Raw genomic sequence first — 57,402 nt, 5'->3', positions numbered from 1 at the left:
CACTGAGCACGCTCAGCTCGTAGTGCAGTACCGCTCCGACGCGAGTGCAGAAGGCGGCGGATTCGTCCGCGGCATCGGGAAATTCGGGGATGACCCGATCGACGATGCCGCCCGCGAGCAGATCGAAGGACCTGATCCCTTGACTGGCTGCCATGTCCGGCGCGTGCGTGACGTCGTGGAACATGATCGCGCTCGCACCTTCGGGAGGTAAGGGCGAGAGCCAACCGTGGCGGGCCGCCAGCACTCGATCGGCCGGAATCAGTGCCAGGGCGCCGCCGCCCGTGCCCTGCCCGAGCAGGAGGGAAATGGTGGGGACCTCGAGTGAAATCATGTCGGCTATGCACCGAGCGATCTCGCCCGCCAGTCCACCTTCTTCGGCCTCCTTCGACAGTGCCGCGCCCGCTGTGTCGATGATCGTCACCAGCGGCAGGTCGAGTTCTGCGGCCAGCCGCATACCTCGCCGAGCCTCCCGCAGAGCGCCGGGGCCGAGTGGGGAGTGAGCAGTCTGTCCGCGCCGGTCCTGTCCGAGAAGGACGCAGGGCATGTCGCCGAAGCGAACGAGCGCGAGCATGATGCCGGGATCGTTCTCGCCTTGGCCGGTTCCGTTGAGCGGGAGCATGTCCGAGGCGGAATTGAGCAACACTTCCCGTATCCCCGGTCGGTCTTCGCGCCGGGATGCGACGACGGATTCCCACGCCGACGTATCGGGTGGGCAATCGTACGAGCACGGGTCACTGGGCAATAAGTACCCACGATGCGCCCCGGTGATGATGCGCAATGCGCGTTCGACGATTTCGGCGAGCTGGTCTGGCGGCCTCACTGCATCGATGAGTCCGTGCTCGTGAAGGTTCTCCGCTGTCTGGACACCGGCGGGGAAAGGTGAGTTGTACAAGGCCTCGAACACTCGAGGGCCGAGGAATCCGACGAGGGCCCCCGGTTCCGCGATCGTCACGTGACCGAGTGATCCCCAGGACGCGAATACGCCTCCGGTGGTGGGGTTTCGGAGATAGACGATGTAGGGCAGGTGCGCTTCTTTGTGCTTGATGAGCGCCGCGGTGATCTTGACCATCTGCAAAAACGCCGTCGTCCCCTCCTGCATACGCGTTCCCCCGGACGTGGGAAGCGCAAGAAGGGGCAGCTGCTCTTGGGTGGCTCGACGGATGGCGACGACGAGGCGTTCTCCCGCCGCCACGCCGATCGAACCACCGAGAAAACCGAACTCGCAGACGATGATTGCCACACGGCGGCCTCGGACGGAGGCGCTTCCGGTCAGGACGGACTCGTCGAGCCCGGTCTTCTCCTGGGCCCGCAGAAGTGCTTCGGCGTAATCGGAGTCGGTCGCGACGGGAATCGGAGGGGTATCCCACGACTCCCAGGTGCCGGCATCGATTACCAGGTCGAGCAAGTCGCGAGCCGTCAGGCGGTTCATCGGGTGAATCCTTGTAGCCATGACATGATTTCGTCAGTGTCTTCACCGAGAACCGGAGGTGCAGTGTGGCGGGTCTCCGTCACTTCGGTTCCGTCCGGATCGAAAAATCGTAGCGGTGGACCGGGCAGTGTGATGTTTCCGAGCGTGCTGTGGTCGACGTCGACGAGCAATCCCTGTGATCGGGTCTGCTCCCATTCGTACACTTCGGAGATCGTCCGAACCCGTCCTGCCGGTACTCCGATGCGGTCGAGTTCGGTCAGAAGCTCGTCACGCGAGTACGGCTTGAAGGTACGTTCGATCAATTCGACGACCTGGAAATGATTTTCGACGCGTTCGGCGTTTGTTGCCATACCCGGGGCGTCAGGGTCGAGGTCGAATCCTTCGCAGAATCTTCTCCACAGGCTTTCGCTGCCGACCGAGATCTGCACTGCGCCATCGCCGGTACGAAAGAGCCCGTACGGTGCGATGGAGGGATGGTGGTTGCCCTGCGCTGTGCCTACCTCACCGGCGACGGTCCACTTCGTTCCTTGAAACGCGTGAACACCGACCACGCTGGCCAAGAGCGACGTTCGGACAACGCGGCCTTTCCCCGTCTGTTCGCGTTCCTTCAAAGCCGCGACGACACCGAACGCCCCGTACATTCCGGCGAGAAGATCGGCGATCGGAACTCCGACTCGTTGAACGTCGTCCGGACTCGAGCCGGTCAGCGACATGAGTCCGGCTTCCCCCTGGGCGATCTGGTCGTAGCCGGCGCGACCGCCTTCCGGGCCGTCGTGGCCGAAACCGCTGATGGACAGAACGATCAGTCGAGGATTGAGTTCGGCCAGCCGCTCGGTCGAGAATCCGAGTCGATCGAGAACTCCGGTGCGGAAGTTCTCCATGAGAACATCGGCGCGGCAGACGAGATCTTCGAGGGTCGCGCGCCCACTGTCGGATTTCAGATCGAGCGTGATCGACTTCTTGTTCCGGTTCGTGGACAGAAAATACGTCGATTCCCGTTGTGTGTTCGGTGGTTCCAACGTGGGCTCCACAAAAGGCGGCCCCCACCCACGGGTGTCGTCGCCGCCGTGAGGTGATTCGACCTTGATCACGTCGGCACCCAGATCGCCGAGCATCATTGCCGCGTGAGGACCCGCGAGTGCGCGCGTGAGGTCGACGACTATCACGTCGTGTAACGGACCACTACGAGCACTTGTGGTGTGAGGCTTCGAAGTCGAGTTCATGTCGCACCGCCGTGTTCTGGTGTAATTGGCTGAGCCAGTTGGTGGTTGAGGCCTCCGTAGTTCGGTCGACTCCGGTCCGCTGGACCGAGAAACCGGCCAGGGCCACTGAAGGAGGTATGTGCGGCCCGTCTTTCGAACCGTAAGCGGGCACCGGTGAACGGCACATGGGTAACCTTGCCGACGACGGGTGTCAGTGGTGGGTAAGAAGTGACGAACGCTCACCGGGCGGCGCGATTGCGGTTGTATCGAACCGTTATCGGGACGTTCTGTCAGCTCATATCGTGCGAAGTCATGACATTTCGTGCATCTTCATGACCTGCAGGGCGAGTGAGACGTTCAATCGAAGGACGGGGTCGTCGGTGAACGATCCGACGACGCTCTCCAGCTTTCCGATTCTGTAACGCAAAGTGTTGTAGTGCATGTGCAGCGCCCGGGAGGCCTCGGCGACATTGCAATTGCAGTCGAGCAGGGTCTGGAGTGTCAGACGCAGGTCAGCGGCTTCGGCGTTGTCCGCCGACAAGGACTTCAGAACGTCATCGGTGAACGAACGCAGTTCGCTCTTGTCCGTCTGGAGCGAGAGGAGTCGGTGTACACCGAGTTCGTCGAAGTGTGCGATCTGCCCCGGCCCGTTGATACGTCGGCCGACGACCACGGCTGTACAGGCTTGGTCGTAGGCCGCGGGTAGATCGGCCAGGGAGTAGATCACCCGGCTCACTCCCGTGCTGAAGGATCGGCGGCCGCTGGTGCGATCGCCGGCAACCTTGCGCACCAACCCTTCGATGTCCCGAACCGCACGGTCGGTGCTGGTCGGGAAAAGCGTGACCACCTCGTGTCGAAACCCGACGGACGGCGCCGTCCGCTCGTGTGTTCGGACCACTTGTTGCCAGCCGTCGCTGAGTCGATCTTGGTCCGTGCGAGTGGAATTCGCGTGCTGGGATTCCGGGTGATCGACGTCGAGTTCTGCAACCACAACGGCAAGTGGACGAGTGACATCCCACCCCAACTGGGTGAAGTGCGCGCTCACTTCCGCAGGCGAGCCGGCTTCGCCTATCAGTGCGTCACGGAGGAAGTCGCCGCGGAACTTGGATTCCACTGCCGCAACTGCCAGCTGTTTGGTGACGGCCAGCGCGGCAACGGTGGCCGCTCGCTCCAGCGCTTGAACGACAACTGCGCCGAGTTCGTGGGTGCCGGCGTACGCCACCATCCGGCCGTGGTCGGTGCCGCCGGCCACCACTCGGGTGAGCGCCAACTGGCCGGGAAATCCCTTGGGCGCGTTCTGTAAACCGACGGCGACCCGCTCGGTCAGGAACCGACCGGTGCTTTCGAACAACGGAAGCGCGTTCAGCGCGGCTGAATCCCCGGCCTCGGTCAATACCCTTCCGTCCGGCGAGCAGATCAGAACGCTGACGTCGAAGAGCGCGGCGAATTCTGCGGCAATCTGAGGTAGATCGCCACCTTCCAAGACGATCGACGTCAACGAGCGGTGAAGTCGATCGGCAATGTCGAGTGCCGCGGACTGCTTCGCCACCAACTTGGTGAAGACCTCCGAGATCACCTCGTCGAATCCCGCGGTGACGGGAAGAACCAACAGCGGAAGCCCTCGCTGCTCTGCCATGTGCAGCATCGCCTCGGGCAACTCGTCGAGATAACGGCCCGTTTTCACGGCAAGTGCCGCGACTCCTCGACGTGCAAGACCGTCGACGAGGTCACTGAGATCTGTGTCGTCGAGAAGCTCGCCGGTTCGCCCGTAGCGCAGCGGGAACCCGGTTGTCACCAACAACTCGTTCGGCTTCACCCAAGCGAGGATGTCCGGTACTTCCATCACGTTCACCGATTGAACGAGGTGGCGTAAGCCCCCGTGCCCGGCAAGGACTTCGGCTCCACGCAGACTGGGCAGCTCGAGGACATCCCGAACTGTGAGCCTGTAGTCGCCACCCTCTGGCAAATGTTGAAGCTCTTCGCTCGAATATTTGGCAGATCTATCCATGTCGCGAGACTACGCTCGATCACGCGACGAACATTGTCAACAGTTGACGAAAATAGCCTCTCGAAATGAGCGGTTCTCCGTATGTCTGCCAACTACCGCGGCCCGAATTGGCGATCGCCCGCGTCTCCGAGTCCAGGTATCAGGAAAGCATTTTCGTTCAGGCCGTCGTCGATGCTCGCTGTGAGGAGCCGGACCGGATGTCCGGAGTTCTTCAGTGCTTCGATCCCCTCCGGAGCCACGACGACACATATTGCAGTCACATCGGTGGCTCCGCGTGCAATGAGCAGATCGATTGTGCGGACGATGGATCCACCGGTCGCCAACATCGGATCGAGGACGTAGACGGGGGTGCTCGACAGATCAGCTGGCAGGGACTCGAGATACGGAACCGGCTGGTGTGTCTTCTCGTCTCGTGCCATTCCCACGAAACCGACGCCTGCCTGCGGAATAAGGGCACTCGCCTGTTCGACCATGCCGAGGCCCGCTCGCAAGACCGGGACCAGGAGCGGTGGATTCGCCAGCCGCACACCCAGCGTCGGAGCAACTGGCGTCTCGATGTCGAACTGTTCCAGTTCTGCGCCGCGCATGGCCTCGTAGACCAACATATGGGTCAGTCTGCGCAAGGCGGACCGGAACGTTGCGTTGTCGCTGCGAGCGTCGCGCATGGTCGTGAGCAGCGATGCCGCCAGCGGATGGTCGACAACAGTGGTGTCCATGGTCGAATCGTAAGTGAGAACCGATGGGGCGGCGCACAACCGGTGATTCGGAGTCGAAATAACCAATCGCGGTTTTCGTTTGGGCAAGTATTGACGATGCCGATGGGTTCGAGTCGTCATAGCGTGGTCGACACGGCAGTTCCGAACCGCTCGGCTGGACTGGGCGCCCGGAGCTGTCAAGGCCCAATTTTGCCTCCACGATTCCCTATACAAGGAGATGCCAATGCCCGAAGCAATCGAGGTCCGTAAGGTTCCGCTACACAGCGTCTCCGACGCCAGTGAGCTCGCCAAGCTGATCGACGACGGTGTCCTCGAGGCCGACCGCGTCATTGCAGTCATCGGCAAAACCGAGGGTAACGGCGGCGTCAACGACTACACGCGCATCATCGCGGACCGAGCGTTCCGAGAGGTTCTCTCCGCCAAGGGTAATCGCAGCCCCGAAGAAGTGGCGGAGGTGCCGATCGTCTGGTCCGGCGGCACGGACGGCGTGATCAGCCCGCACGCGACGATCTTCGCGACCGTGCCGGCAGACAAGGTCACCAAGACCGACGAGCCGCGACTGACCGTGGGTGTCGCCATGAGTGAGCAACTGCTGCCCGAGGACATCGGCCGTACGGCCATGATCACCAAAGTTGCCGCGGCAGTGAAAGACGCGATGGCCAATGCCGGCATCACCGATCCCGCCGACGTGCACTACGTACAGACCAAGACTCCGTTGCTGACAATTCACACCATCCGTGACGCCAAGAGCCGCGGCAAGACTGTGTGGACCGAACAGACTCATGAGTCGATGGACCTGTCCAACGGCGGAACGGCTCTGGGGATCGCGGTTGCGCTCGGCGAAATCGACATGCCGACCGACGAGGATGTCATGCACAGCCGCGAACTCTTCTCCTCTGTCGCATCCTGCTCGTCCGGCGTCGAGTTGGACCGCGCGCAGATCGTCGTCGTCGGTAACGCACGTGGCGTCGGCGGACGCTACCGGATCGGCCACAGCGTGATGAAGGATCCGCTCGACCAGGACGGCATCTGGGCGGCGATCCGTGACGCCGGACTCGAACTTCCGGAGCGGCCGCACTCGAGCGACCTGGACGGTCAACTCGTCAACGTGTTCTTGAAGTGCGAGGCCAGTCAGGACGGAACGGTCCGTGGCCGTCGTAATGCGATGCTCGACGACTCCGACGTGCACTGGCACCGCCAGATCAAGTCGTGTGTCGGCGGAGTCACGGCAGCTGTCACCGGCGATCCGGCAGTGTTCGTCTCGGTATCGGCAGCGCACCAGGGTCCCGAGGGCGGCGGCCCAGTCGCTGCCATCGTCGATCTCGGTCAGTAGTAGGCAAGAACCTCGCTGGAAACCTCGACAGTCGCGCCGCCACCGGCAATTCGTCCTCGAATCAGTTGCCGGTGTCGGCGAGTCCGCCGCGGCGTACCCCACTTCACTGCTTGAAAGGATTCACGATGGTTCATGCTGCTGACCCTGTCGACGAGAGCGTTTCCGGTGCGCCCGAGAATCGCGAACTCGTCATGGCCGATGCGGTCACGCTCAGTGGTCTGATACGCAGGCGTGAAGTGTCGTGTGTCGAGGTGATGGACAGCTTCCTCGATCAGATCGAATTACATAACCCGGCGGTGAACGCGATCGTCGCATTGCGGGATCGGGAAGCGTTGACGGCGGAGGCGCGCGAGCGTGATTCGCAGTTGGCGAGTGGGCAGTATCTCGGTTGGATGCACGGGTTTCCGCATGCGGTGAAGGATCTTTCGGCAGCCAAGGGTCTGCCGTTCACGTCCGGGTCGCCGATGTTCGCGGATCGAATCGCCGAAGATGACGAACTGTTCGTCAAGCGGATCAGGTCTGCCGGTGCCATTGTGATCGGCAAGACGAACACACCGGAGTTCGGGCTCGGATCCCAGACGTACAACCCGGTGTGGGGTACGACGGTGTCGCCGTACGACCATTCGCGCACTGCCGGCGGTAGCAGCGGTGGCGCCGCAGCGTCGTTGGCGCTCCGCATGTTGCCGGTGGCTGATGGAAGCGATTACATGGGTTCGCTCCGAAACCCGTCGGCATTCAACAACGTTGTTGGGTTTCGACCATCCTGGGGTCGGATACCGGAGACGGGATTCATCGCTCAGGGCGCCGTTGTGGGCCCGATGGGCCGAACCGTCACCGACGTGGCTCACCTGCTTTCCACGATGGCGGGGCCGGATGCTTATGCACCGTTGGGGATTCGTGAGGATCCCGCGGTATTCACCGAAAGCCTCGCACGTGATCTGAAGGGCTCTCGGATCGCATGGGTCGGTGACTGGAACGGTTACCTGGCAACCGAACCTGGAGTTCTCGAGTTGTGCGAATCCTCGTTCGAGGTCTTCGAACAGTTGGGGTGCCGCGTCGAGGCGGCGCTTCCCGACTTCAAACCCGAGGACATCTGGCAACTGTTCTTGCGGTGGCGTTGGTGGGCACAGCTCGGCTTGATCGATCAGTACAACGATCCGAGCTTGCGCGAGTTGATGAAGCCCGAACTGTTGTGGGAACTCGAGCACGCGGTCACACTGTCGGCTCTCGACGTGACCAAGGCCGCGGAGGCCCGCAACGGCTGGCTGTCGGCCATTACCAAGATGTTCGAAACCTACGACTACATTCTTGCGCCCAGTGCCCAGGTGTTTCCTTTCGACAAGAACACTCACTGGCCCGAGACCGTCGACGGCCGATCGATGGACACGTATCACCGGTGGATGGAGACGGTTGTTCCCTGGACGATGGCCGGGGTTCCGGTTGCGGGGATGCCGGTCGGCTTCGACGATCGTTCGCTTCCCATGGGTATCCAGATCATCGGTCGGCACGGAGCCGACTTGGACGTACTCCAACTCGCCTACGCATTCGAGCAGGCAACCCAGTGGGTCGAGCGGGTTCTTCCGCCCGCACTCCGCGTGAACTGACCGATCTATTTCGAACGTATCCAGTTGGGAGAGAAAGACGATGGCTTCGGCATTGTGGCACGGGTTCGCGGACATGGGCGCTGTGGAGAAGAACGGCGCGTTTGTCGTCTCACGCGGTGAGGGCGCGTACATCTGGGACCGCGAGGGCACTCGGTATCTGGATGCGACGGCGGGCCTGTGGTTCACCAATGTCGGGCACGGGCGCACGGAGATCGCGGATGCGGTAGCGGCTCAGTTGTCGAAGATCGCTCATTTCTCCAACTTCGGTGATTTCGTTCCCGAAACCACGCAGGTGTTGGCCGAGCGGTTGGCGGCCATCGCGCCGGTTGCCGGGAGCAAGATCTTCTTCACCTCGGGTGGTTCGGATTCGGTGGACACTGCGGCGAAGCTTGCTCGTCGGTACTGGCACGAGGTGGGGCAGCCGGAGAAGGCGATTATCGTCGGTCGTCAGAAGGCGTATCACGGAATGCACGTTGCGGGAACGGCTCTCGCTGGTATTCCGGTGAACCGTGAGGGGTACGGCGAGCTGATGGCGGATGCGGCGACGGTCGGCTGGGATGATGCGAAGAGCCTGCTCGAGTTGATCGAGAAGATCGGTGCGAACAAGATCGCTGCGTTCTTCGCGGAGCCGATCATCGGTGCGGGTGGGGTGTATCTTCCGCCGGAGGGGTATCTGGCCGAGGTGCGTGACATCTGCCGCGAGCACGACATCCTCTTTGTCGTCGACGAGGTCGTGACCGGTTTCGGCCGGATCGGCGGCGAGTGGTTCGCGTCCACCCGTTTCGATTTGCAGCCCGACATGATGACCACGGCAAAGGGTTTGACGTCGGGTTACGTTCCGATGGGTGCGGTGTTCATCGCGCCGCGGGTGGCGGAGCCGTTCTATGCCGGTTCGTGGTGGCGCCATGGGTACACCTACGGCGGGCATGCCGGTGCTGCTGCGGCGGCGATGGCGAACCTGGACATTCTCGAGCGTGAGAATCTGCTCGCGGAGTCGAAGCGTTTGGAGGCGTCGTTGCATACGCATCTGCAGCCGTTGGCGGAGCATCCGCGGGTGGCGGAGGTTCGTAGTGGGCTCGGTGCGGTTGCTGCAGTGCAGTTGGCTGATCCGGCGGAGGCGTTGCCGTTCGTGAAGACGCTTCGTGAGCACGGTATTTCGGGTCGCGCCGCGGGTCAGGGTGCGATGCAGATTTCGCCGACGTTCGTCATGACCGATGATCAGGTCGCGGAGATGGCAGCGGGAATCCTCGCAGCCCTCGGCTAGGACTGTCGTTTTCCGTTGACAGACATCGTGTTACGGAATCATTAAGCCGAAGAAAATGTTTGGGCCCTTCATGGCGTGGTCCTCATTTCGGTCGAAACTGCCTCCAACACTGACGATGACCCCTGCCCGCATCATCTGCCACCATTGTTGCCAATCTCGGTGAGTGGGTTCTGGCAGATTGTCATCACGTCCAAATCTCGGTCCTGCATTAGCGTTTCACTCCAGACACGGTGTTTGTGAGCTGGGGCACAAAGCATTTCGAACACCTTCCTCCTTTGCGAAAGGTCTCGTCATGCCGATCTGGACGTTGCACGGAGACGGAAAGAACATCGGAGCCGGTGAAGTGGTCGCTCCCGGCGAGCGACTCAGTTGGGCGAGAACCATCGGGTTGGGCGGCCAGCATGTCGTGTCGATGTTCGGCGCGACGTTCGTCTTCCCGATCATCATGGGCCTCAATCCTCAACTTGCCGTGATGATGTCAGGCTTTTGTACGCTCTTCTTCCTGCTGGTGGTCAAGGGGCACGTCCCCAGCTACCTCGGAACATCCGCAGCTTTTGTCGGTGGCGTTGCCGCCATTCGTGCCCAAGGTGGAACGACGGCCGAAGTGACCGGTGCGATTCTGGTGTCGGGGTTGGTTCTGGGATTCGTCGGCATCGCCATCCACTTTCTCGGCGGTGGCGTCATCAGTAAAGCGCTACCGCCGGTGGTCACCGGCGCTGTGGTGATGTTGATCGGCTTCAACCTGGCGCCTGTGGTCGCGGGGTGGTACTGGCCGCAGGATCAGTGGGTGGCACTGATCGTGATGGTTGCACTGATCGTGATGAGCGTTGCGCTACGCGGCTTCCTGGGACGTATCGCCATTCTCGTCGCGCTGGTTTTCGGCTACATCTTCTCGTGGGTCCTCGACCGGCTCTCCGGTCCGATCACGTCCGCCAGTGGTAGCGGCGCACCCACCGAGCACTTTCGTGTCAACTGGGATTCGGTGCACTCGGCGTCCTGGTTCGGGTTGCCGCCGTTCTCGGACGAAGCCAACGGGATCGTCGGTATCCACGCTCCCTCGTTCAGCCTCACGTTCATCGTTCTGGTGCTTCCCGGTGTCATCGCACTGGTCGCGGAAAACGCCGGACACGTCAAGGCCGTCGCCGAGATCACGGGCGACGATCTCGACCCGTACATCGGACGCGCCATTGCCGGTGACGGTTTTGCCACCGCCATCGCCAGCGCAGTAGGCGGCTCCCCTACGACGACTCATGCCGAGAACATCGGTGTCATGGCTGCCACGCGGGTGTACTCGACCGCCGCGTACGTGATTGCGGGTTTCATCGCGATCCTGCTCGGCTTCTCGCCCAAGTTCGGAGCAGTCATGGCGGCGACGCCCGGCGGCGTCCTGGGCGGAATTCTTGTGGTTCTGTTCGGCATGATCGGTCTGCTCGGCGCCAAGATCTGGAAAGAGAACGGCGTCGACTTCGGGAACCCGCTGAATCTGATGCCGATTGCCGCCGGTCTGATCATCGGTATCGGCGACACGGCGCTGAAGTTCAGTGACACGTTCTCGCTCGGAGGTATCGCGCTCGGCACCATCGTCTTGATCGTGATGTACCACCTCTGCCGGCTCGTGGGGTCCTGGAACCCTGAACTGAACAGGCCGAAGTCCGGCAGGCGGCCGGGCGCAACGCCGGGGGCGAATGCGTCAGATGACGAACGCGAAGAGCCCGTGGCGCAGCTCACGTGATGCCAAGTTGAATGTATGCCAGGTATGACCCGTGACCGTTGTCACATCTGCACAAAACGTGAAGTGACTCATAGAGGCAGGATTGAGTAATGAAACCGTCGCCGCTGACTTATCACCGACCGTCCTCGGTCGAGGACGCGTGCCGAATCCTCTCCGAGGTCTCTCACGAGGGGAAGGTGCTCGCCGGTGGGCAATCGCTTGTGCCGCTGCTGTCCATGCGCCTCGCCGCGCCCGCCCACATCGTCGACATCGGATCGATCCCGAACCTCGCCTCGGTGACCTCGTCCGAAGACGAAGGAGTGCGGTTCCAGGCCCTGGCCACGCACTCGGTGCTGGCGGCCGACGAAGGTGCTCGTCGAGTCCAGCCTCTGCTGAACCGTGCTCTGCAGTTGGTAGCGCACCCCACGATCCGTAACCGCGGGACGAGCGTCGGCTCCATCGTCCATGCCGATCCGTCGGCGGAGATGCCGGCAGTCCTGACGCTGCTCGGGGGCAGCGTGACCGTCCAGTCGGTGCGTGGCACCCGCGAGATCGCGTCGACGGATCTCTTCGCCGGCCCTCTCGAGTCGAGCCTGGAATCAGACGAGATCGCGGTGTCGGTGTCGGTGCCCGCCGCCGAACCCGGCGTGGGAACCGCCATCGACGAGATCGCGCGTCGTCACGGTGACTATGCACTGGTCGGCGTCGTCGCCCGGATTCGCGTGGTCGACGGTCTGGTGACCGAAGCGCACATGACGTACGTGTCCGCCGGAGAGCTGGGGCAGGTCGTGGACTACACGGACGTACTGGCGGGGGCGTCGGCGACGGATCAGCGGGACCCGCGGTGGCGCACCCTCGGGGAATGCGCCCGCGCGCAGATAGATACCGAGGCAGACATTCACGGGACGGCGGCGTACCGCTCGCAGTTGGTGTCCGCGCTCACGGCGCGGGTCGGCTTCGCGGCGGCAACGGATGCTCTCAGTGAGAACGCAGTACTGGCAGGAAAGTGGTGACAATGTCCAAAAACGATCGCTCCATCGATGATCAACTTGCCGAGTTGGCAGCAGATACCGGTGAGCACCATGTAGCTGTCACGTTCACGCTCAACGAGGTGACGAACACCGTCGTTCTTCCCTCCCGCACTCTGGCTTCGGATGCCATTCGTCACCACCTCCGTAAGACGGGCACGCACGTGGGTTGTGAACACGGCGTGTGTGGTGCGTGCACCGTGCTGCTCGACGGAAAGCCTGTTCGATCCTGTCTCGTCCTCGCGGCCAGCCTCGAAGGTCGATCGATCACCACCGTCGAAGGCCTCGTCGAGCCGGACGGCACTTTGCATCCGGTTCAGCAGGCGTTCAAGGATTGTCACGGTCTGCAGTGCGGATTCTGCACTCCGGGATTCGTGACGACCATCGCGGCATTTCTCGAGGAGAACCCCAACCCCACGCGGGAGGAAGCTACCGACGCGATAGCGGGAAACCTCTGCCGTTGTACGGGGTACCAGAACATCAGGGCGTCGGTTCTGCGCGCAGCCGAGATCAAGCGTGAACGGGCCGGGCAGTTCCCGCTCGGAATCGACGACGCGTCCACTCGGGAGGCGTTGGATCGCAAGGTGCGGGGAACAACGAATCCCGTCGGAGGACGGGCGGGTAAGGCATGAGTACTCCGGTCAAACCAGCAAAGCGCAACGGGGCGAAGCATCCCGCTTCCGATCATTCGACGGCCGATCATTCGGTTGCCGACGACGGCAAGTTCTTCGGCAAACCGATTCCGCGCGAGGAAGATACGCGTCTGCTCAGCGGGCAGGGGCGATACCTCGACGATCTGGGCCACAACGCGCTGATCGCGGCATTCGTCAGGTCGCCGCACGCCCATGCGCGAATCATCGACATCGACATCGATCAGGCGCTGGAAGTGCCTGGCGTACATGCCATCTACACCTACGAAGATCTCCTCGCGGACACGCCGGAAATGGCGGAGAACCTGCCACTGCTCATTCCTCATCCGGGAATCATCGCTCCGCGCAACGGGTATCCCCTCGCGAAGGACGAGGTGAAGCATGTCGGAGAAGCCATCGCCATGGTGGTCGCCGACAACCGGTACATCGCCGAGGACGCTTGCGCGAAGATCGACGTCACCTACGAGGCGCTGAAGCCTGTAGTGGGGATCGACGTCGCTCGCGCGGCCGACAATGCCGTCCACGCCGACGTTCCGGACAACGTCGCCGCTCACCTGCAGCACGGGTTCGGAGATCTGGATGCCGAACTGGTCGCCGCGCCGCACCGACTGACGCTGGATCTCGAAATCGAGCGTTCGGCTTCCATGCCGATGGAGGGCAAGGGCGTCTACGCACGTTGGGACGGTGACGAGAACACCCTCACGTTCTGGACCTCCACCCAGACGTCCACGTCCGCCCGCGCCGCAATCGCCGCGCGATTGGGGATGGCGCTGAACAAGGTTCACTGCATCGCTCCTGACGTCGGCGGCGGATTCGGCGTCAAGATCGTTCACCCGTGGCCCGAAGAAGTCATGATCACGTGGGCCGCTCGACGCCTCGGCCAGGCCGGTATCTCCTGCGAGGTGAAGTGGGTCGAGGATCGCCGTGAGCACTTCATCTCGAGCGCACACGAGCGCGGGCAGATCCAGAAGGTCGACATCGGATTCGACGACGAGGGTCGTCTGTTGGCGTTCGACTTCACGTTCTGGCACGACAACGGTGCCTACCTGCCGTACGGGATCATCGTCATGATCAACACCGCGACGCAGGTTCTCGGGCCGTACAAGCCGAAGTCGTTCCGGGTCAACGCCTATTCGCTGTACACCAACACCGTGATCGTGACCCCGTACCGCGGCGCCGGACGTCCGCAGGCCGTGTTCGCGATGGAGCGATCCATGGACGCCATCGCCAAGTACCTGAAAAAGGACAAGATCGCGGTGCGGGAGGCGAACTTCATTCGCCCCGAGGACATGCCGTACGACTTCGGCCTGATGTTCCAGGACGGACGCCCGTTGATCTACGACACGGGCGACTACCAGGCGGGCATCGACAAGCTCAAGAAGCTCATCGACTGGGACGGATTTCCCGAGTACCAGAGGAAGGCTCGTGCCGAAGGTCGGTCGGTCGGCATCGGTATCGGCGCGTACGTCGAGGGAACCGGACCCGGACCCTACGAGGGTGCACACGTCGTCGTCGAGACGTCCGGAAAGGTCAAGGCCGCAACAGGCTTGACGACGCAAGGCCAAGGCCACCAGACCGCGTTCGCCCAGATCGTCGCGGACGATCTCGGAGTCAAGGTCTCCGACGTCGAGATCGTCACGGGTGACACCCGCCGGTTCGGTTATGCCGTCGGCACTTTCGCCTCGCGTGGGGCGGTCATGTCGGGTTCGGCCTTCCATGTCGCGGCGCAGATGGTCGCGGAGAAGGCGAAGAAGATCGCCTCCGGAATCTTGGATCTGCCGGAAACCGAACTGGAACTCCGGGAAGGGCACGTGTGCAAGATCGGCACCGAAGCCGGAGTGGAGGGTACGTCCGTACCGCTGAGTGTTGTTGCCGTGCTGTCGAACCCGCTACGATATGCGTTCGACCGTGAGTCGAAGCTGGCCACCGGTTTCGCCAAGACCGACACGGACATGTCGAAGCCGCCGATTCCCGAGGGTGAGCAGCCCGGTCTGGAAGCAACCGGCTACTACTCGCCGCCCAGTTCCACCTTCGCTTCGGGAGTGCACGCGGCGATCGTCGAAACCGATCCCGTGACAGCCGAGATCACGGTCCGTCGTTACGTTGTCATCCACGACTGCGGAAACGTGATCAACCCCCGCATCGTCGAAGGTCAGGTCATGGGCGCCGTCGCGCAAGGTATCGGCGGCGCACTCTACGAGCGGATCGTCTACGACGAGCACGGGCAGATGCTCAACGCGTCGTACATGGACTTCTTGATGCCGTTCGTCACCGAGATGCCGGATTCGCTCGAGATGGATCACACCGTCACGCCGTCGGGACTCAACCCACTCGGAATGAAGGGTGCCGGTGAGGCCGGTGTGATCCCCACCAGCGCCGTCATCGCGGCTGCCATCGAGGACGCCGAAGGAATCTCGATCACGTCCATGCCCATTTCACCGTCCGAACTGTTCGAACTTCGACTCGCACACGCGGGTTCGTCATCAGAGGAGAATGCATGAGAATCGCCGGCACCGCGCAGCTGACGGCACCTCGCGAAGAGGTCTACGACAAGCTCCAGGACGGTCGTGTACTGGCCGCGACCATTCCCGGTGTGCAGTCGCTCGAGCAGCTCACGGACAATCACTACAAGCTCTCCATCATGGCGGGGGTCGCGTCGATCAAGGGCGTCTACGACGGCGAGGTTGTTCTGTCGCAACAGAATCGGCCAAATTCGTTTGTCATGACGGCTTCGGGGGCGGGTGCTCCCGGCACGGTGAAGGCGGACGTCACGGTCACCTTGACGGAGAACGAGGGTGGCACGCTGCTTTCGTATGACGCCGACGCCGTGGTCGGCGGGATGGTCGGCGGCGTCGGGCAGCGCATGATCACCGGTGTAGCCAAGAAGATGGCCGGGGTGTTCTTCAAGAGCATCGACGGCGTCATTGCCAACGGCATCCCCGAGAAGGTCACTGCCGCCGTGGCGGCGGCGGTACCGGCAGTGGCGGTCGAAGGCGCGCCGGTAGTTTCCGGAGCTGTCGCGGCACCGGCGGTTCTCCCGGCCGCTGCACCGACAGCGGGCGGCACAGATGCTCGCACGGTGATGGTCAGCGCCGTCGTCGGCGCAGCCATTGCTTTGTCAGGTGTTGCTATAGGCGGATTCCTGGCGCGTTCTGGTTGTCGCGAGTAGTTCACTCAGGTGTCAACAGCTGATTTGCGATGAGGGAAACGCCCCGAACCGACCAGGTTCGGGGCGTTTTTCACGTCCGCGTAACCCACGGGGGCGCCGGCGAAGATCCGCTCGTGATCGTGCGCCGAACCTTGGTCCCCCGATTCGGCGAATTGTGACAAAGAATCCGCTCTTCCGAACCTGTGGAATAGCTCTACACGTCAGGTACGAGCCACTTACCGGCTAGGCCGCAACCGTCGATCGGTACCAGACGAGACGAGCCAAAGATCTCAGGAGGAAGCGTGGAACCCAGGAAGATTCGGGTCGGTATCGATACCGGCGGAACGTTCACCGACATCGTGGCAGTGGACGACGAAACCGGCGCCATCGTCACCACCAAGACCCCGTCCACCCCGGCGGACCCCGCCGAGGGCTTTCTCGCCGGTATCGAGAAGGTACTCGCCAAGCTCGGTGAGAGTGGCGACTCCATCGGTGCGGTCAGCCACGGCACGACCGTAGCGACGAACAAGCTGCTCGAAGGCAAGGTCGAGAACCTCGGCTTCATCACCACTGAGGGCTACGAGCACGTTCTCGAGATCGCTCGTCAGTCGGTGCCGGACGGTTACGGCAACTCGTACTTCTGGGTCAAGCCCGAACGCATCGTCCCCGCCGATCGTGTACGCACCGTCGGTGGACGCCTTTCCTTCGACGGCAGCGAGATTCGTCCGCTCGACGAAGAGAGTGTCCGCAGCGCAGCGCAGTTCTTCAAGGACCGCGGGATCCGGACCATCGGCGTCTGCCTCATGCACTCGTACGCCGATCCGACGCACGAGGAGCGCGTACGCGACATCCTCTTCGAAGTTTTCCCCGATGCGACGGTGAGCATCTCGAGCCAGGTGCTGCGTGAGTACCGCGAATACGAGCGGTCCATCACCACACTCGTGGACGCCGCGGTCAAGCCGAACATCCGCAACTACGTGAACAACATCGCGAATCGTCTGCGTGAGTTCTCGACCACCGACGGTGAACCCCGCGACATCCCGTTCTACGTCATGAAGTCCAACGGCGGTGTCCTGTCGGCCAAAGAGGTTGTTCACCAGCCTATTACGACAGTCCTGTCGGGACCGGCCGCCGGAGCCCTCGGTGCTGCGCTGATCGCCGACGCCGCCGGCGTCGAGCAGGTGTTGACCTGTGACGGCGGCGGAACGTCGACGGATGTCACCGTCGTGGTTCGCGGCGAGCCCGCGCTGACCACCGAAGGGCGAGTGGGCAACTACCCGTCGAAGATCCCGATGATCGACGTCGTGACCGTCGGCGCCGGTGGTGGGTCGATCGCGTGGATGACGCCGGAACACACCCTCCGAGTCGGCCCTCAGTCGGCCGGCGCCGATCCCGGACCGTTGTGCTACGGCAAGGGCGGCAGCGAACCGACCATCACCGACGCGCACGTCCTGCTCGGTCGCATCCCACCCCACCTGCTCGGTGGCGAGATTCCTCTCGACACGGAATTGGCACGCAAGGGCCTCGAAGAGCTTGCAACACAGCTCAGTCTGGGCTTCGAGGAGTGCGCGGTCGGCGTCCTCGAGGTCTCGGCGTGGAACCAGGCCAACGCCCTGCGTCAGATCACCGTCAAGCGTGGCCTCGACGTTCGCGACTTCACCCTCGTGACGTTCGGCGGCTCCGGCTCGCTGCTCGCCTGCCGTCTCGTCGACATCCTGGGTCTGAAAGACGTTCTCGTCCCGCTCAATCCGGGTAACGTCTCCGCGTTCGGTCTGCTGACGGTCGATGTCCGCAACGACTACGTCCAGACGCATGTCAGTCGTCACGACCGGTTGAAGGCTGAAGACCTGCAGAGCCAGTTCGACGCGCTGGCCGGCGAAGCCGAGATTGCGCTTGCCGAAGAGGGTTTCGACGAGACGCAGCGCAAGTACTCTCGTACTGCGGATCTGCGCTACCTCGGTCAGGCATTCGAGGTGCGCGTCCCGGTGGCGGAAGGTACCGTCACGGCGCAGATCATGGACGACGCGGCCGAGGCGTTCCACCAGGCGCACCGCGAACTGTACGGCTACGACTTCCGGGGAGACCCGTCGCAGCACGTGGAATGGGTCAACCTGCGCGTGAGCGGCATCGGCCCGATCAAGCGTCCGACGCTCAAGGAGATCCCCGCCGGCGCCGGCGCCGACACCGCCCGAACCGGTTCGCGGCAATCGTATTTCGACAGCTGGGTCGAAACTGCTACCTACGATCGCACACTGCTCGGTGCGGGTGACGTCATCGAAGGACCGGCCGTGATCGAGGAGTTCAGCTCGACTGTCCCGATCCATCCCGGATTCTCGGCACGTATCGACACCTTCGGGAACATTCGTATCTCGAAGTCTTCCGACTCGAACGGAGTGAAGTGATGACCGCCATTCTCGATGCTGCTGCTGCCACCGCGGCCAAGCCGTACCGACTCACCGCTACCGACGGCGCGTCACCTGACCCGATTCTGGTCGAGATCGTCGCCGGTTACCTCGCCAGCGTGGAAATGGAGGTGGAGACCTCCATTTCGCGCACCTCGCGCTCACCGATGATCCGTGACGCTCACGACTTCCGCGCCGGTATTCACGACCGGAACCTCCGCAAGCTCACGGGCCGTTCGTATTCCGCCCTGGTTCATCCGATCGCCCGGGACTTCCCACTCGAGACGATGAAGCCGGGAGACGTGTACTTCCACAACGACGTCTACCTGTCCGAAGGTGGCATCGGCCATCTCCCCGACCTCTGCGTCACGGTGCCTGTCTTCGCCCGCGTCACCCCCGATGCCGAGCCGAAAGTTGTTGCGTTCGTTCAGGCATTCGGTCACCACGACGACATCGGCGGTTGCTGCCCCGGCTCCATGCCGTCCGGCGCCACCACGGTGTACGAAGAGGGACTGATGGTTCCGCCGATCAAACTGTGGGACCAGGGAGTTCCCAACGAGGCGGCACTGCGCATCATGACGCGTAACTCCCGCATGCCCGACGCTCTCGCAGCTGACCTCGACGCCGAGTGCTCGGCGTGCCTGATGGGTGCGCGTCGACTCACCGAATTGTTCGAGCGCTACGGCGTCGACACCGTCGAGTCGTGCTTCGACGCGATGATGGACGCGACCACCGAGACGTACCGCCGTGAGATCCTCAGCAAGATCCCGGTCGGTGAGTACACGTGGGAGGACTACGCCGAGCACGACGGCGTCGACGAACCGATGCTCCACATCCAGCGCATCACGCTCACGAAGACGCGGCCGGAGGACGAGGGCGGCGAGCGACTCATCCTGGACTTCAACGGAACCGGACCGCAGGCAAAGGGCCCGATCAACCACTGCGGTGACTACGCGGACGGAAACTTCCTCATCAAGTGGTTGGCCCCGATTCTGCGTAACCTCGCGGACACCCCGGAGCGCATGGCCGAACTGGATGTCAACGAGGGCGTCGTACCGCTGATCGAGATGAAATTCCCCGAAAAGGGAACACTGATCACCCCGATCTTCCCTGCCCCCACCAACGCGCGCACGTTCGTCATCCTCCGTCTTCTCGGAGTGCTGGCCGGCGTCGTCGCCAAGGCTGTGGACGGCAACATGCCCGCCGATCAGGAGACCATCAGGTACACCGGCGTTTACGGTGAGGACTTCGAGGGTCACTCGTACCTCATGCGTGAGGTGCTCGGCGGCGGTTCGGGCGGACGCTACTACGCCGACGGTGAGGACACGATTCACGTCGTTCCCGATTCACGGAACCTGCCGACCGAGTTCACCGAGAGCCGTTTCCCCTTCATCGTCGAAAAGCTCGGTCTGGCCATGGATTCGGGCGGAGCCGGACGTTACCGCGGCGGCTTGGGATACGAGAAGCACATCCGCATGCTCAAGGATGCTCACTTCATGTCCATCGCGGACCGTTCGATTCTCGCCTGCTGGGGAGTCAAGGGTGGCAAGGCCGGTCGGCCGTTCTCCGTCGTCCTGGATCCGGGTGGACCGAACGAGCGTGAGTTCGACGCGCTGACCGATGCCGAGCCGATCAAGGCCGGCGAGGTCGTACGGATTCGCACCACCGGTGGTGGTGGTTGGGGAGATCCCCTGGAGCGCCCGACCGAAGAGGTCTTGCGAGACATTCAGTGGCGCAAGGTTTCCGTAGAGGGTGCACGCGACGACTACGGCGTTGTCGTCGTGATCGAGGGTGACGAGCCGACCGTCGACGAGGCTGCTACCACGGAGCTACGGGATCAGTTGCGCTCGGAACGCGGTGAGAACGAGCCCTTCTTCGATCGGGGTCCGGGCTACGCGCAGCTTTCCGGTGGCGCCACCTCAGCGGTCTACGACTACGTCTAGGGCGGAAAACTCTCATGGAGAACGGAATTGCTCGCGGCGCCGACATCGCGGTGATCGGCGCCGCGGGTAAGACCGGTGAGGCCGTCGTCGCCGCACTGCCGCCGAGCGTGACAGTTCGGCGACTGGTGCGAAAGGCGCGTGTCGACGGGGACTTCGAGGTAGAACTGGAAACCGGAAGCGGACTGCGCAAGGCGCTCGCCGGGTGCCGAGGCGTGTACTTCATTGCCCCGAACGTCCATCCCGACGAGCCCGCACTGCTTCGCAATGCGCTGACGGCAGCGGCATCGGCGGGAGTGGAGCACTTTGTCTATCACTCCGTCGCGTGGCCGTTCAGCCCGTCCATGCCGCATCACCTGGACAAAGCCAGGTGTGAGGACGAACTGCATCGTTCACCCTTGAAATGGACTGTGCTGCAACCGTGTGCGTACGCGCAGAATTTCGAGGCGGTACTCACGGGCCGATCTGACACCATCGTCCTGCCGTACAGCGCGGAAACGAAGTTCTCGTTCGTGAGTTTGGCGGACGTGGCGGCTGTTGCCGCGGTCGTACTGAGCGAGGGCTCGGGTGAACATCACGGAGCGACGTACGAGGTAGGCGGCCCGCAAGCTCTGAGCGTCATGGAGGTGGCACAGATGGTGGAAAAGCAGACGTCACGGACCGTCGCGATAGATCAGATCAGCGTGGATCAATGGCGCGAACAGATCGGCAGCAGCCTTGACGTCAACGCCAGCTCGCGTCTGGCGGCGATGTTCGAGTTCTACAACCACCATGATTTTCTTGCCGGCAGCGCGGCCGTCGAACTGCTTCTGGGTCGCCGACCGATGGGCGTCGAGAGCCTGATTCGCTGAATCCGGCTACGAAATGCCTCCGACCGCCCAGACCACCAGTGGGGGCAGGGCGGCCAGGATCAGGCAGACAGTTCCGTTGAGCCACTTGTGCTCCACCGTGACGGCGGCGAACTCGCGCAGAATGGCGCTCGGCAGGTAGTACCGGGCGGTGTGGGAACCGATGACTTCCGCATCCAGATCGAGGCTTCGGGCAAACGTCGCGGTTCGGAGGATGTGGAAGTTGCTGGTGACCAGAATCATTCGAGGCTTCGTGGTGTTGGCACGGAGAAGGTCTCTGGTGTACTCGAGGTTCTCGAGCGTGGTGGTCGAGCGGTCCTCGAGAATCACGCTCTCGCGCGGTATCCCGTGATCGACGAGGTAGACGCACATTGCCTCCGCCTCGCTGACCACCTCGTCCGAACCCTTCCCGCCGCTCACGACCAACAGTGGTGAACGTCCTTCGCGGACCTCGGCGCGAAAGACGTCGGCCGCCTTGTCCAGACGGCTGGCAAGCAGGGGCGTCACGTCGGCGCCCGAAAGCCCGGCGCCGTGAACCACTATCGCGTCCATTCCGGGCTGATACTTCTGGCGTCCGTAGACGTAGGAGTAGAGCAGAAAGCTCGTGAACAGAAACCCCAGGTACGACGCGACCAGGCTGAACGAACCGAGAACGACTGCGAGCCAATATCTCTGCGTCAGCAGCGCTGATGCGAGCAACACGTAGGGAACGAGCAGGCCGAGTCCGGCGACGAGTGAGAGCAGATTCGCGACGCTGAATCCCTCGCGCCGCAGCATCGTGACTCCGTTGACGATCAGGAATCCTGCAAGCATGAGCACCAGCAACGGCGAGAGCAGAGCGATCGTCGCGATGACGAACGACGGGACCTCGGTTCCCGGCGCACCCGACTGCAACATCCACAGACCGGTGAAGATCAGTCCGAGAAGTAGGTAGACGCCGTTGCTCAGCCTCCGTCGATCCTGCCTGAACCGGTAGCCGCAGAATCCGAGCAGCGCGAGGCCGATGAGGAGAAGGATCACGGAGCCAGCCTAGGCGAGGCGCTTACGACACGGGCGCCACCACCTTCGACTGCTGGATCGCGGACAGGACCCTGGTACGGCACTCGATGAACAGTGGGTCTGCCTTGGTGGTCAGTTGATCTCGAGCTCCGGTCAACGGGACGTCGACGATGTCCTGCATCAATGCCGGAGTTCCGCCGAGGACGACCACTCGATCGGACAGGTACACCGATTCGTCGACGTCGTGGGTGACGAGGAGGACGGTGATGCCAAGATCACGCTGAAGCGTCAGCAGCAGGTCTTCGAGTTCCGCGCGGGTCTGCGCATCGACCGACGCGAAGGGTTCGTCCATGAGGAGTACCTGCGGCCGATAGGCGAGAGCGCGAGCTATCGCCACTCTCTGCTGCATTCCGCCGGACAACTGCCAGGGGTAGGAACGCGCAGCACCGCCTAGACCGACAACGGCAAGTGCATCGCTAACCCTCTCGTTCTGAACCTTCCGCGCCAGACCGTTGCCCCGTAGCGGCAGGCGAACGTTCTCGCCCACTCGAAGCCACGGCATCAGTGTGCGTCCGTAGTCCTGTGACACGAGAGCCAGCGTGGCCGGCGGTGCATCGATCGCGATCCCGGCGATGCGGACCTCACCGGTGGTCGGCTTCTGCAGACCGGCGATGCAACGAATCAGCGTGCTCTTGCCGATGCCGGAATGGCCGACGATGCAGACGATTTCTCCGGGTGCAATGGACAGATCGATGCCGCGGAGCACTTCGCGGCCGGTGGGACCGCCGTAGGTCACCCCGAGGCCGCTCAGTTCGACTGCGGGTATCGATGCCGCAGATTCTGTGGATGACATCAGTTTCCTTTCACTGCGAGAGCGTCGTGGGTCCGCGGCTGCCATCTGAGCAACCATCGTTCGATCACGCCGTATCCGAGGTTGAGCACGTATCCGATGATTCCCAGCAGGAGAATTCCGGACCACATGTCGGCGATCGCGAAGGTCTGTTGCGCGACGATCACGAAGTGACCGATTCCTGCAGTGGAGACGTACATTTCGCTTCCGACCATGATGACGACACCGATCGCGAGACTGGTGCGGATACCGACTGTTATCTGCGGCATCGCTCCGGGGAGGAGTACCTGCGTCACCAGGAGGGGTGTACGGATCCGGTAGCTGCGCGCCACCAATCGGATACTCGGGTCGATGGAGCGAATGCCGTCGAGGGTGTTGAGGAGTATCGGCCAGACCGCGCCGAAGGCGATGGCGGCAACGTTACCCGTCGAACCGGTTCCGAAAACGATGAAAAGAGCGGGTAATACGGCCAGCGCCGGAATAGCGCGGAAGAACTGGAGAAACGGATCGGCAATGTCGGCAGCCAGCGGGAACAGTGCCAGCAGGAGACCGGCGCCGACGCCGACCACCAGTGCCACGGCGAGACCGAAGGCAAGGTTGGTCAAGCTCGGTACGACATCGTGGGCGAATCCCGGACCGAACCAGTTGTCCACAAACGCTTTCCAGATACGCGACAGCGGCGGGAAGTAAGGCGACTTGCTCGACTCCGAACCGAAGTACCATACGACGACGATCAAGATCGGCAGCCACAACTCCCACGCGAGGAGTCGAAGTCCTGACATCATCTTCACGTCGTCATCCTCCTCGGGATGTAATGCCAGGCAAGTAAACGATTCTCGATCGCCATCACGGCGAAGGCGAGCAGCATTCCGAGTAGTCCGGCGACGATGATCAGTGCGAACATTCGATCGGGGACGGATTGGCTCAGCAGGATCTCCTTACCGAGTCCCGGCACGCCGGCGATCAATTCTGCACCGATGGTCAGCAGCAAGCTCAGTGTTGCCGAGATGCGAATCCCGGTGAAGATGTAGGGCATCGATGCCGGTGCGACGACGAGAGCGAGCCTGCGCCACAGTGGAAGTCGGAAGGATCGTGCGGTGGCCAGCAGTTCCGGGTCGACGTTGCGCACACCGTGAATCGTCTGGAGCAGAATCGGCCACACACTTACTGCCACGATCAGTGCCACCGCCATCCGTTGCGTCGGGCCCATGATCAGCAGAAAGAGCGGAATGATTGCGAGCGGCGGAACGGTTCGGCAGAAGTCGATGACGAAGCGGGAGGAGACCGTCAGGAACGGGTGCGCGGCGAGCAGCAGCCCTGCCGGGATTCCGATCACCAGGCACAGCGCCAATCCGATCGCCGTGGTGGTCACCGTTTGTCCCAGTGATGTCCACAACGAGGACGTGCCGAGCTCGTTCACAAAGGCCACTGCCACGTCGCTGAACTTCGGAATACCTTTGACGTCCTCGTCGCCGAGCATTCCGAAGATCTGCCAGGCGGCTGCCAACGCGAAGAGCGTCATCAGCCGACCGAGCAGAACCTGCCTGCGGCGAGTCTGCAGGGTTGTCAAGGCGGACAACTCAGTTGGCCGGGGTCAGCAGGGATTCGGCCTCGACCGAATCCGTCAGTACCCCGTACTTGACCAGCAGTTCGATCTCCGTGCCGAGAGCACCCGGTTCCACTACTGCGACGAACTGAGGATTCTTGCTGTTGGCCAGCATTTCGAGCGGAATCTTGGCTTGTGTCGAGAGTGCAGCCTTGACCGCGCCCGGATTCTGATTGGCGTAGTCAACTGATTTGGCAAGCGCGGTACGGAATTTCGCGAGTGAGTCAGGGTTCGCATTGACAAACGATTCCGAAGCGACCAGCGAGGTCCCCGGTACACCGGGTGCGGCCAAGGGGAAGGGGTGGCCGAGGATCTTCAGCCCCGAGTCGGTTGCTTTACTCAGGAACGGATCGATGAGGAATGCCGCGTCGGCCCCGCCGGTGGAAACCAGGTCGCCGAGGTTGGGCATGGGCGCCTGAATGAACGAGACCTTGTTCGCTGCTCCGCCGGATTTCTCCACCGCGGCAGAGATGACTGCTTCGCTGACGGACTTCAAACCGCTGATCGCGACGGTCTTGCCTTCGAGGTCACGGAAGCCGCTGATGGAACTGTCCTTGGCGACCACGAGACCGGACTGGTCGACGCTGTCATTTGCGGCAAAATTCGTGAGCCCGCCGACAATGGTGACGGGCATGTTCTGGCTCCGTGCCTGAATTGCGGCAGCGGCAGTCGTGGCTGCCATATCTGCATTTCCGCTGAGCAACAACGGAATTTGAGCCGAGGAACTAGCGCCGCCCTCCACGAGTTGGATGTCGAGTCCCTCATCGGTGAAGTACCCCTGCTCCATGCCGAGCCAAATCGGTGCGAAGTCCGCGATCGGCTGAGGTGCGATTCGAATCGTGGTGGTCTGGGTGCCCCCGTCGTCGGAGGCCGTGGCGTCGCTCGAACAGCCTGTCAGTGCCAATGCCGCGGTCGCGACTGCGGCCAGGGCAACAACTCTGAACCGTGGTGTCGACCGAAGGGTAAGTCCAACCGTCATGTCCGAAAACCTCTCGCTGGGAAAGATATGACTTCCTTGCCGGTAATCCGGTGGGAAGGTGAAGACGCTCAAAGAATTCCGTACGCCGGAACGATTGTTGTGACTATAGTAATTTCCTAGGCGAATGCCAAGGGTTTTCCAAGAACACGAGATTTCGGATCGCCGGGTACATCCACGGCACCGGGAGGGGATCGGATGACGAAGGGTTCTGCGTCCGCCGTCGACAAAGCGTTGGATCTACTCGAGGCCATCGCGCGCTCGACCACGCCGATGAAGCTCAGCGAACTGGCAGAAGAAGTCGGGATGCTCCGCCCGACTGCGCACCGAGTGCTCGGAGAACTCGCGAACCGTGGTTGGGTCTTCCGCTACGACGGTCGCTATCTCCCCGGCCCGGCTGCACTGCAGGTTTCCCACGAAGCGGCAGCGCATTCGTTGGCGGCCTTGTGCGATCCGACCATGCGGGTGCTGTCCGAGAGCACGGACATGATGGTGAATCTGCAGGTTCTCGAGAGCGGCGGGACGCGGATCATCGCGGCGCTGCGTCCCGAGAGACTCAAGATGATCACTCGGATGCTCGGGGATCTGCTTCCGCCGCACCGGTTCGCGGGTCCGCTCGCGTTGGTGGCGGCACTCGAGGACAACACCCGGGCGCCCTACCTGGCGATGGTGGAGAAGAGCGGCTATCCGCTGGAAGGACCCACCGGCTTTCTCGCCGACATCGCCGAGACGCAGAAAACCGGATTCGCCGTTGTCCACAAACGATCTCAGGACATCATCGGTTCGGTCTCGCGTGCAGTGTCTTCCCGCAAGGGGTCTCCGCTCTGTGCGTTGACGGTGATCGGTTTCGATACCGACTTCGATGCGAAGACGACGCGAATGGTCGAAGAACACCTGCTGCGGGCCACCGATGAAGTGCAGCAACTCCTCACTGACCACACTTCGGGCAAGCGCCCGTCCGACACAGGAGAACAAGGATGATTTCACGGACCGAGGGCTTCATCACCGTCGCAGACGGCGAACGGGTCTGGTACGAGACTGCCGGCGAGGGCCCGGATCTGATTCTCACGCACGGTCTCGGCGGAAATGCGGCCGTCTGGTACCAGCAGGTGCCCTACTTCGCTCAGCACTATCGGGTGATCAGCTGGGATCAGCGAGGATTCGGCCGCTCTACCAACGAGAACGGCAACCACGGCCCGGTAGCGGCAGTCTCTGATCTGATCGAAATCATGGACCTGTTGGCGGTTGATCGAGCGCACGTGGTCGGCCAGTCGATGGGCGGTTGGGCCGCATTGGGGACCGCGATCGCTGTTCCGGACCGGGTGGAGTCGGTAGTCCTGGCCTGCACGACCGGCGGCATTCCCGTCGGATTCGGTCCGGACAGCGCACCTCCCCTCACCGCAGCACCCGTCACCGCGCGGCCCCTGGGGGAGCATCCCGCTGTGGGCGGACGGTTGCCGAGCTTGGACATGGCGAGGGCATACCTGTACCAAGCTCTCGGCACCTTCGGCCATCGCCCACCTGACACCGAGTTCTTCCGAATTCTCAAGGCCCACAACTATTCGGTGGCCGAACTCGCGGCGGTGGCTGCGCCGGTTCTCCTGATCGCAGGTGAGCTGGACGATTTGATGACACCCGAGCGGATTCGCGGCGCCGCCGAGTTCCTGCCTCACGCCGAAGTGGTCGAGCTTGCCGACCGCGGCCACTCCCCCTACTTCGAGGACCCCCACGCGTGGAACGAGTTGGTGGCGCACTTCCTGGCCGATGTTCGTGCGCGCCCAGTGCACTGAAACGCCAACTCGTCACGCATATTCCAACTCCGAGGAGATCTAATGGATTCATCTCAGACCGTCGAGTTCATCCCACCCGCTTTCGATACGCCGTTCTCCACCGGAGTGCGCGTCGGAGACGTTCTGTATCTGTCGGGTCAGATCGGCATGCTTCCCGACGGGACCTTGGCAGACGGCTTCGAAGCGCAGGCTCGCCAGACGATGGAGAATATCGTGGCTTCGCTGATCGCCTACGGTTCCGGTGTCGAAGCGATCTTCAAATGCACTGTCATGCTTGACGACATGTCACGTTGGCAGGAGTTCAACAAGGTCTACCTCGAGTACTTCCCGGCGTCGAGACTGCCGGCCCGCAGTGCGTTCGGAACAGACGGACTGGCGCTGGGTGCGCACATGGAAGTCGAATGCATGGCCTACACCCCGCGGGTCTGACTGCTCGCGGGCACTAACCGTCCCAATCCACACGTTCAGCCAGGCGCAGCAATGTGCGTCGGCGTGTCGTGCTGGTTTCGCCGATGTGCGCGATCCGGCCGTAGATGTGGGCGCGGAAGTTCTCCACGCCATCCCGATTCTGTTCCTGCGCAGAAGTAGTGGCGGCATTGTGCAGCAGGGCGCGCAAGCGATCGTAGTCGTCGCGCGGATACGAGGGTTGGTCGTTGATCACCAGCCCGGTGAGGTGTTGGCGTCGATGAGGGCGCATCACCTTGGTCTTTCGTGGATGGATGGCAAACCCTTCGTCTCTGGCGATCTGCTCGACCGTCCAGAGGAGGGTGCCGACGTCGGCTACTTCGATTCCGGAGAACGCGAGGTCGTCGGCGTATCGGGTGTAGGTGAGCCAGTTCGCTTGTGCGAGTCCACTCAAGCGGATGTCGAGTTTGCGTGCGACGAGATTCGCCAGTGCAGGAGAAGTGGGTGCGCCTTGCGGAAGATGCGCGGTGCGTAGCTGTGATGCCTGTGCATACGGTAGGCCGCGCAGGGTATCGGCAGGCGTTGCAACAGTGCACAATCCGGTGAGAACGCCTGCCACTGCGGGTGGATAGCCGAGGGCGGCGAAGACGGCATGAACGCGGCTGCCGCTGATCGAAGGGAAGAACTGCGCGAGGTCCGCGCCGATCACAATTTCCGACTGTGCGTGCGGCGCTGCAAAAGTCAGAGGGCTTCGACCACGGACAAATCCGTGTGCCGCGTCGTGCGGGGGCACCAGGTCGAGGATGCGGCGCAGGATCTTCCGCTGAATTTCGCGCAATCGGGGTTTCGGTACCTCGAGGAGGCGAGCGCCGGCCTTCTTGCTGATCTGCATCGGCCGGTAGTGGCGTAGCGGTCGGGGTTTCGTGCGGAGCCATTCCCCTCGGTCGGCGAACCACTCGAGTTCGGAGATCGTCAGATCCAGTGAACGAGCCAGGTCCACACTGGTGTTGTAGCGGGGAACGTCGAACCGCCACACCGAGGTTTCATTGGTGTCCAGTGAGAGAGGAACAGGCCGCAGGCGAGGTAGTTCGCGAAGCAATCGATACAGAGTCTGCGGTTCGAACGGTGGAGCGGGCATGAGGTCGAGAACGCGCACGGCCAGGAGCGTCGGGGAAACGCCGAAGACGGTTCCGAATGCCTCCTCGAGGCCGCTGAGGGTCCACGGAGCGTCAGCGGCCGCAACGGCCAGACGACGCGCCAACTCGGGATCGAGCTCGAAGTCACGCATGGATCGACTCCGGGATGCGACGGGGCGGGGTGACCAAATCCTTTGTCCGGTGCGGCGGCAAGCACGCGGAGCGTGCCGAACGCCGGTGGACGCAGTATCCAATTCTTCTGGCCGACCCAGGGGTTACCCCTGAGACTGGTCGCGTGGACCAACTCTCACCCACGCGCCGCCGCATTCCTTCACAATGGCAGACCGTTCGGTATCTGTCACGTGTGAAGCGGATCTGTCAGGAGTGGGTCCTCAGATCGACGAACGATCCGAACCGACGAACTCGCTGATCCACGGCACGACTGCTTCGCGGACGGTGACCGCTTTCGGCAGTAGTCCGTTGCTCAGCAGGAGATCGGCCGCGCGCTGCTGCTCGTCCAGGAACTCGTCGGTGACAGGGTTGACGCCGAAAGGACGTCCGCGCAGTGCAGCTTCCCAGGCATCGAGGCTCGCGGACCCGCCACGCTTCTCGACGTCGTCGACGAAGACCTGGGCGGCTTCGCGGGGGTTGGCTTCGATCCAGGCGTCGGATTCCTGCAGGGCCTCGATGATCGCCTGGAGGGCCTCCGGGTTGGTATCCGCGAAATCGCGCCGGGTGAACCACAGTGAGGGGTGGCTGAAGAGTCCGTCGGTGGCGATCAGCGTGCGCAGTTCGTGGTTCGCTTCGATGTCCGTCAGCCCCGGGTACGCGCCAACCCAGGCATCGATGGTGCCGTCGACGAGGTCCGCTCCACCACCGCGTACGTCGGTGTCGACAGGGACGATGTCGGACCAGGTCAGCCCCGCCTGATCCAAGGCGAACAACAGAAGTGTGGTCTGCCACGATCCGTGCGCGATGCCGACGCGCTTGCCACGCAGGTCCTCAACCGTGTTGATCTCGGACTCTGCCTTGACTACCAGGCGCCCGTTCTCCACGCGGGGGCCGGAGATTCCGATGTAGACGAGATCGCGGCCCTGGGCCAATCCGGTGACGGGCGGCGTGAATCCGGTTCCGATCACGTCGTATCCGCCCTCCTCGAACAGCCAGTCCGAGTGCAGGGTCGGCAAGGCGTTTTCCGGGTTCACTGCAGGCTTGGCGGGAAGCTCACGCAGGTCCACCCACTCGACATCGGGGAGACGGCGTTCGAGGATTCCGGTGTGGCGCAGTACGAACAGCGAATTGTTGTGTGGGAAGTATCCGACGCGAACGGTCATGAGATCTACGGTTTCCTGTTCTGAATCAGTGATGGGGGTGTCTAGATGAGGCCGCGTCGACGCGCCTCGTCGGCGAGTCCGCTGCGGCCCCACTGCACGGCGAGGTTGGACGGATCGAATTCGACCGAACCGCCGAGGGATTCGGCGATCGCCTGGAACTGTGCGCCCTCCTCGAGGAGGACGACGAACTTCGCGAGGTCGAGCAACCCGCTGCGGCCGATGACGTTGACCCCGCCGTTGGCTTCGAAGATCGCCACCAGATCGGGATCGTGTTCGAGACGCTCGAGAATGAAATCGCCTGCAGAACGGGACCGATCGATGTGCGGCGGAATCTCTCGGGAGAGCGTCAGCCTCTGCGAAGCCGCATAGCGGATGGGTAGCGTCCGATGTGTCTGTGCCCAACCGCCGAGCCACGGTGTGTGGATGTGGACAACGCTGGTGATTTCCGGATGCTGACGGAAGACCGATGCGTAGCCGGTGACAAATCCGGCCGATCCGTTGCCGGACAGCACCTCTCCATCGAAGGTGGCGACAACCGGTGACACCGATGGGTCATCCGCCCACGGTCCCGGATCGTTCAGTGCAACTGCGATTTCGGTGCCGGGCACGCGTTCGACGAAGTTGACGGTCCCGTTGGCTGCAACCGTTCCGGTCTTGCGGAAGACGTCGAATGCTTTGTCTGCTGCTTTGCGAGCTTCTTCGACGAATGCTGCGGTATCGGTGTCGAGTCGAGTTTCGGTGGTGGTCATCGAGTCTCCAGTCCAGAAGGTGTGATCGGGGTGCGCTGCAGGAGGGGAAGAACTTCTTCGCCGACGCGGTATGCCTCTTCGAGATGCGGGTTACCGGCGAGGATGAAGGCGTCGACGCCCAGTTCGCGCAGCTCGTCGAGTCTTTCGGCGACCTGCTCGTAACTGCCGACCAGCCCGAACGCCGGTCCGCCGCGGATGAGGCTGAAGCCGCACCACACGTTGGGTTGCACTTCCAGATCTCGGTAGCCGGTGATGTGTTCGGGTACCCAGCCTTTGATGCGGGCGGCGCCCACCGAGTCACCCTGGGCTGCACGGTCGGCGGCCCCCTTGTCGACGAAGGCCCAGCCTTTCTCGATCTCGGCCCACGCGGCTTCTTCGGTGTGCCGGGCTACGACGTCGATGCGTACGGCGAATTTCGGCGTGCGTCCCAGCTTGGCCGAGTTCTCCCGCACCCCGTCGATCTTGGCTCTCAGATCGGCGTACGGTTCCAGCCAGGAAAGGTAGTAATCGGAGTGCAGTCCGGCGGCGGCGACGGCTGCGGCCGAAGATCCGGAGAAGTACACCTCGGGAAACGGTTGGCCGGCCAGTCCGGTTGGCAGTGCGGCGCCGTGGGTCTGGAAGAAGCGACCGTCGAAGTCGAAAGGTTCACCGTCCCACACACCCTTGAGGACATCGAGGAATTCGGATGTCCTGGTGTAGCGATCGTCGTGGTCGACCTTGTCGCCCCACCACAGCTGAGGCGCTCCACCTCCGCCGCTGATGATGTTGTAGACCAGACGTCCACCGGTTGCGCGCTGCAGACTGGCCGACATTCGCGCTGCCTGTACCGGGTGAAGGAACCCCGGTTGGAACGCGACCATGAAACGGTAGGTGGTGGTCTCGGCGGCCAACGCTGCTGCGGTCGCCCACGGATCCTCGGTCATCGGGAAAGACGGCAGAAGTCCACCGAGGAACCCTGCGGACTCGGAAGCCTTTGCCACCGCTGCCATGTGGTCGATGTAGCTGTATCCGTCCAATTCGCCGCCGCGGATCGCGGGAGCAATGTTGCCCGGCCCGTATCCACCGGCATCGCCGCGGTTGTAGCGACGCGGAGTACGCAGCGACGCGTGGTCGCCTTCCATCCCGATCCGCCAATAGAAATCGATGCTCATGCGGTGGCCTTCTCTTCTGTGGTGGCCTTCTCTTCCTTGCGGATCCGACCCTCGGGATCGACCAGGTGCAGGAGATGCTCGCCCGCCCGGTGCAGCTCTTCGATGTGGGGTCGACCGGACAAGACGAAACCGTCGAAGCCGATATCGCGATACGACGACAATCGTTGGGCCACCTCCTCGTAGCTTCCGACGAGGCCGATACTGTGCTCGTAGCCGATGCGGTCGAATCCGGACCACAGGATGCCGCCCCGATCGATCTCGAGTGCAGCGGAATCGGCTTCTCTCAGTTGCCGTTCGACACGAGCCCAGGCTTCGTCCGCTGTTTCCCTCGCGATGATCGGGATGCGCAGGACCTTCTCGACGGTCCTGCCGAGTTCGGATGCTCGGTCGTCGAGGGTGGTGATCCGTGTCGACAACTCGTCGCCGGCAAGGGTGAACTGATGGACATCGGCATGGTGGGCCGAGAGTTCCAGAGCTTCCGGTGAGTCCCCGGTCAGATGTACTCGGGGAAAACGGAGTCCCGACAAGATGCCTCGGAATCCGCCGCCGAGTACGTCGTAGTATTCGCCGTCGAAGTCGTAACCCGTGCCGCCGAATCCGCCAGGGAGAATTTGCTCCTCGTTCCATACGCCACGGGCGACGGTCAGGAACTCCGCGGCGCGCGCGTAGCGGTCGGCTCCTCGAACCACGTCGCCGCGAGCAGCGGCGTCTTCGGGGTCCGTCTCTACCTTCACTCGCCATTCGAGACGACCTGCCGACAGGCGCTGAAGTGTCGCCGACATTTTGGCGGCGTAGACGGGGGTGCCGAAAGTGGGGTGAAACTCCACGACCACTCGCGAATGACGCGTCTGACGTAGGGCGGCGGCCGCAACGATCCAGGACTCTTCGCCATTCGGATCATAGGGTGCAACAACGCCGTCGACGCCCGACAGTTCGGCTGCGAGAACGATCTGTGCCAATTCGTCGAAGGGCCCGAAGTTTCCGGGACGAACATCGGTCGCAACGGTAGTCGGTCGTTGTGGCCCGAAGCCGCCGCGACTGTTCAGCGCGGCCACTGCTCGGCGTCCGTCACCGCGCGAGGGCAGCTCCCAGTAGACGTCCGTCATTCTGCTGTGCCCTTCTGCGCAACGAGGTTGCGTGCCTGTTCCAGTGGTTCGTGCGCCACCCAGGACTGCAGGTCGAAGTCGGCGGCAAGGAAGCCGTGCGCATACAGGAATTGCTTCTGCACCCCGAGCAGGTCCACACGCTCGTCAGACAGGCTCAGATGCAGTCCGGTGTGGAAGTTCTCGCCGTATGCTGCCACCACACCTTCGGGCCCCGACTGTGTTTCGGTTTGCAGAACGGCTCGGACCTCGTCGATGTTGGCTGCGGCCCAGTCCGCCGCTCTCAGGCTCTCGGCAAGGAAACCCACGACGATGTCCGGGCGCTGTTCGAGTAGATCGGCGTGAACTGTGATCGGTCGTGGGGTGCCGTTGTTGACGCGATCACGCAGGGAAGCAGTGGAATCGAGATCGACGGCCACCGCGAGACCGTGTTCGCGGGCAACTTCCTGGGCTCGGGCGCCCTTGACGTAGATTGCGTCGACGTCGCCGCGTAGCAGGGATTCGACGCCCCACGTCGTGTTGCGGGTGGACGAGGCGGTGCGGACCTCGGGGGCCGCCGTCGTCGCAACCTCGACGAGAGTGACGTCGGCAAAACTCAACTCGCCGAGTCGAAGTGCGGAGGCGAAGCCGTGCAGGGCCATGGCACGGGGGAAGCTCCTGGCCTGATCTGCCGCCCAGGCCGGGATGCCGATCCGAGCGCCTGCCAGAAGACCGGCTTCTCGGATGTCGGAGTCTCCGCGCACCAGGATTGCCTGGGCCTCGTCGATCCAGGTGAGCCCGATGAGCCTCGTCGGAGAACCACTGGCACGCGCGGCCAGTGCGGGGACGTTGCCGCCTTCGCGAATGAGTCCGGAGAGGTGGTGATCGAAATGGCGCACTGCCAATTCCGGTCCGGCATCTTGCAGTACGCCGAAACGCACTCCGGATTCGTTTGCCGTCCGGTCGAGCCAACCGAGACTGTTGGCGAGGCCGCTGGCGGTGGGAACGGGGCAGCGGGTGTACCAGAGTGTGTCGATTGCGGAATCAGCGATCAATGTCATGACTGTCCTGTCCGTCGGGGAAGGTGCGACCGACGCCGAGTTCCTTCAGGAAACTCGCTCGGTAGCGCAGAGATTCGGGATCGTTCCGATCGCGGGGGCGTGGTAGGTCGATGTCGACATCCACGGCAAACCCGCCCTTGTCGAGGATGAGCACACGGTCGGCAAGTCGTACGGCTTCGTCGACGTCGTGCGTGACGAGCAGTACTGCCGGACGGTGGCGGGCGACCAGATCGCCTACCAAGTCTTGCATTTGGAGCCTGGTCAAAGCGTCGAGGGCTGCGAACGGTTCGTCGAGCAGTAATAGTTCAGGTTCACGGACGAGAGCGCGCGCCAATGCGACGCGTTGGGCCTCGCCGCCGGAGAGGGTGGCCGGCCAGGCGCGGTGCTTGTCCGCGAGGTTGACCTCGGCGAGTGCGTTGCGTGCATTGTCGGTCACCTGACGTGACCGTTTCTGTCCGACTGTGACATTGGCCAGAACTCGCTTCGACGGGATCAATCGCGGTTCCTGGTAGACGACCGTGCGGTCGCGTGGGACCAGCACATCACCGCTGTCCGGTGCTTCCAAACCGGAAAGCACTCGCAGCAGGGTCGTCTTGCCGGTACCGCTGGGGCCGAGGAGAACGACGAACTCGCCGCGCGTGATCTCGAGGTCGATACCACCTAGAACAGTCCTGTCACCGAACGACTTACGCACTCCGGTGAGCGAGACCGCTACCGGTGATCCGGCACGTCGCTCGGCCGCGGTGGTGCCGGTCCGCTCACGGGCTGCCAACGGCGGCAGAGGTGCTTCGGTGGATGGCAGCGAGCCGATGGTTGTATTCGTCATCGCGCCACCGACAATCTCCGCCACGGCATGGAGTACCGCTCGATCAGTCTGACGATTGCGTCGAAGATGAGTCCCAGTGCCGCGTACATGACGATGCACAGAACCATGTAGTCGGTGCGGTTGTATTCCTGCGCCAGGGTGACCAGATATCCGATGCCCTCACGTGTGCCGACCTGCTCGGCGGCGATCAATCCGGTGATGCTGAGCGACAGGCAGATTCGAAGCCCCATCAGAACACCGGGGAGGGCGGTCGGAAGAATTGCTCCGAACACCAGTCGCCAACCCGTCAGGCCGAAACCTTGTGCCGCTTCCACCATCTTGCGATCGACTCCGCGCACTCCCAGGTAGGTGTACGCGTACATGGGGGCGACGGTCGCGACGGCGATCAGGACTACCTTGAAGGTTTCGTCGATACCGAACCAGGCGATGAACAACGGAACGAGCGCGAGGAACGGAACCGCGCGGTTGATCTGCATGGTCGAGTCGATCAGTTCTTCGCCGAGCGAGGAGAGACCGGACAGAACCCCGAGCACCAATCCGACGATCACACCGACCGAAACACCGAGTGCGGCACGTTGAAGCGACGCGAGACCGAAGTCGACCAACTGACCCGACTGGTACAGCTCGGCGAATGCCGTCCACACCGCCGGAGGTCCGGCCAGGATCTCTTCGCGGATCAGTCCGGTAGCGGATCCGATCCACCATCCGGCAACCAGCAGCGCGGGCACGAGGAAGCGGAGTGGGATCGAGACCCACTTGGGCCTGCTGCGATTGCGGCGGTAGCGGGGCGTTTCGAGTTGCGGATGCTCCACTGACGGCGACGCAGTTCGTGCGGGCCGGGTCAGCGTCACCATCGGGTCACTTCCCCTCGGTGGTGGGTGCTGCCGCTGCCGAACCTGCCACAGCACCCTGGAGGTCGAAGATCACGTCACTGCCCTTGATCGGCTGCTGGATCACCTTGTTGTCGGCGAACAACGTGGAGATCGATTCGAGGTCGGTAGCGTCGGCTGCAGTCGGGTAGCGGAAGTTGGTGATCTGGCCGCCCAGGGTGATCGCGTCGTCGAGTCGCTGTCCGGAGAGTGCGCGCGGACCGGTCTGTTCGAAGACGTTCTCGAATGCTGCCGGGTCGGCCTGCTGCTTCGCGGTGAGTTCCTGGGTGACCTCGAGGAACTTCTGGACTACCTCGGGATGCGCTTCGAGTACTGCGGTGCGGCCGGCGATGATGGTGCTGTCCACGGAGTCGATGCTCGCCTCGGTTGCGATCTCGACCGCGCCCTTGGCCTTGGCCTCCTGATACGGAATCAGGAACGATGCCCACGCGTCGACCTGCCCGGTGGAGAACGCCGACGCCGCGTCAGCCTGTTGCAGCGGAACACGTTCGACGGAATCGATCGGCACTCCGGCCTGTGTCAGAGCCTTGAGCGTGATGTACTCGCCCTTGCCTGCAGGGTTGACGGCAATGCGCTTGCCGGCCAGATCTGCGACGGTCTTGATGCCGGACTCCGGAGTGGCGATGATGCCGGCCTGGTCCTTGTTGTACGGGTCGGACGTGGCGAAGATGCGGACACCCACGTCCTTGGACAGTGCGCCGACGACGGGACTGTATGCGCCGGTTTGGATGTCGAGTTCACCGCTGTTGAAGAGTTTGAGGTTGGAGCTGAATCCCGGTGTGGTCTTGACCCATTCGATCTTCGCGCCCAGCGGTGCCAGCGCCTCGTCGTAGGTTCCGTCACGCTTGCCGACGGCGATGGCACCGGAGTTTCCGGGATCGAAAACTTTGAGCGTGAAGTCGGCGCTGGAATTGCCTGCGGCGCTGTTGGAATCGGAAGACCCACACGCCACCGCCAACCCGGCCAGCGGGATCATGGCGAGCGCAGCGGCAGCTCGTGGCAGTCGGCGGAAGCGGGACATGTATGTGGCTCCTTCAGGCGTTGAATCGTCAGAACTGACGACGATGACGCTATTGGGTGCTTGTCCGTTTTACCCCCGTTTGTTTTCTGGAGATTGGAAATCTTGACAACATCGGAAGTCTGTTCATCTGGGCTTTTGCAGGTCCACGTTCGGTTCCTTTCCATCTGATGGAAAGGATGGCCGGACTGCTGGGTCCGTGTTAGCGTCCGATTCTCAGGTCGATCAGGCCACAGCGAAAGGATCGTTCGTGACGGACGCACGCGGCGCGGGAGTTCAGACGGTAACCCGTGCCCTGACCATGCTCACATGTTTTCGCAGTGGCGAAGAACTGGGAGTCTCGGAAGTTGCGCGGCGACAAGAGCTTGCGGTCAGCACCACGCATCGATTGCTGCAGTCGCTCGTCGACGCGGGATTTCTCGAGAAGGACGACGCAACCAGTCGGTATCGCATCGGCGCGGCGCTGGCGGCTTACGGACAGGTCTCCTACCGGCAGCATCGGATCTATCTGTCCGAGCCCTATTTGGAGCAATTGGCCGCGACGACAGGAGCATCCGCTTCCCTGGCAGTGCGAAGCGGAAGTGAGGTGGTGTTGCTCGGATTCAGTCGGTGGCGCGAGGCCGACGGGCACGTGCTGCAGGGTGTCCGCCTTCCCTTGCATGCGAGCGCACTGGGGAAAGCCTTTCTGGCTTGGTCCGATGTCGACGATTCCGAGCTGGCTGCGCTGCCACGTGAAGCGACCACTCAGCGTGCGATCACCGATGTCGCCGGTATCCGCCGGGAACTGGAACTGACTCGTGAGCGAGGATACGGATTCAACGACGAGGAGTTGACCCCGGATTTCCGAACGATCGGAATTCCGATAATCGATGGATCTGGCACTGTGCGTTACGCTCTCGGGCTTCGTGGTCCGGTCGAGCTGATGATCGACGAACGGATTCCGTTCCTCGCGGATCTTGCCAAGGTGACTGCACGACAGATCGGTGAGGTCCTTCTCTGACGTGATGTGAAAGCGCTTGTGGCAGATCCGGCCGAACGTGATTACCGTTGAAGTCGAGGGCGCGATCGCACAATGGCTACGCGACGTGACCGCGTCCTCGCGAGCGTGGAGACGAGTGATGACGACGATCGGTGTCGTTGCCCTGTTGCTGGGCGTCCTGTTGATCGTGGTCGAGGCGCATGCCCCAACCGCGGGGGTGCTCGGTGCGCTTGGAGCACTCATGATCGGTGCCGGCGTGTGGATGCTCTTCACGTCCGACGGTATCGGGCAATTGATCGCGATCCCGGTGACGGCGGGGGTCGCGGTAGTCGGCCTGGGCGTGGTGGCGGTAGCGAGTCGAAAAGCGCTTACCGCGCGCCGCGCTCCCGTGCGTACGGGGACGGAATCTCTTGTCGGCTCGGACGCGACCGTTCGCAGTTGGACCGGTGCGCAGGGTCAGGTCGAGCTCGACGGCGGATTATGGCGTGCTCGAATGGAATTCGGGTACGACGATTCTGTGCCCGCCGTGGGCGAATCCGTCGTCGTAGAGCAGGTTCGAGGCCTGACTCTGAAAGTGCGCCGTCGTGAACCGTGGGAGCTGCCGCTATGACCACCGTGCTTGTCGTGTTGTCCGTGTTTGTCGTGCTGATTGCAGTCCTTGTGGGCATGTCGGTGAGAGTTCTGCGCGAGTACGAGCGCGCGGTGGTGTTCCGCCTCGGTCGACTGATCACCTTGAAGGGTCCTGGTCTGGTGATTCTGGTGCCGGCGATCGATCGCATGGAGCGGGTCAGTCTGCGAACCGTCACGCTGAAGATACCGGTCCAAGAAGTGATTACCCGCGACAACGTTCCTGTGAAGGTCACCGCCGTCACGTACTTTCGGGTCGTCGACGCTGACCGTTCGATAGTCGAAGTCGAGGATTTTCTGGCCGCCACCTCACAGATCGCCCAGACCACACTGCGCTCCATCCTCGGTAAAGCTGAGCTGGACTCGCTGCTATCCGAACGTGAACGCCTCAACGAGGATCTGCAGAAAGTCATCGACCAGCAGACCGAACCGTGGGGCGTCAAGGTCACGACCGTCGAGATCAAGGACGTCGAGATTCCGGCCAACATGCAGCGCGCCATCGCCAGGCAAGCAGAGGCCGAACGAGAGCGGCGAGCCAAGATCATCAACGCCGACGCCGAGTTTCAGGCTTCGGCCAAGCTCGCCGAGGCGGCCGAGGTGATCAGCCGCAATCCGACCACCCTGCAGTTGCGTTATCTGCAGACACTTCACGAGATCGGTAGCGAGAACAACTCCACCGTTGTCTTCCCCTTGCCGCTGGATCTTGTCCGGCCCTTTATCGGTGGCGGAGTTGCGGCGACTCCCGCGACCCAAGAACCTGCCCGTTTCGCCTGGAATGCGAAAGTTGTTGATTAGCATCTAGTTTCGGTTATCCGCCCTTGTATTCGAAACTATGTTCGATTAGACTTTCGGCATGGACAGTCGGGATGCATGGCAACTGGATAGCGAGGACCTCAAGAGTGAGGTCCTGGATCTGGTGCGCGCCCGGCACGAATTGCAGTCGCGGATGGTGTTGCTGATCGTGGAGATGTTTTCCCGGGAGGTTCTCGGCGGGAAGGGTTTTCGGGCGATCGCACAGTGGTTGCACGGGTCGACGAATCTGGAGATCGGTGAGTGCAGCCTGCTCGTCGGCTTGGCGCGGTTGTTGATGCTCGAACCTGTTGTCGCGGATGCATTCCATCGCGGCGATGTGGATGCGTTGAAAGCCCGTCAGGTGGCGTCGTTTTGTCAGCATCCGCCCAAGAACATGACCCTGGCGGATGTGGACAAGGCCCGCGGGATCTTGTTGGGGTTGGCGTCGAAGAAGATTGCGGATTGTGATGCGGTGCGGGCGGCGATTCGGCGGATCGAGAAGCAGTACGGCAAGCGTGAGGACGGGGTTCCGGTTGGTGAGGATTCGGAGCGTAACGAGTTCTACGCGTCGAAAGGTTTGTACGGGCGCGTGTCGGTGAAGGGTGACCTAGATGCTGTGAACGGGGCGCGTCTGATCACGTTGTTGTCGAGCCTGTCTGCGCCGACACCGGAGAAAGACGGCGTCAAGGACACCCGTACGCCGGCGCTACGGCGCGCGGACGGGTTCTGCGAACTACTGCGGCGGTACGAGCGAGCGGGGTTGGGTCCGATCGAAGGCGGAGTGAAACCACACATCACGGTCACCGCCAGCGCAAAAGACATGACAGACCTCAAGGCGTTGAAAGACCTCCTGCCGTCCACCGAGGAACTGGGTTTCGCGTGGACGGATTGGGTGGGCCCGATCAGCATCGACACCGCACGGATGTTGGCCTGCGATTGCACGGTCACGCGAATTTTGTTGGACGAGAATGGTGTTCCGCTCGACTGCGGTAAGGAAGCGAGAACGGCGACGGTGCCGCAGCGGCGGGCGTTGGCGGTTCGTGATGGTGGGTGTGCGTTTCCGGGGTGCGGAACACCGTCGGGGTGGTGCGATGCCCATCATATTGTTCACTGGAACGATTGTGGCCCAACAGATCTCGACAATCTGATCTTGTTGTGCGGTCATCATCATCGGACGCTGCATCACACGGAGTGGCGGGTGGAGATCGGCCCGGATCGGAAATCGGTGTTCTATCCACCGATGTCGGTTGATCCGTATCAGCATCCGATCGGCGGGAACAGCCCACCCACAGCAGCCTGAACGGGCGCAACTGAATACGTACACACCGGGGCTTAGCCATGCCCCGGTGTGTACGGCGTGTGCGGTCAGAGCATCGTCGAGATATGGTCCGGCAGCGCGACACCGGAGTCGAGATCCTCGGACGGGATCGGTTCACCGAAGTGCGTAGCTGCGGGAACTACTCCAGCCCAAACGGTTTCGATACCGATGTCGGCGGCATCGTCACCGGGGCCGCCGGTGCGAGCCTTGACGGAAGCCTCGTACAACGGCAGCGCAAGAACGATGGTTGCCACCATTTCCTTGCGCGTGTGATCCCGCAAGTGTTGGGAACGTCCGGGAACCACCTGGTCGACGATCAGATTCAAAGCCTTCACGCGTTCGTCGCCGTCGGTCACGACTCGAGGTGATCCGATGATGACGCCGCTGCGGTAGTTCATCGAGTGGTGGAAGCCCGACCGAGCCAACACGAGCCCGTCGAGGATCGTGATGGTGATGCAGATTTCGCTGTCGGGAGCCAAGCTCCGTGAAGCGACTGAACCGTGAACATAAATAGATCCGCCGCGGTCGGGGCCGTCGAGGTCGAACCCGTAGGCGGTGGGAAACACCATGGGAACTCCGCCGACGGTCACACCCATGTGGCACAGCTTCGCGGACTGCAAGACGTCGACGAGTGCCGCGCGTTCTGCGACGCCGTGGTGGCGGGCGCGCTTGTGCGTCGTACGTGCTGTCGGGGACAGCGGAACAGGTGCAGTGGGGGCAGGAGCAGGGGCAGCAAAGACAACGGAATCTGTCATGCAGACAATGCTGGTGGCAAAGTGGCTTCAAGTCATGGTCCAATCAGTGGAGACTTCGATAGGCCACTTCGATTTGCCACTTCCGGGAGGGTTCTGAATGTTTCTGCCTTCGGCGGTAGCCGTGGTCCTCGATCGGACAGATCGGCGGGCGCTCCCGGTCCAGATTGCCGACCACCTGAGAGCTGATATCCGCAGTGGTAAGGCGGCAGTGGGTCTGAGGTTACCCAGTTCCCGGAAGCTGGCGGCGGAGCTCGAGGTGGCGCGGGGCGTCGTGGAACGGGCGTATGAGCAGTTGATCGCCGAGGGTTGGCTTGTCGCTGTGCACGGCTCAGGCACCTTCGTTGCCGAGGCGCCCTCTCCCGCGCCCTCTCCCGCGCCCTCTCCCACGACTACACCGAAGAAGGCCGCCGACAAGATGTCACCCAGAGTGCAGCTCCGGCCGGGCGTGCCGTGGACGCCGCCGCGTGCATCGGCAGCGTGGCGGCGGGCGTGGCGTGACGTCGGGTCCAAACCGCCACCTTTCGAGGATCCCGATCCTGCGGGTGACTACGAATTGCGTTCGGCACTATCGGAATTGCTGGCAAGAGCCCGCGGAATGTCGGTTGAACCCGAGAGAATCCTGATCACCTCAGGTGCCACGCATGGTCTCGGCCTCGCCCTGTCGGCTCTGCGTACCCGTGGTGCTGTTCTGGCGATGGAAGATCCCGGATACCGGTATGCGTCCTCGGCCGCTACAGCCTGTGGATGGTCGCTGCTCGACGTGCCCGTCGACGCTCATGGTCTCTGTGTCGACCAACTCGAAACTGCGTCGGAGAGCGTCCGTGGCGTGTATGTGACACCGTCCCATCAGTATCCGACGGGTGGGCTGCTTCCGGTAGGTCGGCGCAACCAGTTGATCGAGTTCGCCCGCGTCCGCGACGTCGTCCTGTTCGAGGACGACTACGACTCCGAATTCCGTTACGACGTAGCGCCTTTGCCTGCGCTTGCCCAGTTGGCTCCTGATCGGGTGGTGTATCTCGGAACAGTTGCCAAGACGCTCGGCGCCGGAATTCGATTGGGCTGGTTGGTAGCTCCCCTCGACCTGGTCGACCGCATAGCAGTACACCGCAAGCGAATCGGCGACTTCCCGTCGGTTCCGCTGCAGCAAGCACTCCTGTCCCTGCTCCGTGACGGCGAATGGGATCGAGCGGTGCGTACCGCCCGGCGCAGGTACCGGGAGCGTGATCGGGCGGTCGAGGAAGCGCTGTCATCGTTCGGTGAACTGCGGGGTCTCGGCGCCGGCATGCACACGACGCTCATGCTCGACGCGGATCTGGCAGCCACCGTCGCTCGCGAGGCACTTGAATACGGCGTCGAAGTGCCCACCCTGGTCGAGTCCACCCGAACGCACGGAGACCCCGGCGGATTGGTCATCGGCTACGGGCGAGTGGAATCCGCGGACCTCGAATATGCGCTCGAGGTGATAGCCGAGTGCCTCGAACGTCACAGCGCGTGAAGTCTCGTTGATCGGGAGTGCGGCAACGGATGGGCGTGGTCCAGTTCTAGCGTCTGCTCGTGACGATCCGAAGCCAGACCTTTCCGCACCTGCTCGCACCAGGCACCATCGGCCCGATGACCGTGCCCAATCGCGTGGTTCTCCCTGCGATGGACATGAACCTGTGTGAAGACGGGGAAATCGAAAAGGGCGACATCGACCACTTCGTGGCGCGTGCAGCTGGTGGAACGGGTCTGATCATCACCGGTTGCTGCGCTGTTGCGTATCCGCTGGGCTGCACCAGCCGCAAGGAACCGGGGCTTTCGGAAGACCGGTTCATCCCCGGTCTCAAGGCGTTGGCCGACGCAGTCCACGACGCAGGCAGCAAGCTCTGTGTGCAGATGACACACCACGGCAAGGTGGCGCGCATCGATACCCTCGACGGCCGACCGCAGTTGGTCCCGTCCACGCCGAAGCCGCCGGGTGACATGAGCGCGATGGCCGATTGCACGCCAGAAGAACTGGGCAAGATGGCTGCCATCAACGAGGGCAAGAGGGCTACGTACCACGAGGCAACCAAGGAAGATCTTGATTGGCTGGTTCGCATGTTCGCCGAGGCTGCCGGACGGGTGAAGGCGGCGGGCGGCGACGCCGTCGAGATTCACTGTGCCCACAACTACGTCCTCGGAGCGTTCCTGAGTCGGTACACGAATCAGCGCGGCGACGAGTACGGAGGTTCCATGGAGAACCGTGCTCGCCTCGCTTGTGAGGTCATTCGGGCGGTCAAGGAGGAGGTCGGTGGTGCGCTTGCCGTCATCGTGCGTCTGGCCGGTCAAGAGTACGGCGAAACCGACGGGCTGACGGTCGACGAGGCTGCTGCGGCCGCGAAGATGTTCGAAGAGGCCGGAGCTGACGCCATTCATGTCACCGGTACCGCGCTGAATGCTTTTGCCAACTTCACCGACGGACCACTGCCCGACAAGGTCGGCTATTACACGGACAATGCAACGCGAATCAAGCAGGCGATATCGATCCCCGTGATCACGGTCGGACGTATGCTCCCCGAGGTTGGCGAGAAGATGATCGCGGAAGGTCGCACGGACTTCGCCGCAATGGGCCGTCAGCTCCTGGCCGATCCACAGTTGGTGAACAAACTCAAAGACGGTGCACCCGAGCGGGTTCGGCCTTGCATCAATTGCTACGTCTGCGTGCAGGAGAACTTCTGGGACGAGACGCCGCTGTGCGCTGTCAATCCCGCGCTCGGCAACGAAGCGCTTCTCCCCTTCGTTCGGACCAGCACTCCGAAACACGTTGTTGTGGTCGGAGCGGGCCCCGGTGGTCTCGAGACGGCCCGCGTGGCCGCTGAACGTGGGCACCGAGTCACGGTGTTGGACAAGTCCGATCGCCTCGGTGGCACCCTGTGGTTCTCGAGCCTCACTACCCCGGACAACGGGCGTCTGCTCAGCTGGTTGAAAGTGGAAATCGAGCGTCTCGGTGTCGATGTTCGACTGAAGACCGAAGCCTCGGTTGCTTCGATCCGGGCACTGAACCCCGACGCCGTAGTCGTGGCCACCGGTGCAGTCCGTGAGCGGCCTAGTGTTCCGGGCGGCGACTTGCCGCACGTGCACACCGGTGATTCGTTGCGCGCGTTGATGACCGGAGCTGGAGACGTCTCACAGGTACCGCCGTTCCTGCGGACGATGGCCAAGTTGGGCAAGCTGTCCGGTATCACCAAGAGCCCCGCGGCGATCCGAGCTGTGACCCGCAAGTTCCTGCCCATGGGTAAAGACGTTGTCGTGATCGGTGGTTCGCTTGTCGGACTCGAGCTTGCGGAGTTCCTGGCCGAGCGAGGTCGCAATGTGACGCTGATCGAAGAAGGCCAGCAGTTGGGTATTCCGATGGCGATGCCGCGCCGCTGGACGGCGGTGCGCCACGCCAAGCATGTCGGTGTGGACATTCACCGCAATTCAACGGTGCAGCGAATCACCAAGGAGCACGTCGAATTCCGTTCCGGTGACAAGACACGGACCGCTCCAGCCGACATGGTTGTCGTCGCGTCGGGAGTGTCGGCGCAGGCGCCACTGGCCGATTCTCTGATCGGTGTCGTGTCCGACGTACATGTGGTCGGTGACGCGGTGAACGTCGACTACATCGAGGGCGCGATGCACACGGCGTGGAAAGTCGCGATGGATCTGTAGTTCAGCATCAGGTAGCGCTTTGTGCCGCAACGATGTCCGGCCACCAGCGGGCCGCGACATCGGGGTGCGCACGTAGTCGACTCTTGAGGGCATTCGCCCCGTAGGAATCGTGTATCGGGTTGTTCGCGTCCACGGTGACGCCGGTGGCGCGCGCCGCCAGCTCGGGCGGTAGGTCGAACTCCGGGATCTGCGCTGCGTAGTTCGGGTTGAAGAAGAACGGCACCGAGATACGTTCGCCGTCGCCCTCGGGTGAAACTACCCGGTGCACAGTCGCTTTCAAGTATCCGCCGGTAGCGACCTCGAGCAGTTCGCCGATGTTGACCACCAGCGCCCCGTCGATCGGCGGCGCGTCGATCCAGTCGCCGTCGTGCTCGACCTGCAGACCGCCCTTGCCCGGTTCGACATAGAGCAGAGTCAGCACACCCGCGTCCTTGTGTCCGCCGACGCCCTGGGAGCCGGCACCTTTCGGGCGGCCCGGGTAACGCACCACCTTGATGAGGATCGACGGATCGTGAGCGAACGCGTCGTCGAAGATGTTCGCATCCTGGCCCAGGGCTACCGCCCATTCGCGTAAGAGGCTCAATGCGATCGAGGTGAGCGTGTCGTTCCACTCGGTGATGACGTCGCGAAGTTCGGGAAGGGCGTCGGGCCACTGGTTGGGGCCCTGCAGGATCTCCCAGGCCGGTGAGGTGTCGGTGCGCTCGGCCGCGGGCTGTTCGGCCCCGATGTCGATCTGCTCGCGCCAGTCCTGCTTGCCTTCGGTCAGTTCGCCGCCGAGCCTGGTGTACCCACGGAAGTGCGGGCTGCGGACGTTCTCGATCGCGAGCTTCTCGGCAGTGGGAAGCGCGAAGAACTCGCGGGCGACGTCGAGGAGGCGTCGCTGCAGTTCGTCGGGAATTCCGTGGCCGACCAGGTAGAAGAATCCGACCTCGTGGGTGGCCTCGCGGAGCTGAGTGCGGAACTGCTCGGCGGTGTCGGGGTTCTGCGCAAGCGACAGATCGAGCACTGGCAGCGACGTAATCGACATGGGGTCCTCGATCCGTGTGATGGTTCTGATGTCCATCATTCCACGCTGAGCGGCACCCGGACCCGCACGGCAATTCGGCAGCCGCAGGCGTGATTACCCGCGCGGATGCGGAAACACCCTGCGGATAACAGAATCGGGGCCTTGCGCCGTGGGCGCAAGACCCCGAATCAGTGTGAGTCGAATTAAGCTTCGTCAGCGCCGATGATGAACGCTTCGAGCTCGATGCGAGCCTTGTCGTCGGCCATCTGGACCGGCGGGGACTTCATCAGGTAAGCGGAAGCCGGGTAAACCGGTCCACCGATGCCGCGGTCCTTGGCGATCTTGGCTGCGCGGACGGCGTCGATGATGATGCCGGCAGAGTTGGGCGAATCCCAGACCTCGAGCTTGTACTCCAGGTTCAGGGGAGCGTCACCGAAGGCGCGGCCTTCGAGGCGGACGTATGCCCACTTGCGGTCGTCGAGCCACTCCACGTAGTCCGAGGGACCGATGTGGACGTTGCGGTCGTGAACCTTGCCGGCAAGTGCGCCGGTCAGGTTGGACGTCACGGCCTGGGTCTTGGAAACCTTCTTGGACTCCAGGCGATCACGCTCGAGCATGTTCTTGAAGTCCATGTTTCCACCGACGTTGAGCTGGTAGGTGCGGTCCAGCACGACGCCGCGGTCTTCGAACAGCTTCGCCATCACGCGGTGGGTGATGGTGGCGCCGACCTGGCTCTTGATGTCGTCGCCGACGATCGGGACGCCGGCGTCCTTGAACTTGGCAGCCCACTCCGGGTCGGAAGCGATGAAGACGGGCAGGGCGTTGACGAATGCAACGCCTGCGTCGATCGCGCACTGTGCGTAGAACTTGTCAGCGTCGTCGGAACCGACGGGCAGGTAGGAGACGAGGACGTCGACCTGAGCGTCCTTGAGTGCCTTGACGACGTCGACGGGCTCGGCGTCGGACAGCTCGATGGTCTCGGCGTAGTACTTGCCGATGCCGTCGAGGGTCGGGCCACGCTGAACGGGAACGTCCAGGGGCGGGACGTCGGCGATCTTGATGGTGTTGTTCTCGCTCGCGAGGATCGCCTCGGAGAGGTCGAAGCCGACCTTCTTGGCGTCGACGTCGAACGCAGCGACGAACTGCACGTCGCGGACGTGGTACTTACCGAACTTGACGTGCATGAGGCCGGGGACCGTCTGGGTCTCGTCGGCATCCTTGTAGTAGTGGACGCCCTGAACCAGGGACGAGGCGCAGTTACCCACGCCCACAATGGCTACGCGCACCGCGGTGCTGTTCTCACCCATGGTCGGGTTCTCCTTCTTTCCGGGATGTTCCTGTTGTCGATTGCTCGGCTGCGATCAATTCGTTGAGCCAACGCACTTCGCGTTCACTCGATTCGAGTCCGAGCTGATGGAGCTGACGGGTATAGCGGTCCAGCGATCCGCTGGCCCGACCGACGGCCTCGCGGAGCCCCTCACGGCGCTCCTCGACCTGGCGTCGCCTGCCTTCGAGGATCCGCATCCGCGCTTCTGCGGGGGTGCGGCTGAAGAAGGCGAGGTGAACGCCGAAACCGTCGTCGGTGTAGTTCTGCGGCCCGGTGTCGGCGACCAGTTCGGTGAACCGTTGCCGACCTTCCGGAGTGAGCTGGTAGACGCGACGCGCCCGACGCTTGAGCGTGCCGGTGGCAGTGTCGACGTCTTCCGAGATCAATCCGTCGGCTTGCATGCGCCGCAGTGCCGGGTACAGCGATCCGTACGAGAACGCGCGGAATGCGCCGAGCAGACCAGTGAGCCGCTTACGCAGCTCGTATCCGTGCATCGGTGACTCGAGGAGCAGCCCGAGGATTGCGAGTTCGAGCAACTGACAAACCTCCCGAGTCGTTGAACCTAACCGCTTGATGCGATAACCAACTATATCGCGCCGATATATAAAACCACACTGCGGCCCGATACGTGTACCAAGGTGTCACGGCTAGATCAGGGGGTGAACGGGTAGATCGACATGATTTCCCCGTCGAGGCCAGCGGTCAGGTACCCGCTCTCGTCGAGGTCGTTGCCGACGTGAATCTGGATGGTCGGAACATTTTCGGTGCTATCGACAGAGACGTACCGAGTGGTCGGATTTTGCACCGACGTCGTTGTTCCGGCGCCGTCGAGCAGGGCGATCACGATGCGAGGATCGAGCTGTCTGACGTCGATCTGTGTCACGTCGGGTTCGCGTGATCCTCCTGAAGTCGTGTCCTCGAGGTCGCCTCGGTAGTAGCTGTCCAGGCTCTTGCGCGGCGCGGCAGGATCGGCGCGCGTTACGCGTGCATAAGTGGGATAGATGGTCATCTCGTCGACCAGTCCGCTGCCGTACTCCGTTTCGATGGCATGGAACATCGCCCCCAGGCCGTCGACGGTGTGTAACTGTGGCTCGGGGCTCGAGAAGATCGTGACGTCGGACGCGGCGTATTTGATTCCGAAACCGACAGCCGAGACCAGTGACAGAGCGATGATCACAAGGGCGATCAAACGCGTGTCGAGCGAAGGTTCTTTCCGGAGAACAGGCAGAGACGCTTCGGTCTGCAGATCGGACGTCAAATCTTCGAGATCGCCGAGAGTGACTGCCACCGCGGCGAGTTCGGTCAATTCGTCGTGCTCGGCCGCGGTGAGTTGCCCGTCGGCGAAGGCGGAGTCCAGCACTGCGCAGGTGGCCTCGCGGTCGGCGTCGCGAGCACGGGTGGTCCGGGTCAGATCGTTTGGCATGTCCGAGGCCTATCGAGGAGTGAAGGGAGACAAGCGGATCGGGCGGCCATCCGGGGTCAGCTCCATCGAACCGCTCGCGCCGAGTTCGTTGTCCACGTAGATGGAAATACGTGGATCTTGGCCCGACGAACTCATGCTGATGTGTGAGACCTTGGCGTCGGGGACGTTGAGATTGGCGGACGCTCCGGCCAGGTATCCGGCGAGTTTGTCGATGTCGACCGAGGCGAGGTCGAAGGTAGTCGTGCTGGCCGCCCGGGATGTGGAGCTCTCGCTTGGTGTGAAACCTCCACGAAAGTCGATGTCCTCCTCCAGATTCGGCGAGACAGCGGCGGCGCGAGTGACGCTTGCATGGCCGTCGTAGAAGTTGGCGGAATCGATCAGCGTCGTGCCGTACTTGGCGCTGTATCTGGTGATGAATTCCCCGATCCCGCTTGCAGTGACCGTGTTCAGCGTCGAACTCACAATGGGGGCAAGCGGTCCGACAGGTTCGGCTGCAGCCGGTGGAGGCGGTGGGGGTGAATCGTCGGCGGACAAGGTGAGGTACCCGATCAGGCCGGCGAAGATAGTCGATGCGGCTGCGAGGTACCAGATCTTGTCGATACGACGAACTTTGGCGACGGCGTTGCGCAGCGTTGCTTTCTGCAGATCGCGGACCAGCAGATCGAGCTGGCCGAGGGTGGTCGCGGTCATGGCCGCAGCCGTTCGGTTCGCGTGCTCGTCGACCGTGATCTGTCCGTCGGACAGAGCCGTATCGAGAACGGCGCAGGTATCGGAACGGTCGACGTCGCGCGCACGGGTGCGCGTAGAGGTAGTAGTCGGGGACCCACTCACCGGCTCACCCTAGCTCCCGTACGGGTAGGAACGAGAGATCTCGCCCCACGGCGTGACCTCGATGCGTCCTTGGTGGCCGAGTCCGTTCTCTGCATAGATCGCGATCTCCGGGACGCCGTAGTTCGCGTCCACGATCAAGTGGGTGATCGCGGCGTCCGAAACATTGACATAGTCGCCGATGTTCACCATGTACGGCGCGAGCTTGTCGATCTGGATGGAACCGAGGTCGAAGGTCGGCTGGCCCGTTCGCCGCGGAATGGACGTCACTTCCCTCTCGAAGCCGTCGCGAAAACTGATGGACTCGGTGAGAGCGGGAGCATCGGGGACCGCCCGGCTCACTGAGGAGTAGTCGCCGTGGAAGCTGGCGTCGTCTACGAACATGTCACCGAACTCTTCTCGATACCTCTCGATGAATGCGCCGATTCCTTCCGGCGTCAACGTGTCGATGTGTGCGATCAGGATCGGTTCGACGGTCGGCTCCGGCACCGGGGTGGTGGTCGGCAACGGCGGAGCGAGGGAAGTAGTGCTGGCATAACTGGCTGTGATGTCTTCCGAGGGCGTCAACGGTGACCGACTCCACGCCACTGCTGCGATCGCGCCGACGACGATCAGAGCAGCAGCACCGACGAACACGGCCTTTCGTGCCGTCGACGTCCGAGGCACCGTTTTGGTCTCGATCTTCGGCACCTGCAGATCGTTGACCAGGCGTGCGAGTGCGAGCAGGGTCTTCGCGGACTTCGCCTTCTCGGTCCGGTCGAAGTAGTCCTCCGCGCTCAACTGCCCTTCGGCGTACGCGGCGTCCAACACATTGCACGTTTCGACGCGATCAAGATCACGAGCGCGCGTCATCGGAGAACGAGAAGACTTCACAGGAAGTGATCGTAATGGCTGGTCGCCATGCCCCCAGCCCCCGAAATGTGTTCATCGTGACCCTCCCGAACCGTCCGTCGCGGCACGGACGCACGTACGCTGGTCAGGTGCGGATACAGCGGCAAGTTGTGGACTACGCGCTCGCGCGTCGGTCTGTGCTGGCCGAAGTGTCTGCGGGTCGGACCGACGTCAAGCAGGTGTGTGACGCCGATCCGTACCTACTCAGAGCCGCGAAGTTCCACGGCCTGGGCAGCGACGTCGTCTGCCCCATTTGCCGCAAGGAACAGTTGACGCTCGTGTCCTGGGTGTTCGGCGACAAGCTCGGTCAGGTTTCGGGATCGGCCCGAACCTCGGACGAGCTCGCTCGGCTTGCGGAAACAGCAGAGGAGTTCACGGTGCACGTTGTAGAGGTGTGCCGTACCTGCAGTTGGAACCACTTGGTGCAGTCCTATGTGCTCGGCGCAGTACCTGCGCCGCCGCGACCGCGGCGAGCACGCCCACCAAGCCGGCGCACCGCCAGCGAGTAACGCCACACCCGAAGAAGGGCCCGATCGAAGTCTGCACGTGATCGGTCCGTGACCACTGGAGATTTGATTCGTGAGTTCCCCCAGCAACAACAACCCGGGCGGCAACAACCCGGGTGGCCGTCCCGTCGGTCCCAACCGTCCCGCCGGACCTCCTCAGGGTCGTCCGCCGCAGGGACGTCCCATGGGCCCACCACCGCAGGGACGCCCTCCGATGGGTCCGCCCCCTCAGGGTCGTCCGCCGCAAGGTCGTCCGATGGGACCCCCGCCCCAGGGTCGTCCGCCGCAAGCCCGACCTTCGGGCCCGCCTCCTCAGGGCCGCCCCGCCGGTCCCCCTCCTCAGGGTCGTCCGCCGCAAGGCCGACCTGCCGGCCCGCCGCCTCGAGATCGCGCCGTAGGCGCTCAAGGAGATCGCGCCTCCGGCGCTCAGGCGAACGAACCGACCCAGCGCGTCGCGGCAGCAGCAGCGACCACCCGTAGCAACGCGGGCGCCCGCCCGCCGGTCGGACCTCCACCGACGAAGCCACCGACAGGTGGCTCCGGTGGCGGTGGCAACGACGGACAACCCCCGAAGGGAAAGAAGAGCGCCGTGAAGAAGAAGTCCAAGTGGCGCACAGTTCGCCGCTCGGCCTACGTCTTGGTGGCGCTCGGTCTTGTTCTGCCCGTCCTTGCCTTCATGGCCGCGTACATCGTGCAGGACGTCCCCAAGCCCGGTGACCAAAAGACCAATCAGGTGGCGACGGTCTTCGCCGCCGACGGAAGCACCGTGATCGCTACCGTCGTCCCGCCGGACGAAGGTAACCGCGTCGAGGTCTCGCTCGATCAGGTACCGATGCACGTTCGTAACGCCGTTCTGGCCGCAGAGGACCGCGATTTCTACTCGAACCCGGGCTTCTCGATCTCCGGTTTCGCACGCGCAGCCCGTGACAACGTCCTCGGTCGCGACAGTGCCGGTGGTGGATCGACCATCACTCAGCAGTACGTGAAGACCGCGCTCGTCGGCTCGGAGCGTTCGCTGACGCGAAAGATGAAGGAACTCGTTCTCTCCTCGAAGATGGCCAACGAGTGGTCCAAGGACGACATTCTTGCCGCATACCTGAACACCATCTACTTCGGTCGTGGTGCGTACGGTATCGAAGCCGCGTCCAAGGCTTACTTCGGTAAGCCCGTCGACCAGCTGTCCATCGAAGAAGGCGCCGTCCTGGCGTCGTCGATCCAGCTTCCGTCGCTCCTCGATCCCGAGACCAACCCGACCGGCGCGAAGTCCCGTTGGGATTACGTGCTCGACGGCATGGTGTCCGCCGGCACGCTGGATCAGGCCGCGCGCACGCAGATGCAGTACCCCGCCTACATCCCGCTCGCCCAGGTCGACAACAGCAGCCAGGGCTCGACCGGACCCGAAGGCCTGATCAAGCGTCAGGTGCTCAAGGAGATCGGCGACGCTGGAATCAGCGAGCAGTTGCTCAACACCGAGGGCTTGCAGATCACCACGACCATCGACCCGCAGGCTCAGGCCGCAGCGGTCGAGGCAGCCCGTTCCAACATGGAGGGTGAGCCGGAGAATCTGCGTACCGCAGTTGTCTCGGTCGATCCGAAGACCGGAGCCGTCAAGGCGTACTACGGCGGTGAGGACGGCGCGGGATACGACTTCGCGAATGCCGGACTTCAGACTGGTTCCTCGTTCAAGGTGTTCGGCCTCGCAGCCGCCCTGGATCAGGGAATCCCGCTCTCGCAGATGTACGACAGCTCACCGCTGACCGTCAACGGCATCTCCATCGGCAACGTCGAAGGTGAAAGCTGCGGCACCTGCACCATCGCAGAGGCGCTCAAGCGTTCGCTGAACACCAGCTTCTACCGTCAGATGCTCAGCCTCGACGGCAACGGCCCGCAGGAAATCGCGGACATCGCTCACAAGGCAGGCATCCCGAAGGACATCCCGGGTGTCGGCCCGTCGCTCACCGAGGCCGACGGTTCCGGCCCCAACAACGGCATCGTGCTCGGCCAGTACCAGGCCCGCGTGCTCGACATGGCGTCGTCGTACGCGACACTCGCCGCGTCCGGTACGTATCACGCACCGCACTTCGTGCAGAAGGTCGTCGCGGCCGACGGCACCGTGCTGCTGGACCGCGGCGCGCCCGCCGGTGAAGACCGCATCGACGCTGCCGTGGCGGACAACGTGACGGCTGCGATGCAGCCGATCGCGGCGTACTCGCGCGGTCACAACCTGGCCGGCGGACGTCTGTCGGCGTCGAAGACAGGTACTGCGCAGCTCGGTGACACCGGAGCCAACAAGGACGCGTGGATGGTCGGCTACACGCCGTCGCTTTCGACCGCGGTCTGGGTCGGAACTCCCGACGGTGAAGCGATCACCAATTCCGGTGGCGCGATGATCTACGGCTCGGGTCTGCCTTCGGACATCTGGAAGGACACGATGGACGGCGCCCTCGAGGGCACCGACAACGAGAAGTTCCCGACGCCGGGCAAGATCAACGGTCAAGCCGGTGGTGTTCCGGAGTACACGGCTCCCGCACCGCCCAAGACGTCGGCGCCGCCGACCACCGCACCGACGACGACGGAAACCACTCCGCCGCCCGTGGTGACAACGACGCAGGTCGAGGTTCTGCCGGGCATCACGATCCCGATTCCGGGCATCTCCCGGCCGACGACAACCACGCCACAGGTACCAGGGGCAGGCGAGACCACCGAGGAAGAACCGGCAGGTGTGAGCCCCGGCCAGTAGTTGGAGGGTGGTCGGTTCGAAAGACGGTAACCTCGCGGAGTGGCCGCGAATGCTGATGATGCCGAACCGACCTCCCCCGCTCCGCTGGCCGAAGATCTTCGTTCGGCGGATTGGCGGGACGTTCCCAGTCGCAACGACGCGATGGTGTCTGCGCTGTCGGGAACCGTCGGCGGTCCGGTAGGTCGTCACGCACTGATCGGGCGCACTCGCTTCTTCACACCGATGAGAGTGATCCTTCTGCTCGCCGTGGTGTTCTTGGCTTTCGGCTGGTTCGCCAAGGCGGGCTGTATTCAACAGGCGCCGGTCGGCGAGAGCGGGCAGGTCGGCCTCGACTGGAGTGGCAGCCGTCAGTACGTGGCGATGTGTTACTCCGACACCGTTCCGCTGTACGGAGCCGAGCGCCTCGATCAGGGAGCATTCCCGTACAAGACGTCGTGGGAAGAAGTACGCGGCGACGGTTCGATCCAGATGCGGTACATGGAGTATCCGGTCATCTCGGGGCTCTACCAGTACGGCGCAATGAAAGTCGCGAAGGCGTGGGATTCGATCACCTGGCTGCCGGGCGCGATTCAGGTGGCGCTCTATTTCAACGTCGTGGCGTTCGGGTTGGCGTTGGCGTGGCTGGTCACCGTGTGGGCGAGCACCCTTCTGGCCGGACGACGAGTGTGGGACGGCGCTCTCATCGCGTGTTCCCCGTTGGTGATCGTGCACGTGTTCACGAACTTCGATCCTCTGGCGACGGCGTTCGCGGCGGGTGGGTTGTTGGCGTGGGCACGCAAGCGGCCCGTGCTCGCGGGAATCCTGCTCGGCCTGGGCGGCGCCGCAAAGCTCTACCCGCTGCTCCTACTGGGACCGCTCTTGGTCCTGTGTCTGCGCGCGGGCAAGACGAGGGACTGGCTGGTGACCGCTCTCAGCGCGGTCGCGGCATGGCTTGCGGTGAACCTGCCCATTGCCGCGCTGTACCCCCATGGTTGGTACGAGTTCTTCCGGCTCAACTCCGAACGCGGGGCCGATCCGGATTCGCTCTACAACGTGATCGCGTCGTTCACGTCGTGGAAGGGCCTCGACGGTCCTCTCGCACAGGGTGAGTCACCGTCGAATCTCAACGCCGTCTCTCTGCTTTTGTTCGTGGCCGTCTGCATCGGTGTCGGATACGTCGCCCTGACGGCGCAGCGTCGTCCGCGAGTTGCGCAGCTGTGCTTCCTGTTGGTGGCGGGCTTCCTGCTCACGAACAAGGTGTGGAGCCCGCAGTATTCTCTGTGGCTGGTGCCGCTGGCCGTGTTGGCCTTGCCGCACCGCAGACTCCTGCTCGCGTGGATGACCATCGACGCCCTGGTCTGGGTTCCACGAATGATGTATTACCTCGGCGTGTCCAACAAGGGGCTGCCCGAGCAGTGGTTCACCGGAACCGTCGTGATCCGGGACATCGCGGTACTCGTTCTGTGCGCGCTGGTGCTCCGGCAGATCTACCGGCCGTCGGAGGATCTCGTGCGGTACGGGTTCATCGACGATCCGGCGGGCGGTGTTCTCGATCAAGCACCGGACAAACAACCCGCCTGGCTACCCGGTTGGCTGAAGCCGTCCAAGGCGAAGGAACCGGAACCCGTCACGGTCTGAGGTCACCACTCGTCGAGGGTGGTGTACCCGTCCTGGACCGCGCGGGCAAACAATGCTGCCTTCGTGGGAGCCGGCCGCCCGACGTCGCTGTACTTCGTGCGGATCCGAGTGATGTGTGTGTTGACGGTGCAGACGCGTAGGCCGAGCGTCTCGGCGACCTCGGACTTGGAATCCGAACGTAGCCAGGCAAGAAGTACTTCGATCTCGCGGACGCTCAGCTTCGGCTTGTGCTTGCCGTGCTTGGGGTTGCCGACTCGGGACACGTTTGCCTCGATCTTCGGAGAAATGCCGATTGAAGACATGCGAGTAGCGCCTTTCGACGGAGGGGATGGGCGTCGACTGCCGTATTTGCAGAAGGGCTGCTGGCTCGGGGTCCGACTGAGACGAGTATTTCGATCGAGGTGTCTCAGTGGAACGGGTGCAACTCTCTCGATACAGAGTCCATACAACGGACAAATCCCCTACCTGCTCCGATAGAGTGCGTCGCTATGAACTCGAAGGCGGAAGCCGGTACGCACAATCAGGTCGATCCCGCCCGGATCGAGTCGCGTGGGCAGTTTGCTGAGACGCTCACTGCACTGCGGAACGCAGCCGGACTGACGGTCCGCGAAGCCGTCGAGCGTTCGGGTGGTTTGCACGGAACCGTCAGCGGATGGTTTGCCGGCCAACACCTGCCGACGCCGGCGAGTACCCCGATGTTTTTCGCGCTCCTCGAGGCCTGCGGCGTCGATTCCGAGGATGAGCGGGAGCGCTGGATCAGTGCGGTGCAACGAGTGAGACAGCTGACGGCCAGACGACGCGGCGACGCCACCGTTCCGTATCGAGGTCTCGAGTCGTTCCGGCAGGAGGACGCCGAGTGGTTCTTCGGTCGAGACGAACTCACTGCCAATTTGGCGGAACGGGTGGCGTCGGCGATACAGGGTGAACGTCGCCGTCAGTTCATGGTGATCGGTGCTTCCGGCTCGGGTAAGTCGTCGTTGCTGCGGGCCGGGCTCGCCCCCAAGATCGCTGGAGACGATCCACGGTTCGACGGCTGGCGGGTGGAAATCCGGCAGCCGGGTACGGGAGGAATCCCGTCGTCGATTTCCGACGAACCAACAGTCTTGATGCTCGATCAGTTCGAGGAACTGTGGACGCAGTGCGACGGTGATCGTCGCGAGGAAATACTGCGGACTCTCGCGGAACTCGGTGAGAACACCATTGTCGTCATCGGCATGCGTGCCGACTTCTACGGGCTCGCGGCGAAGGAACCGCTTTTGGTGCCACTGCTCGACGACTCGCCGATGGTGGTCGGGCCGCTGACCGAAGAGCAGTTGCGCGAAGTGATCGTCGAGCCGGCGGTCAAGGCCGGGATGACCGTGCAGAGCGAGTTGGTTCAGGTTCTGGTCTCCGAGCTGACACCACGCGGCTCGCGCACGGCCAGCGACCCCGGAGCTTTGCCATTGTTGTCGCACGCACTGCTGGGGACCTGGCAACGGTCGACGCGTAAGACGCTGACCGTCTCGGATTACTACGCCACCGACGGGATTGCCGGAGCCGTCCAGCAAAGCGCGGAGGAAGTGTACGGCGAGCTCACAGAGCGGCAGCAGCAGTTGGCGCGCAGGATCTTCCTCCGGTTGGTCAACGTCGACGAAGTGACGCAGACGCGTCGGCGGGCACCGCGCACCGAACTCTTCCTCGGTGACGACGTCGACGACGTGAATACCGTCATCGACCGGTTCGCCTTACGCCGCCTTCTCACCGTCGACGAGGAGACCGTCGAGGT

The 57,402-nt window shown here is 63.0% G+C and carries 51 protein-coding genes (2 of these 51 only partly in view); 24 read left to right on the top strand and 27 right to left on the bottom strand.

The genetic code is table 11. The features are described from left to right. From BH682_RS28975 to upp, 4 genes are all read right to left on the bottom strand, one after another. Positions 1 to 1,429, bottom strand: partial view of a carboxyl transferase domain-containing protein gene (locus BH682_RS28975; protein ID WP_007735211.1) — the 5' portion only. 83 nt of this gene lie to the left of the window's left edge; the window shows 1,429 of its 1,512 coding nt (coding positions 1–1,429); it begins with the start codon at positions 1,427 to 1,429; its stop codon lies off the left edge, out of view. Continuing rightward, positions 1,426 to 2,652 (bottom strand): CaiB/BaiF CoA transferase family protein, encoded by a 1,227-nt coding sequence (locus BH682_RS28970; RefSeq protein WP_075835001.1) that lies wholly within the window; start codon positions 2,650 to 2,652, stop codon positions 1,426 to 1,428. The genes BH682_RS28975 and BH682_RS28970 overlap by 4 nt, the downstream gene beginning before the upstream one ends. Positions 2,653 to 2,941: 289 nt before the next feature. Next, entirely contained in the window at positions 2,942 to 4,639 is a 1,698-nt protein-coding gene (locus BH682_RS28965; RefSeq protein WP_003946020.1) for a PucR family transcriptional regulator, read from the bottom strand. A 92-nt stretch (positions 4,640 to 4,731) separates the two neighbouring features. Further along, the gene (gene upp, locus BH682_RS28960; protein ID WP_007735207.1) at positions 4,732 to 5,355 is read right to left on the bottom strand and encodes a uracil phosphoribosyltransferase; all 624 of its coding nucleotides are present in this window, start codon (positions 5,353 to 5,355) and stop codon (positions 4,732 to 4,734) included. A gap of 223 nt (positions 5,356 to 5,578) precedes the next feature. Between upp and BH682_RS28955 the strand changes: the two genes are divergently transcribed. Next, positions 5,579 to 6,688 carry a ring-opening amidohydrolase gene (locus tag BH682_RS28955; RefSeq protein WP_007735206.1) on the top strand — a complete coding sequence of 370 codons (1,110 nt, stop codon included), beginning with the start codon at positions 5,579 to 5,581 and terminating at the stop codon, positions 6,686 to 6,688. On the opposite strand, the gene BH682_RS36025 is transcribed toward BH682_RS28955, so the two are convergent. Beyond that, positions 6,682 to 6,822, bottom strand: coding sequence for a hypothetical protein (locus BH682_RS36025; protein ID WP_155277953.1), 141 nt, complete (start codon positions 6,820 to 6,822; stop codon positions 6,682 to 6,684). The two genes, BH682_RS28955 and BH682_RS36025, sit on opposite strands and share 7 nt — an antisense overlap. Here BH682_RS36025 and BH682_RS28950 point away from each other — a divergent pair. The 10 genes from BH682_RS28950 (at position 6,814) to BH682_RS28905 (ending at position 21,286) form a co-directional block, all read left to right on the top strand. Continuing rightward, positions 6,814 to 8,292, top strand: coding sequence for an amidase (locus BH682_RS28950; protein ID WP_063315391.1), 1,479 nt, complete (start codon positions 6,814 to 6,816; stop codon positions 8,290 to 8,292). The genes BH682_RS36025 and BH682_RS28950 overlap by 9 nt on opposite strands. Before the next feature lie 40 nt (positions 8,293 to 8,332). Beyond that, positions 8,333 to 9,556 (top strand): aminotransferase family protein, encoded by a 1,224-nt coding sequence (locus BH682_RS28945; protein WP_075834999.1) that lies wholly within the window; start codon positions 8,333 to 8,335, stop codon positions 9,554 to 9,556. A 292-nt stretch (positions 9,557 to 9,848) separates the two neighbouring features. Next, positions 9,849 to 11,288 carry a uracil-xanthine permease family protein gene (locus tag BH682_RS28940; RefSeq protein ID WP_075834997.1) on the top strand — a complete coding sequence of 480 codons (1,440 nt, stop codon included), beginning with the start codon at positions 9,849 to 9,851 and terminating at the stop codon, positions 11,286 to 11,288. An 89-nt stretch (positions 11,289 to 11,377) separates the two neighbouring features. Beyond that, positions 11,378 to 12,280 carry an FAD binding domain-containing protein gene (locus BH682_RS28935; protein WP_030537955.1) on the top strand — a complete coding sequence of 301 codons (903 nt, stop codon included), beginning with the start codon at positions 11,378 to 11,380 and terminating at the stop codon, positions 12,278 to 12,280. 2 nt (positions 12,281 to 12,282) lie between these two features. Continuing rightward, a complete protein-coding gene (locus BH682_RS28930) occupies positions 12,283 to 12,927 on the top strand; it encodes a (2Fe-2S)-binding protein (protein WP_003946048.1) in 645 nt (214 codons plus the stop codon). After that, positions 12,924 to 15,446: an aerobic carbon-monoxide dehydrogenase large subunit gene (gene cutA, locus BH682_RS28925; RefSeq protein WP_075834995.1), complete on the top strand. Its 2,523-nt coding sequence runs from the start codon at positions 12,924 to 12,926 to the stop codon at positions 15,444 to 15,446. The genes BH682_RS28930 and cutA overlap by 4 nt, the downstream gene beginning before the upstream one ends. Next, positions 15,443 to 16,114 (top strand): SRPBCC family protein, encoded by a 672-nt coding sequence (locus BH682_RS28920; RefSeq protein ID WP_007735490.1) that lies wholly within the window; start codon positions 15,443 to 15,445, stop codon positions 16,112 to 16,114. The genes cutA and BH682_RS28920 overlap by 4 nt, the downstream gene beginning before the upstream one ends. A gap of 281 nt (positions 16,115 to 16,395) precedes the next feature. Next, entirely contained in the window at positions 16,396 to 18,495 is a 2,100-nt protein-coding gene (locus BH682_RS28915) for a hydantoinase/oxoprolinase family protein (protein WP_075834993.1), read from the top strand. Next, positions 18,495 to 20,438: a hydantoinase B/oxoprolinase family protein gene (locus BH682_RS28910; protein WP_007735492.1), complete on the top strand. Its 1,944-nt coding sequence runs from the start codon at positions 18,495 to 18,497 to the stop codon at positions 20,436 to 20,438. The genes BH682_RS28915 and BH682_RS28910 overlap by 1 nt, the downstream gene beginning before the upstream one ends. Positions 20,439 to 20,452: 14 nt before the next feature. Then, a complete protein-coding gene (locus tag BH682_RS28905; RefSeq protein WP_030537953.1) occupies positions 20,453 to 21,286 on the top strand; it encodes an NmrA family NAD(P)-binding protein in 834 nt (277 codons plus the stop codon). A 6-nt stretch (positions 21,287 to 21,292) separates the two neighbouring features. Here the strand turns inward: BH682_RS28905 and BH682_RS28900 are convergent, their stop codons facing one another. Genes BH682_RS28900 through BH682_RS28880 form a run of 5 tightly spaced genes read right to left on the bottom strand, consistent with a single transcriptional unit; the run spans position 21,293 to position 25,717 of the window. Further along, complete coding sequence (locus tag BH682_RS28900; protein ID WP_073513432.1) at positions 21,293 to 22,303, bottom strand: YdcF family protein; 1,011 nt, start codon at positions 22,301 to 22,303, stop codon at positions 21,293 to 21,295. A gap of 22 nt (positions 22,304 to 22,325) precedes the next feature. Then, the gene (locus BH682_RS28895; protein WP_075834991.1) at positions 22,326 to 23,135 is read right to left on the bottom strand and encodes an ABC transporter ATP-binding protein; all 810 of its coding nucleotides are present in this window, start codon (positions 23,133 to 23,135) and stop codon (positions 22,326 to 22,328) included. Then, entirely contained in the window at positions 23,135 to 23,917 is a 783-nt protein-coding gene (locus tag BH682_RS28890) for an ABC transporter permease (protein WP_218959922.1), read from the bottom strand. Before BH682_RS28890 ends, BH682_RS28895 begins: the two co-directional genes overlap by 1 nt. Positions 23,918 to 23,919: 2 nt before the next feature. Beyond that, a complete protein-coding gene (locus tag BH682_RS28885) occupies positions 23,920 to 24,702 on the bottom strand; it encodes an ABC transporter permease (protein ID WP_075835550.1) in 783 nt (260 codons plus the stop codon). A gap of 10 nt (positions 24,703 to 24,712) precedes the next feature. After that, positions 24,713 to 25,717, bottom strand: coding sequence for an ABC transporter substrate-binding protein (locus BH682_RS28880; RefSeq protein WP_054781165.1), 1,005 nt, complete (start codon positions 25,715 to 25,717; stop codon positions 24,713 to 24,715). A gap of 195 nt (positions 25,718 to 25,912) precedes the next feature. Between BH682_RS28880 and BH682_RS28875 the strand changes: the two genes are divergently transcribed. The 3 genes from BH682_RS28875 to BH682_RS28865 are packed head-to-tail and all read left to right on the top strand — an operon-like array spanning position 25,913 to position 27,933. Then, positions 25,913 to 26,695 carry an IclR family transcriptional regulator gene (locus tag BH682_RS28875; protein WP_003946023.1) on the top strand — a complete coding sequence of 261 codons (783 nt, stop codon included), beginning with the start codon at positions 25,913 to 25,915 and terminating at the stop codon, positions 26,693 to 26,695. Beyond that, a complete protein-coding gene (locus BH682_RS28870) occupies positions 26,692 to 27,504 on the top strand; it encodes an alpha/beta fold hydrolase (protein ID WP_007735499.1) in 813 nt (270 codons plus the stop codon). The genes BH682_RS28875 and BH682_RS28870 overlap by 4 nt, the downstream gene beginning before the upstream one ends. A 42-nt stretch (positions 27,505 to 27,546) precedes the next feature. After that, positions 27,547 to 27,933 carry a RidA family protein gene (locus BH682_RS28865; RefSeq protein WP_003946047.1) on the top strand — a complete coding sequence of 129 codons (387 nt, stop codon included), beginning with the start codon at positions 27,547 to 27,549 and terminating at the stop codon, positions 27,931 to 27,933. A gap of 13 nt (positions 27,934 to 27,946) precedes the next feature. Here the strand turns inward: BH682_RS28865 and BH682_RS28860 are convergent, their stop codons facing one another. The 9 genes from BH682_RS28860 to BH682_RS28820 all read right to left on the bottom strand — a co-directional run bounded on the left by BH682_RS28860 (position 27,947) and on the right by BH682_RS28820 (position 37,159). Beyond that, positions 27,947 to 29,197 carry a reverse transcriptase family protein gene (locus BH682_RS28860; protein WP_007735500.1) on the bottom strand — a complete coding sequence of 417 codons (1,251 nt, stop codon included), beginning with the start codon at positions 29,195 to 29,197 and terminating at the stop codon, positions 27,947 to 27,949. A gap of 240 nt (positions 29,198 to 29,437) precedes the next feature. Further along, positions 29,438 to 30,379: an ABC transporter substrate-binding protein gene (locus BH682_RS28855; protein WP_003946000.1), complete on the bottom strand. Its 942-nt coding sequence runs from the start codon at positions 30,377 to 30,379 to the stop codon at positions 29,438 to 29,440. Between the two features lie 41 nt (positions 30,380 to 30,420). Continuing rightward, positions 30,421 to 31,128 (bottom strand): class II aldolase/adducin family protein, encoded by a 708-nt coding sequence (locus tag BH682_RS28850; RefSeq protein WP_003946038.1) that lies wholly within the window; start codon positions 31,126 to 31,128, stop codon positions 30,421 to 30,423. Next, the gene (locus BH682_RS28845) at positions 31,125 to 32,279 is read right to left on the bottom strand and encodes an LLM class flavin-dependent oxidoreductase (RefSeq protein ID WP_007735501.1); all 1,155 of its coding nucleotides are present in this window, start codon (positions 32,277 to 32,279) and stop codon (positions 31,125 to 31,127) included. The genes BH682_RS28850 and BH682_RS28845 overlap by 4 nt, the downstream gene beginning before the upstream one ends. After that, complete coding sequence (locus BH682_RS28840) at positions 32,276 to 33,385, bottom strand: LLM class flavin-dependent oxidoreductase (protein ID WP_075834989.1); 1,110 nt, start codon at positions 33,383 to 33,385, stop codon at positions 32,276 to 32,278. The genes BH682_RS28845 and BH682_RS28840 overlap by 4 nt, the downstream gene beginning before the upstream one ends. Next, positions 33,382 to 34,422, bottom strand: a complete 1,041-nt coding sequence (locus tag BH682_RS28835; RefSeq protein ID WP_007735503.1) for an ABC transporter substrate-binding protein — start codon at positions 34,420 to 34,422, stop codon at positions 33,382 to 33,384. Before BH682_RS28835 ends, BH682_RS28840 begins: the two co-directional genes overlap by 4 nt. Beyond that, complete coding sequence (locus tag BH682_RS28830) at positions 34,406 to 35,248, bottom strand: ABC transporter ATP-binding protein (protein ID WP_075835549.1); 843 nt, start codon at positions 35,246 to 35,248, stop codon at positions 34,406 to 34,408. Before BH682_RS28830 ends, BH682_RS28835 begins: the two co-directional genes overlap by 17 nt. After that, the gene (locus tag BH682_RS28825; protein WP_003946011.1) at positions 35,245 to 36,102 is read right to left on the bottom strand and encodes an ABC transporter permease; all 858 of its coding nucleotides are present in this window, start codon (positions 36,100 to 36,102) and stop codon (positions 35,245 to 35,247) included. The genes BH682_RS28830 and BH682_RS28825 overlap by 4 nt, the downstream gene beginning before the upstream one ends. Before the next feature lie 4 nt (positions 36,103 to 36,106). After that, positions 36,107 to 37,159, bottom strand: coding sequence for an NrtA/SsuA/CpmA family ABC transporter substrate-binding protein (locus BH682_RS28820; protein WP_058039347.1), 1,053 nt, complete (start codon positions 37,157 to 37,159; stop codon positions 36,107 to 36,109). Positions 37,160 to 37,406: 247 nt separating this feature from the next. Between BH682_RS28820 and BH682_RS28815 the strand changes: the two genes are divergently transcribed. From BH682_RS28815 to BH682_RS28800, 4 genes are all read left to right on the top strand, one after another. Beyond that, positions 37,407 to 38,156 carry an IclR family transcriptional regulator gene (locus tag BH682_RS28815; protein WP_030537941.1) on the top strand — a complete coding sequence of 250 codons (750 nt, stop codon included), beginning with the start codon at positions 37,407 to 37,409 and terminating at the stop codon, positions 38,154 to 38,156. Between the two features lie 118 nt (positions 38,157 to 38,274). Continuing rightward, positions 38,275 to 38,745 carry an NfeD family protein gene (locus BH682_RS28810; RefSeq protein ID WP_007735511.1) on the top strand — a complete coding sequence of 157 codons (471 nt, stop codon included), beginning with the start codon at positions 38,275 to 38,277 and terminating at the stop codon, positions 38,743 to 38,745. Then, positions 38,742 to 39,557 carry a slipin family protein gene (locus BH682_RS28805; RefSeq protein ID WP_003946040.1) on the top strand — a complete coding sequence of 272 codons (816 nt, stop codon included), beginning with the start codon at positions 38,742 to 38,744 and terminating at the stop codon, positions 39,555 to 39,557. The genes BH682_RS28810 and BH682_RS28805 overlap by 4 nt, the downstream gene beginning before the upstream one ends. A gap of 58 nt (positions 39,558 to 39,615) precedes the next feature. Then, complete coding sequence (locus BH682_RS28800) at positions 39,616 to 40,854, top strand: HNH endonuclease signature motif containing protein (RefSeq protein ID WP_075834987.1); 1,239 nt, start codon at positions 39,616 to 39,618, stop codon at positions 40,852 to 40,854. Between the two features lie 65 nt (positions 40,855 to 40,919). Here the strand turns inward: BH682_RS28800 and BH682_RS28795 are convergent, their stop codons facing one another. Further along, positions 40,920 to 41,627: a pyridoxamine 5'-phosphate oxidase family protein gene (locus tag BH682_RS28795; RefSeq protein ID WP_007735513.1), complete on the bottom strand. Its 708-nt coding sequence runs from the start codon at positions 41,625 to 41,627 to the stop codon at positions 40,920 to 40,922. 97 nt (positions 41,628 to 41,724) lie between these two features. Between BH682_RS28795 and pdxR the strand changes: the two genes are divergently transcribed. Both pdxR and BH682_RS28785 read left to right on the top strand, forming a co-directional pair. Next, complete coding sequence (gene pdxR, locus BH682_RS28790) at positions 41,725 to 43,122, top strand: MocR-like pyridoxine biosynthesis transcription factor PdxR (protein ID WP_075834985.1); 1,398 nt, start codon at positions 41,725 to 41,727, stop codon at positions 43,120 to 43,122. Positions 43,123 to 43,181: 59 nt separating this feature from the next. Then, a complete protein-coding gene (locus BH682_RS28785; protein ID WP_075834983.1) occupies positions 43,182 to 45,299 on the top strand; it encodes an oxidoreductase in 2,118 nt (705 codons plus the stop codon). Between the two features lie 7 nt (positions 45,300 to 45,306). Here the strand turns inward: BH682_RS28785 and BH682_RS28780 are convergent, their stop codons facing one another. The 6 genes from BH682_RS28780 to BH682_RS28755 all read right to left on the bottom strand — a co-directional run bounded on the left by BH682_RS28780 (position 45,307) and on the right by BH682_RS28755 (position 50,735). Further along, positions 45,307 to 46,365: an isopenicillin N synthase family dioxygenase gene (locus tag BH682_RS28780; RefSeq protein ID WP_223304565.1), complete on the bottom strand. Its 1,059-nt coding sequence runs from the start codon at positions 46,363 to 46,365 to the stop codon at positions 45,307 to 45,309. A 143-nt stretch (positions 46,366 to 46,508) separates the two neighbouring features. Next, a complete protein-coding gene (locus tag BH682_RS28775) occupies positions 46,509 to 47,612 on the bottom strand; it encodes an inositol-3-phosphate synthase (RefSeq protein WP_003945979.1) in 1,104 nt (367 codons plus the stop codon). Continuing rightward, positions 47,605 to 48,168, bottom strand: a complete 564-nt coding sequence (locus tag BH682_RS28770) for a PadR family transcriptional regulator (RefSeq protein WP_003946014.1) — start codon at positions 48,166 to 48,168, stop codon at positions 47,605 to 47,607. Before BH682_RS28770 ends, BH682_RS28775 begins: the two co-directional genes overlap by 8 nt. A gap of 116 nt (positions 48,169 to 48,284) precedes the next feature. Next, the gene (locus tag BH682_RS28765; protein WP_075834981.1) at positions 48,285 to 49,055 is read right to left on the bottom strand and encodes a DUF1707 SHOCT-like domain-containing protein; all 771 of its coding nucleotides are present in this window, start codon (positions 49,053 to 49,055) and stop codon (positions 48,285 to 48,287) included. Positions 49,056 to 49,064: 9 nt separating this feature from the next. Beyond that, on the bottom strand, positions 49,065 to 49,886 hold the full coding sequence (locus BH682_RS28760; RefSeq protein WP_075834979.1) for a DUF1707 SHOCT-like domain-containing protein: 822 nt from the start codon (positions 49,884 to 49,886) through the stop codon (positions 49,065 to 49,067). A gap of 9 nt (positions 49,887 to 49,895) precedes the next feature. Then, positions 49,896 to 50,735 carry a DUF1707 SHOCT-like domain-containing protein gene (locus BH682_RS28755; protein WP_007735521.1) on the bottom strand — a complete coding sequence of 280 codons (840 nt, stop codon included), beginning with the start codon at positions 50,733 to 50,735 and terminating at the stop codon, positions 49,896 to 49,898. A gap of 128 nt (positions 50,736 to 50,863) precedes the next feature. Between BH682_RS28755 and BH682_RS28750 the strand changes: the two genes are divergently transcribed. From BH682_RS28750 to BH682_RS28735, 3 genes are all read left to right on the top strand, one after another. After that, positions 50,864 to 51,283 carry a DUF5318 family protein gene (locus BH682_RS28750; RefSeq protein ID WP_075835547.1) on the top strand — a complete coding sequence of 140 codons (420 nt, stop codon included), beginning with the start codon at positions 50,864 to 50,866 and terminating at the stop codon, positions 51,281 to 51,283. A gap of 586 nt (positions 51,284 to 51,869) precedes the next feature. Then, entirely contained in the window at positions 51,870 to 54,020 is a 2,151-nt protein-coding gene (locus BH682_RS28740; RefSeq protein WP_064073502.1) for a transglycosylase domain-containing protein, read from the top strand. Positions 54,021 to 54,059: 39 nt separating this feature from the next. Next, positions 54,060 to 55,637 carry a glycosyltransferase family 87 protein gene (locus BH682_RS28735; protein WP_030537124.1) on the top strand — a complete coding sequence of 526 codons (1,578 nt, stop codon included), beginning with the start codon at positions 54,060 to 54,062 and terminating at the stop codon, positions 55,635 to 55,637. 2 nt (positions 55,638 to 55,639) lie between these two features. On the opposite strand, the gene BH682_RS28730 is transcribed toward BH682_RS28735, so the two are convergent. Next, positions 55,640 to 55,939 (bottom strand): helix-turn-helix transcriptional regulator, encoded by a 300-nt coding sequence (locus BH682_RS28730; protein WP_003941253.1) that lies wholly within the window; start codon positions 55,937 to 55,939, stop codon positions 55,640 to 55,642. Between the two features lie 186 nt (positions 55,940 to 56,125). Here BH682_RS28730 and BH682_RS28725 point away from each other — a divergent pair, with 186 nt between their 5' ends. Then, positions 56,126 to 57,402 carry the 5' portion of an nSTAND1 domain-containing NTPase gene (locus BH682_RS28725; RefSeq protein WP_075834977.1) on the top strand. 2,563 nt of this gene lie beyond the right edge of the window, so 1,277 of the gene's 3,840 nt are visible here — the first part of the coding sequence; it begins with the start codon at positions 56,126 to 56,128; the stop codon falls past the right edge of the window.

It is taken from the genome of Rhodococcus sp. YL-1, from assembly GCF_001942025.1.
Classification (GTDB): domain Bacteria; phylum Actinomycetota; class Actinomycetes; order Mycobacteriales; family Mycobacteriaceae; genus Rhodococcus_F; species Rhodococcus_F qingshengii.
The sequence above is the reverse complement of the archived record's forward strand: the minus strand, read 5'-3'. Positions and strand labels throughout refer to the sequence as shown.

Bases quoted from the DNA above. Each gene is read 5' to 3' on its own strand.
- BH682_RS28805 (WP_003946040.1), top strand. From the start codon at position 38,742: ATGACCACCGTGCTTGTCGTGTTGTCCGTGTTTGTCGTGCTGATTGCA.
- BH682_RS28935 (WP_030537955.1), top strand. From the start codon at position 11,378: ATGAAACCGTCGCCGCTGACTTATCACCGACCGTCCTCGGTCGAGGAC.
- BH682_RS28895 (WP_075834991.1), bottom strand. From the start codon at position 23,135: ATGTCATCCACAGAATCTGCGGCATCGATACCCGCAGTCGAACTGAGC.
- BH682_RS28940 (WP_075834997.1), top strand. From the start codon at position 9,849: ATGCCGATCTGGACGTTGCACGGAGACGGAAAGAACATCGGAGCCGGT.
- upp (WP_007735207.1), bottom strand. From the start codon at position 5,355: ATGGACACCACTGTTGTCGACCATCCGCTGGCGGCATCGCTGCTCACG.
- BH682_RS28795 (WP_007735513.1), bottom strand. From the start codon at position 41,627: ATGACAGATTCCGTTGTCTTTGCTGCCCCTGCTCCTGCCCCCACTGCA.
- BH682_RS28775 (WP_003945979.1), bottom strand. From the start codon at position 47,612: ATGGGTGAGAACAGCACCGCGGTGCGCGTAGCCATTGTGGGCGTGGGT.
- BH682_RS28840 (WP_075834989.1), bottom strand. From the start codon at position 33,385: ATGACGGACGTCTACTGGGAGCTGCCCTCGCGCGGTGACGGACGCCGA.
- BH682_RS28825 (WP_003946011.1), bottom strand. From the start codon at position 36,102: ATGGTGACGCTGACCCGGCCCGCACGAACTGCGTCGCCGTCAGTGGAG.
- BH682_RS28855 (WP_003946000.1), bottom strand. From the start codon at position 30,379: ATGACCGTTCGCGTCGGATACTTCCCACACAACAATTCGCTGTTCGTA.
- BH682_RS28870 (WP_007735499.1), top strand. From the start codon at position 26,692: ATGATTTCACGGACCGAGGGCTTCATCACCGTCGCAGACGGCGAACGG.
- BH682_RS28730 (WP_003941253.1), bottom strand. From the start codon at position 55,939: ATGTCTTCAATCGGCATTTCTCCGAAGATCGAGGCAAACGTGTCCCGA.
- BH682_RS28890 (WP_218959922.1), bottom strand. From the start codon at position 23,917: ATGATGTCAGGACTTCGACTCCTCGCGTGGGAGTTGTGGCTGCCGATC.
- BH682_RS28800 (WP_075834987.1), top strand. From the start codon at position 39,616: ATGGACAGTCGGGATGCATGGCAACTGGATAGCGAGGACCTCAAGAGT.
- BH682_RS28930 (WP_003946048.1), top strand. From the start codon at position 12,283: ATGTCCAAAAACGATCGCTCCATCGATGATCAACTTGCCGAGTTGGCA.
- BH682_RS28850 (WP_003946038.1), bottom strand. From the start codon at position 31,128: ATGACCACCACCGAAACTCGACTCGACACCGATACCGCAGCATTCGTC.
- BH682_RS28905 (WP_030537953.1), top strand. From the start codon at position 20,453: ATGGAGAACGGAATTGCTCGCGGCGCCGACATCGCGGTGATCGGCGCC.
- BH682_RS28955 (WP_007735206.1), top strand. From the start codon at position 5,579: ATGCCCGAAGCAATCGAGGTCCGTAAGGTTCCGCTACACAGCGTCTCC.
- BH682_RS28835 (WP_007735503.1), bottom strand. From the start codon at position 34,422: ATGACATTGATCGCTGATTCCGCAATCGACACACTCTGGTACACCCGC.
- BH682_RS28765 (WP_075834981.1), bottom strand. From the start codon at position 49,055: ATGCCAAACGATCTGACCCGGACCACCCGTGCTCGCGACGCCGACCGC.
- BH682_RS28945 (WP_075834999.1), top strand. From the start codon at position 8,333: ATGGCTTCGGCATTGTGGCACGGGTTCGCGGACATGGGCGCTGTGGAG.
- BH682_RS28820 (WP_058039347.1), bottom strand. From the start codon at position 37,159: ATGTCCCGCTTCCGCCGACTGCCACGAGCTGCCGCTGCGCTCGCCATG.
- BH682_RS28920 (WP_007735490.1), top strand. From the start codon at position 15,443: ATGAGAATCGCCGGCACCGCGCAGCTGACGGCACCTCGCGAAGAGGTC.
- pdxR (WP_075834985.1), top strand. From the start codon at position 41,725: ATGTTTCTGCCTTCGGCGGTAGCCGTGGTCCTCGATCGGACAGATCGG.
- BH682_RS28755 (WP_007735521.1), bottom strand. From the start codon at position 50,735: ATGACGCGCGCTCGTGATCTTGATCGCGTCGAAACGTGCAATGTGTTG.
- BH682_RS28810 (WP_007735511.1), top strand. From the start codon at position 38,275: ATGACGACGATCGGTGTCGTTGCCCTGTTGCTGGGCGTCCTGTTGATC.
- BH682_RS28965 (WP_003946020.1), bottom strand. From the start codon at position 4,639: ATGGATAGATCTGCCAAATATTCGAGCGAAGAGCTTCAACATTTGCCA.
- BH682_RS28875 (WP_003946023.1), top strand. From the start codon at position 25,913: ATGACGAAGGGTTCTGCGTCCGCCGTCGACAAAGCGTTGGATCTACTC.
- BH682_RS28865 (WP_003946047.1), top strand. From the start codon at position 27,547: ATGGATTCATCTCAGACCGTCGAGTTCATCCCACCCGCTTTCGATACG.
- BH682_RS28950 (WP_063315391.1), top strand. From the start codon at position 6,814: ATGGTTCATGCTGCTGACCCTGTCGACGAGAGCGTTTCCGGTGCGCCC.
- BH682_RS28830 (WP_075835549.1), bottom strand. From the start codon at position 35,248: ATGACGAATACAACCATCGGCTCGCTGCCATCCACCGAAGCACCTCTG.
- BH682_RS28780 (WP_223304565.1), bottom strand. From the start codon at position 46,365: ATGATGGACATCAGAACCATCACACGGATCGAGGACCCCATGTCGATT.
- BH682_RS36025 (WP_155277953.1), bottom strand. From the start codon at position 6,822: ATGAACCATCGTGAATCCTTTCAAGCAGTGAAGTGGGGTACGCCGCGG.
- BH682_RS28880 (WP_054781165.1), bottom strand. From the start codon at position 25,717: ATGACGGTTGGACTTACCCTTCGGTCGACACCACGGTTCAGAGTTGTT.
- cutA (WP_075834995.1), top strand. From the start codon at position 12,924: ATGAGTACTCCGGTCAAACCAGCAAAGCGCAACGGGGCGAAGCATCCC.
- BH682_RS28970 (WP_075835001.1), bottom strand. From the start codon at position 2,652: ATGAACTCGACTTCGAAGCCTCACACCACAAGTGCTCGTAGTGGTCCG.
- BH682_RS28845 (WP_007735501.1), bottom strand. From the start codon at position 32,279: ATGAGCATCGATTTCTATTGGCGGATCGGGATGGAAGGCGACCACGCG.
- BH682_RS28910 (WP_007735492.1), top strand. From the start codon at position 18,495: ATGACCGCCATTCTCGATGCTGCTGCTGCCACCGCGGCCAAGCCGTAC.
- BH682_RS28860 (WP_007735500.1), bottom strand. From the start codon at position 29,197: ATGCGTGACTTCGAGCTCGATCCCGAGTTGGCGCGTCGTCTGGCCGTT.